Below are 57,671 nucleotides of genomic sequence, written 5' to 3'. Positions count from 1 at the left end.
CAGTGCGCCCAAATTGACGCAAGTCATGTACCTGTCATAGAAAGATTAGAAAATTTCATTGATAAATAGGGCTGTTTGCTATAAAATATAGATTGAATACGTATGTAAAAAGAGAGGTAATTATGGATTATCAGAAATATATCAGGAATTTCAGCATTATAGCGCATATAGATCACGGCAAATCCACATTGGCAGACAGAATTATTGAAAATACCGGGCTGGTTGCCCACCGGGACATGAAAGAGCAGTTTCTGGACAATATGGATCTGGAACGGGAAAGAGGCATTACAATTAAGCTGCAGACCACCAGGCTTGTCTATAAGGCAAAAGATGGCAATGAGTACATCTTCAACCTCATAGACACGCCGGGTCATGTAGACTTTACATATGAGGTTTCGAGAAGTCTGGCTGCCTGTGAGGGAGCCGTTCTTGTCGTTGACTCCACCCAGGGTGTGGAAGCACAGACCATGGCCAACGTGTATCTGGCTTTGGATGAAGATTTGGAAATCCTCCCTTGCCTGAACAAAATCGACCTGGCAAGTTCACGGCCTGATGAGACCAAAGAGGAAATCGAAGAGATGATCGGCATCGATGCCTCGGAGGCTCCGCTGGTTTCGGCAAAAGAGGGTATCGGCATAGGGGACCTTTTGGAAGCTGTGGTAAAGACCATCCCTGCGCCACAAGGGGACGAGCATGGAAAGCTGAAGGCTTTGATTTTCGACTCCGTGTATGACAACTACAAAGGTGTCGTCATCTACGCAAGAATCTTTGATGGACAAGTCAAGGTGGGAGACGTGATCCGTCTGATGAGTACCAACAAGAAATACGAAGTGACAGAAGTCGGCGTCATGGCTCCGGGCCATGTTCCTACCAAATTCCTGCGAGCTGGCGAAGTAGGCTATATCTGTGCGTCCATCAAGCAGGTCAAAGATGCCCGCGTGGGCGATACGGTGACTTTGGACAAGAATCCGACAGAAGAGGCTCTGTCAGGATACAAGAAAGTACAGTCCATGGTTTACTGCGGTATTTACCCGGCAGAAGGAGAAAAGTATGAAGGTGTCAAGGACGCGCTGGAAAAGCTTCAAGTCAATGACGCTGCCTTTCTGTTTGAGCCGGAGACTTCAACTGCTTTGGGGTTTGGATTCAGGTGTGGTTTCCTAGGCCTGCTGCACATGGAAATCATCGTAGAACGTTTGGAAAGAGAGTTCGGCCTGGCGGTTATCACCACTTCGCCCAGTGTCGTATACAAGGTCGTCATGAATGACGGCACGGAAGAAATGATTCAGAATCCGACCAACTTGCCGGATCTGACTTTGATCGACCACATTGAAGAGCCGATTGTAAAGGCAGATATTATGATACCAAAAGAGTATGTAGGCGCTATTATGGAGCTCTGTCAGGACCGACGGGGCAAGATGCTCCACATGGAATATGTGGCGGAAACCAGAGTCCAGCTACACTACGAACTGCCGCTCAACGAAGTCATCTACGATTTCTTCGATGCGCTCAAGTCAAAGACCCGCGGCTACGGTTCCCTGGACTACGAGTTCATCCGCTACGAGAAGTCTCAGCTAGTGAAGCTGGACGTGCTTCTCAATAAGGATCTGGTGGACGCCTTCTCCATGATCGTTCACGAATCAAAGGCTTATGCCCGCGGTAAATTCGTCTGCGATAAGCTGAAGGAAATCATTCCGATGCACCAGTTCGAGGTGCCGATTCAAGCCGCTGTGGGTCAGAAGATCATCGCCCGTTCCACAGTGCGCGCTTATCGCAAGGACGTTATCGCCAAGTGCTACGGCGGCGACATCTCTCGTAAGAAGAAGCTGCTGGAAAAGCAGAAAGAAGGAAAGAAGCGTATGCGCCAGTTCGGTAAGGTGGAAGTGCCACAGGAAGCCTTTACCGCAGTGCTGAAGTATGATGAGAATAAATGACCCTATTTTGCAAGGTTCGCAGACGCAGGAGCAGATATTTTCTGAAAATCGCTCGCAGTATTTTGGGAATCAAACAAAACAGTGTTTGATTCCGGCAAAATACGTTTGCTCATTCATTTCGAAAATATTGCTGCTCCTTGCGTAAAGCTCCCCTTGCAAAACAGATCATTTATTAGTGGGTAAGCTGCCTGGGATTCTGTGGAGGCTTGTTTATGGAAAAGAGAATTCTATTAAGCTAGCAGACAGAAAAATCGGGATTTGTTAAGGGAGCAAAGCGAGATAATGAACGATAAATTAAAGCCCAAAAAGGTAACAAAAATTGTATATAATTGTTTGCTTTTATTTGTTGCTATACTAGTATGCATACGTTGGATGAGCGTCTTTCATAATGACATAGTAGTTATTAATGCAGAAATAAATTCTCATATCTCAAACTTTGCATTAAGTTTGGTGTTCTATTTAGGTGTGGGCTTTACTTGGATTTTACAAAAAAATACATTTAATAAAATAATTTTATTGGGCTTGTTTATTATTATTGCAAATGTTATATGCGAAACAGTAATGGGTTTTATGAACACAACTGATATCCTAGATGCAATATATGGCATAGTTGGAACTTTAATAGGTTTTTGTTACTTCTTAGTGATAAATAAATACGGACTAGAAGTTATTCATGATGAAAGTTAAGTTATATACAACTTCCAGTTAATCGGGACGCTTGAGCTGACATCGTAATGAATGTGGAGATATATGCTGAACGTATCTGATAAGCATAATCAGCAGGGCGACAATTCATGCCGCTTAAACGAAAGAAATTAAGGAGTGCTCTTATGAACAACGAAGAACGTCTCGTACAATTTGAGAAGATGAAAAAGTCCATCGAGGACCAGCATGCCGATATCGTGAACAAAATGGACAGGCTGCGGGCCGAGGGCAGACAGAAATCGGCTACGTACATGCAGCTGATGGCAAACAAGATGACCTTTGAAAATATGCTCAAGCTGTATGAGCTGTACGACATTGATTGAGAGGCAGAGAATGAAACCCTTAGGCATTTACATTCACATTCCGTTCTGCCTGTCAAAGTGCAGCTACTGCGGATTTTATTCCCGCGGCGGCGCGGCGGCAGCGGAACAGGAATCATATATACAATCGTTGATAAACGATATAAAGATGTACAGCAGTTTATATGGCAGCCGTTATCTGGTGGATACCATCTTTATCGGCGGCGGCACGCCATCTATACTCGACCCAGGCTTAATCGGACAGGTGCTGGATGCCCTCCGGGCACACTTTGATATCACAGAAGATGCAGAGATCACCATAGAGTCCAATCCTAAGACTTTGACGGAAGAAAAACTCCGCGCTTACAGGCGGCTCGGAATCAATAGACTTTCCATCGGTTTGCAGTCCTTTGATGAAAACTGCCTGAGGAGGCTTGGCAGGGTTCACACGGCACAGGATTTTGCAGATAATTTTCAGATGGCGAGGACCTGTGGTTTCGACAATATCAATGTAGACCTGATGTTCGCGATTCCCGGTCATACGATGGAAATCTGGGAGGACACTCTGGGACGAGCCATTGATCTTGCGCCGGAACACATTTCTTTTTACAGCCTGCAAATTGAAGAAGGAACGCCTTTTTACGATATGTTCATGGCAGGGGAGTTTGATCAGATTCCCGACGATGTGGACAGAGAAATGTATCATATTGCAATAAGGCGATTTAAAGAAGCTGGCTACGAGCATTACGAGATTTCCAACTGTGCAAAGCCGGGCAGGCAGTGCAGACACAACTTGAAATACTGGTCCATGGAGGACTATCTGGGTATCGGCAGCGGTGCCAGTTCTTATGTAGACGGTATCCGCTTTACACAGCCGCCTTTGTCGTTCTTTCACGAGAATGGGTTGGCCGATGATACGGCAGAATTTGTTTTCACGGGTCTTCGAAAAACCAGCGGAATCAATCTGGATGCGTTTAAAGAACGTTACGGCAGGGCCTTTTGGAACATATTTGCTGATCGGCGCAGTGCGCTCAGCCAATACTTCGAAAGCGGTCAGCTGGTGGAAGAGGATGGAATTTTGAGACTCACTGAAGAGGGTTTTGATATATCTAACGCAATCATGGCAGTTTTCGTATAATGGTTCTCGCCCCAATTTCAGAAAGAAATTGCAGGGGAGACCTGATGCTTTAACACCCCGGTTTCAGCCGGTGAGGTGCTAGTCGTATAGGAGGAAGCATTATGAACAAATATATCTTAGCATTAGACCAGGGCACGACTAGTTCCCGATGCATCATTTACGATAAAAAGGGGAACATGGTCAGTGTAGCACAGAAGGAATTCAGACAATACTACCCGCAGCAGGGCTGGGTGGAACACGATGCCAATGAGATTTGGTCTACCCAGATGACGGTAGCCCACGAAGCCATGCTCAAGGCGGGCGTGACATATAAGCATATTGAAGCCATCGGCATTACCAACCAGCGGGAGACCACGGTAGTCTGGGACAAGCATACGGGAGAACCGGTACACAATGCTATCGTATGGCAGTGCAGGCGTACCGCGGAATACTGCGATCAGCTCATGGAGCAGGGATTAGCAGATTCTTTTAAAGAAAAGACGGGGCTTTTGATCGACGCTTACTTCAGCGCCACAAAGCTGCGCTGGATTTTGGAGAACGTGGAAGGAGCAAGAGAAAAAGCGGAGGCTGGGGACTTGCTCTTTGGCACCATCGAGACCTGGCTGATTTGGAAAATGACAGGAGGCAGGGTGCACGTGACAGACTACTCCAATGCCTCTAGAACCATGATGTTCAATATCAATACGCTGCAGTGGGATGATGAAATACTCTCTATTTTGGATATACCAAAGTCGATGCTGCCGGAGCCGCGTCCTTCCAGTGAAGTGTATGGAGAGACGGAGAGCACTCTCTTTGCCGGTCCTATCAAAATCGCTGGCGCGGCAGGAGATCAGCAGGCGGCCCTGTTTGGGCAGACCTGTTTTCAGGAAGGAGAGGCTAAGAGTACCTATGGGACAGGCTGTTTCCTTCTATTAAATACGGGAGAAAAACCTGTATTTTCTCAGAACGGGCTTCTGACTACCGTAGCCTGGGGGCTGAATGGAAAGGTCAACTATGCTTTGGAAGGATCAGTCTTCGTGTGCGGCGCCGCGATTCAGTGGCTGCGAGATGAACTCTCTCTGATGAAAAATTCTGCTGAGTCTGAAAGAATGGCCCTCTCTGTGAAAGACTCCAACGGAGTCTATGTGGTTCCTGCCTTTGTAGGGCTTGGGGCGCCTTATTGGGATCCTTATGCCCGTGGCTCTATCTTCGGGCTGACGAGAGGGGCGAACAAAAATCATCTCGTGCGCGCGACTTTAGAATCTTTGGCCTATCAAGCCAGCGATTTGCTGTATGCCATGGCTTCCGACTTGGGTAAGGAACTGCTGTCCTTGAAAGTGGACGGCGGAGCTTGTGCGAATAATTTCCTGATGCAGTTCCAAGCTGATATTCTGGGCAAAGACGTCCTGCGGCCGCAGTGTATTGAGACGACGTCTCTCGGCGCGGCTTATCTGGCCGGGCTGGCGACAGGTTATTGGAAGAATCAGAATGATGTATTGGAAAACTGGCAGATCGACAAGACCTTTGTCCCAGCGATGGAGGACTTTCAGAGGCAGGCGCTTTTGTCTGGCTGGAAGAAGGCGGTGGAGCGTGCCATCGGATGGGCAAAATAACAGTAATAAATTGGAGGACTTTTTATGGGTGAAATCAAACAGAGAGATTATGTATTTGATACTTTTCGCGGACTGTGCATGTGGTGCATCCCGATTTCCCATTTTACGAGAATGGCAGGGCATTTCAGCCACGACTCTGTCAGCGGTGTCATATATATCACGATTAATGTCTTTGTCATGCAGGCGTTTATGTTTCTATCCGGATATTTTTCGAAGAAACCAGAAAAGAGCAGGCAGATTGCCTTTAAGACCTTTCTTTGGCCGTATATACTGAGTATCTTTTTCTTCTATGGGGTGAGAACTCTGCTATGGGGTCACGCGAATCTGTACTTTGATCAGCCGCCATTTGCCATGTGGTTTATGTTTGCACTGTTCCTGTACAAGTTGTTCCAGAAGAACTACATAAAGATTCCGCATTTCTTTGCGATGACCTTTGTGCTATATTTAGTTGCCGGATGTATCCCTTTCTTGACGGAATATTTGTCATTGGGCAGACTTGTGTCTTATTTCTCGTTCTTTTTCTTGGGGTACTACTGCAATGCGGAACACATCGCCAAGATCAAATGCCTCAAGAAGTGGCAGAGCCTGATCCTGGGGATTGTGCTGGTGGGTATTTCTATCTATCTGGCCTATGGACTGACTGGAATTCCAGTAGAATGGTACTTGCTCAGACGGCCTGGCGCAGAAATCGGCGTCGTATCGTATGTGGATATTTTGATGCGCTTCGTGCTGTTTGTCCTCGGCTGCGCGTGGCTTGTGCTGATGTTCAATATTTTACCAGGCAAGGACAATTATCTGGCCTATGTGGGCAGAAACACCATGCCAGTCTATATTTTCCACCTGGTGGTGAGACAGTGGATCAAAAAACACGGCATCACCATGGGATTCTTTGCCTTGCCGGAGGCGGGCAGCCCTCTGTATCTGATATTGATTCTCGGCCTGGCATCTCTGTGTGTCGTGGTATTCTCCTCAAAGCCGGTATCAAAACTCTATGATTTTCTGGTGGACGGGCTGTACGATATCCTGATGTGGCTCATCAATCACATTGTGCTGAATGTCTTTGGCACTGTGGAGAAAGTTTTAACCCTGGCTGGTCTTGGTACGGTAGACTGGCTGGGCAGGCAGAAGACAGCTGCCGAAAAAGATCGCAAATAGCGCGGATGATGGAATCTGCCCGAAATGCATTTGAAATAGCATGTTTCGGGCAGATTTTTAAATTTGGATATGGATAGGGTATCAGTCTCTGTAGAGGAAGCTGATATAGTCGTACATCTTCTTGAAATCGATCTGGCACTGGCCGTCCAGAATGGATACGGTTACGTTATCTTCGAAGCCACAGATGAGGGGATAGTCCTCGTGCTCGAAGTCGTAGATGGAGACGGCCTTCTTGTCCGGGTCGATCATCCAGTATTCCCGTACACCGGCATTCATGTACTTGTTCAGTTTGATGATCATGTCCTTCTTTTTGGTGGAAGGAGACAGGACCTCCAGGACGAAATCAGGTGCGCCGTAGACGCAGCGATTGATGACCTTGTCCCGGTCACAGACCACGATGACGTCCGGTTCGACCATGGTCTTGTCGTCGCAGTCAAGCTGCACATCGATGGGAGAAATCATCGGAAGACAGCCGCCTTGCTCCTTGGCGACGTGATTAAATAACTGAGCATAAATATACCCTGCAATCAGCTGATGGGCGGATGCAGGCGAGGTCATGCTGTAGATGACACCATCGATCAGCTCGATGCGATAGTCCTCGGGAAAGGCATAGAAATCCTCCAGGGTGTAGTCGCCTTGCTTTTTGGTCAGGTAGGGGGCGGTGGTTTCGTTGACGAAGCTTTTGCCTGTGGAGGTCGGTTCTCCCAGAACCTGCTCCAAAGCCTGCAGCGTTGCATAGCGGGGATAACTGGTTTCACCACTGAAAATCTTCTGTACAGTGCCGAGGGGGACGCCGGAAAGCTCTGCTACCTTGGCGTTGGAGTAACCCAGCTCTCTTTTGCGGCGTTTCAATTCTTGGATGGTCATGATAATACGCTCCTTTCGGATGAAATACGGTTTTAAATATATCCTGTATTTATTTGATTATAACACAATTGAAACCGAAATGAAACCTTAATGCTGAAAAATATATTTGAATTCGGGTTAGTATAGAATATTTTGATTTGTTTTGACCATAGCGCCTCGCCAGCTGTATATATAGTGAACGCATGAAGGAGTGTGATAGGATGAATACCAGGGAATTTGAAGAGAAGTATGACCAGTACAAGACTCTCATTTACCGCATCGCCTTTACTTATCTGAAAAATAATGAGGAGTGTGAGGATGCGATGCAGGAGGTCTTTCTAAAGTATCTTTTGTCAGCACCGGAATTTGAGAGCGCTGAACATGAAAAGCGATGGCTGATCAGAGTGACCATCAATTACTGCAAGAACAACCTGAAGCTTTTTTGGAATTCTCGCAGAGGCGCCATGGAAGAGATTGAGCAGCTTCCTGCCGATGCTGAAGAAAAAGTGATTTTGGAAGAGATTCTCAATCTACCGGAGAAGTTCAAAATCGTCATCTATCTGTATTATGTGGAAGGGTACAAGTGTGCAGAAATCGCAGAGATTTTAGGCATGAAGGAGTCTGCCGTCAAAATGCGGCTGAAAAAGGGACGGGAATTGCTGAAAATTCAATGGGAGAAAGGGGAGGTGTTTGCATGAATGAGAACAGGATCAGAGATGCGTTCGAAACCATGAATACCACAAAAGAGATGGATAGGCGGATTCTAGAAGCAGTTCATAGCGGCCAGGAAACGCAGAAGGGGCGGCCGCGCAGAAGGAGTCGCAGATTTTATCACCGCCTGGCCTTGGCTGCAGCGATCGTGCTGACATTGTTCACCGTATTTCAGATTCCGCAGGTGGCGACCTATGCGGAGACCATTGTGAAGACCTTTACTAACGTATTCCGTGTGCAGGGCGAGGAAGTAAAGACAGAAGGAAAATTCCTAGAACTGGATGAGGATGCAGGCAATGAGATGGAGAAATTTGACACGTTGCGTCAGGTAGAAAAGAAAATTAATATTAAATTGTTAAAATACGATCAGGGTTATGAAAAGAATCTGGCATGGCAGTATTCTCCCTGGACGGATTACTCTGAAGGAATACCTGATGATGAAATCTTCGGTGTTACGATAACAAATGACTACTATATTCTAGGGGATTTAAAGAATGTAAAGATTAATTCCCATCAAGAAGCTTCTACGGTGAACAGCATTATATATGAGAAAGGAAAAAACTTCGGAACGCCGATCAAATGTCAGATTATCATCTATACTTCTGCGTTTTATGAGGCGCGGGACGGGGATGGAGGTATGGAAAACGGCATTTTAGATTATGACAGCATCATAAATCAGGAGACGGCAACCACGTATCAGTGCAAAAACCTGGATACAGAAGTGATTCTATACGAGATCGTAACGGATGGTCCCGCTGCCTGGGAGCAAGTGGAAGGCTTCCCAGTCACTTTTATGATACTATCCTACGATGGAATCACTTATGAGTTTTGCGGACAGGTCAGTAAAGATACCATGAAGGAAATAGCAGAAAACCTACATTACTAATAATAATTACGAGAAAAGCACCTGTTGATTACGGGTGCTTTTTCGTGGACTTTAATAAAATAGGGAGTGGGGAATTGTATAAGGCGGCATTTATGATATACGTATACCCGGCTGTGTTTACAGGATGTGCTGTGGGATTATCTGGACATCTGAATATTCCTGTCACTGCAAAGGGTATGGTGCCTTCATTCGTCAAAAAATTGAATTTGATGGCACAAAACACTGTCCGAGCCTGCATTCCCGCCTTCATTTTTGGATTTTTTAAATTTACTTGCACCACTCCCTTTGCAAATGCGGATTAGATTTACAAAATATTACATTTAATCTAAAAAATGGGATGATTTTGATCGGCGTCTGTCAATATAGAAGGGCAAATACCTTTGAAATCAATCGAATTTTCCGCCTGCGCGCAAATAGAGAGCTGGAATCCAAAAATGAAGGCGCATTGGTTTACAATAATCAAATAATCCGCCAGTAATAAGCAAAAAAATGAAAATGAAGGCGCATCCCTACATCCATCTGCCGCATTTCGGTCTGATTTCCCCTCTGTCCCTAACCTCAAGATTATGTTACAATGGGTAAAACAATATCGCCGCATGATGAGGAGACAAGACTATGGATACAAAACCGAACTTACAAAAAGATAACATAAAAGAGCAGGATTTTTTTACGCCAGAGGGCTATATCAGGCCGAATGCTTGTGCCGGCCCAGATAGGCAGACCAACCTGGATGCTCACCCCACTGCGGATGCTATCCCTGTTCCAGCCGCTCACACTGGCGCTAGTGCCGCTATGGTGGTAAAATCCGAACAAGGCGGCTCCACCATCGTGGATTTTGACTATGACAAATATGCCGATGTGGAGAGGAAGGCCACCCATACCAACGCGATTGCCGGACTGACTTTAGGGATTTTGTCCCTGGTAGCTGTCTGGTTTAGTGGACTGATTGCGATAGTGCTGAGCATCGCGGGCATCATCTTTTCGCTCATGGGCAGGGCGGAACCTGGTGGAAAGTCCATGGCGACAGGTGGCCTGGTCTGTTCCATCATAGGCCTTTCATTGTCGCTCTTGTCTATCATATGGACACTTTTCTTTATCGGCAGCGTCATAGGAGAAGTGATTTCTATATGACTATGAAAATCATCATCTCACCGGCAAAGAAGATGAACGTTAACACGGACATTTTTCCCTGCAGGAATCTGCCGTTTTTTATGGAGGCTGCGAAAAAGCTGCTGGACTGCCTGCGGGGACTCACTTATGAAGAGGCAAAGGCGGTATGGAACTGCAGCGACAAGCTTGCGGCGCTGAATTATGATCGGCTGCAGACCATGGATCTGGAAGGGAATCTGACGCCGGCAATCCTGTCTTACGAAGGAATCCAGTATCAATACATGGCGCCGGGGGTTTTCACGACGGAGGCTTACGAGTACGTCGAAGAGCACCTGCGCATTTTGTCCGGGTTTTATGGCATGCTGCGGCCGTTTGACGGGGTCACGCCTTACCGACTGGAGATGCAGGCGAGGCTGGGCTGCGCAGAGATCGACTCCCTGTACGATTTCTGGGAAGGGCGCATCGCGTCAAAGCTCTTCGAGGAGGCGGACACGGTTCTGAACCTGGCGTCAAAAGAGTACAGCAAATGTGTCTCTGCTTATCTGCCCGAGGATAAAAGGATGATCACCTGCGTCTTTGGGGAACTGATCGAGGGGAAGGTCAAAGAGAAGGGCACCATGGTCAAAATGGCCCGCGGGGAGATGGTCAGGTATATGGCAGAAAACCATATCGAAGACATAGAAGAAATCAAGGGCTTTGACCGGCTGGGTTATACATATGCAGAGGCGCTTTCGGATCAGCAGACTTATATATTTTTGAAATGAAAAACGTGGAAATGACGGAATCAAGCGGTCAAACCTGCCAAATCGAGATTTGGGGACTTTTCGCATGAGACCTGCCAACGATTTACTTAAAGTAAATCGGGCTAGGGTTTCAAGATTCCTATTTTCGTATGTCGCCCACGAGGGGTATGCCCTGACAGACAACCCCCTCCGCAGCAGTTTTCCTGCTGCGGAGGGGGTTCGACTATCTCAAGGCTGGTTACAGTGCCTTGACCAGACCGCCGTCAACTAAGATGGTCTGGCCGGTGATGTAGGTGTTAGCTGTAGAGGAGAGCAGGAAGGCGGCCAGCTTGCCGTATTCTTCCGGTTTTCCGTAGCGTCCCAGAGGGATGGTCTTCCAGGTGTTGTTCTGCAGCTGCTCCACCGTGATACCCTGTTTTTCTGCCCGCATCTTGTCCAGATGATCGATACGGGCGGTGCCGATGCGGCCTGGACCGATGACGTTGACCAGGATGTTGTACTTGCCCAGTTCCTGAGACACAGTCTTTGACCAGCCGACGACACCGGCTCTCATGGTATTGGATAAGCCCAAGTTGTCCAGTACAGCTTTGACAGAAGAGGAGGTGGAGTTTACGATTCTGCCGCCGCCGTTTTCCATCATGATCGGCGCAACCTCTCTGACTACGCGCTGATAGGAGAGCAGAGTCAAATCGAAAGCCTTGTACCAGGCTTCATCGTCAAAGGAATTGAGCGGGCCTGCCGGAGGGCCGCCGGCGTTGTTGAAGAGGGCGTAGATAGGGCCGAACTTTTCGCAGGTGGCCTTGACTAGGGCTTTGATGTCCTCTGCCTTGGTCATATCGCCGCAGTAATAAGCCACATTTTCGTTGCCGGTTTCGGCGGTGATTTCTTCCTGCGCCTCTTGCAGCTGCTCTTCAAAGGGGCTGAAGAGCATGACTTTGGCGCCTTCCGCAGCCAGTTCTTTTGCCACTGCTTTGCCCAGGCCGGAGCTTGAGGCCAGCACCAGGGCGCATTTATCTTTTAAACCTAAATCCATATTGTACCTCCAATTTATTTTCTTAACTTCAAATCGATGACCGGATTGACCAGAGGCTCCATGGCGAAACCGTCTGGTCCGAAAATCCTGCACTCCAGGGTGTCGCCTTCCTGGATGTGGACGGCTCTCGGCGTTCCCGTGGAGAGAACGTCGCCAGGCAGCCACCCTTGCATGTGGGAAACCAGGGAGACCAGGCGGGACGGGCTGTGGGTCATGTTGGCTACGGTGTTGGCCGCATGAACTTTGCCGTTGTGAACCGTCTGCACTTCCAACTGAGAGACATCTGAGACTTCATCAGGGGTGACCAGCTGGGGGCCGAAGGTCAGGAAGGTATCGAAACCTTTGACCAGGGTCAGATAGCGGGGATTGAGACGGAGGATGGACTCTTCTGTCATATCTAGAATAGTGGTATAACCAACGATGTAGTCCTGCCAGTCCTCTTCCTCGATAAACTTACACTTCTTACCCATGATGATGCCCAGTTCTGCTTCACCGGTGGTCTTCTTTGCTTCTTCCATGGCAGGAATGCAGATTTCATCTCCTGGCCCTGCGATGCAGGATGCCGGTTTATAAAAGCTGCCGGGAAAGCCCACTGGAGCGCCTTCCCCCAGATCGCCTGCGTGATCTTTGTAGTTGAGGCCGATGCCGAAGATGCGGGGCGGGTTTCGATAGAGCGGTCCGTAGTCCACCTGATCATAAGGCACTGTCTCCATTTCAGAAAGCTCCGCCTTACCGCCGTCCTTGTACCAGCGGGTCAGGCCGGGGATTTCCTCTGTGCAGATTAAATCGTACATTTCTGTGTGCCAGGTCGTGCCTTTGCTGCGGTTGACAGCAGCGATGGTAACGATGCCGTTTTCTGTTACGATGCCGGCCTGTTCGCGGCCGGCATATCTGATGGTTGCTAATCGCATGATCTTTTACCTCACTTTACAAATTGATAGCCTCTGTGGATATTGACGATATCACGCAGGATAGATGCCGCCGCAGGAATGACGCCGGAGGCGCCGCCGATGATGACCAGTTCTCCTAAGGTATCGCAGCAGTAGCGGACGGCTTTATTTTTCCCTTCTACACTGTAGAGCAGCTGATCCTGAGAGAGCTTTGCAAGTTTCACCGTCATGGAAAGCTGGCCGTCTTCTTTTCGCACGGTTTTGCCTACCAGCTTATACTTGCAGGATTCACTGGCGGCCTGGGCAACTTCTGCTGCTGTCAGATGAGTGATGCCTTCCACCTGAATGTCGTCAAGGGTCTTTTTTTCCTGCATCAAAACGTTGGTCAGAATCAAAAGCTTGCCGGCGGTATCCCAGCCTTCCACGTCCAGGGTCGGGTTCGTTTCCGCAATGCCCTGATTCTGGGCTTCTTTCAGTGCCTCGGCGTATTCGCAAGCCTGTTCTTCCATAAACTTGAGAATGAAGTTGGTAGTGCCGTTGAGAACCCCTTCGATAGAGGTGATTTCGCCGCCGGCCAGATCCATGAGCCCGCCGTTGACAGAAGGCAGGGCACCTCCTGTGGTGCAGCCGATGCCCAGCTGTACGCCGTGTTCTTGCGCCAGATGATAAAGTTCGTCGTAGTAGAGCATGATGGGGCCTTTGTCTGATATGACTACGTGCTTTCCGGCTTTCAGCAGCTTTCGCACATAGTCTGCGCCGGGCTGACCGGTCTCCTTGTTGGTCGGCGTCATGATGACAGCAAGGTCTATCGTCTCATCACAGACGATGCGATCTACCGTAATGTCAGCACTGCCTCCTTTGAACCTGGTGATGTCTTTTTCCGTTTCTGTAAAGGCGGCAAGGTGCTGGAGGTCGATGCCCTCTTCCTGATAAATGCCGCCGTAGTAATCGACAACGTAGGGAACCTGGATATGCAAATGGTCCTTTGACAGAACCTCTTCCTGCATGTTGAGCAGGCGCACCAGAGCCTTGCCTACGCCGCCGTAACCGATGATTGCGATGTTCATGTATGATTGCCTCCTAAATGACGCCGATGGCCATCAGGTTGTCTCCTTTGCAAGCTGCAAAGGTTGACATGACCCAGAGGATGACACAGTCTTCTTCTGCGTAGAATTCCTTGTAGATCTCCTGGCCGTGGTAGTCGGTGATGGTTGCCAGATGGCGTCCCTTCTCTATGTGGTCTCCCGGTCTGACAAAGCAATGGTAGATGCCGTCAAATTCCGATTTGAGCCGATAGAAACGGGAAAGCTCCTGCTGGCTGCTGTTTTCTATTTTGACGCCCGGCAGCATGCCCAGATGAATCAGCACGTTGCGTGCGCCGTTGTAATGGAGCATCTTGGTCTTACATTCGACGAGGCCGATGCCGCCGATCTCCGGCTGGATGCTGGGGATGCCCAGTTCACTGACAGCCGCATAAAAGTTGCCCTTGTCCGTGGCGCCTGCACCGGCTGTTTCTGTAAAAGAGACATAATCCAGACCGTAGACCTTTGCCATGGCTCTTGCGATTTCTGTGACGCCGTGGTCCTGCTCATTGATGTGATAAAATGCGTATGGGTGGAGCCATTCGATGCTGTCACCGCTGTGCATATCGATGTGGTACTGGGCTTTGGCCGCGAACTCGTGAATCAGAATATGGCAGAGCCGCTCTGTCATGGAGCCGTCCGGGCAGCCCGGGAAGGTATCGTTGAGGTTCTTGCCGTCGATGGGATTGACAAAGGGCTGCTTTGCCTGAAACGATGCGAAGTTGCACTGGGGCACGCCGATGATGGTGCCGGCCAGATCCTTAGGCTGCAGATCTGCATACAGCTTCAGATTGGCAGCGATGCCGGGGTATTCCGTGCCGTGGACGCCGGAAGTGATGCAGAGGACAGGACCGTCCTGCTCTCCTGCGATAACGTAGTAGGGCAGCAGTGTTTCGCCTCCTTGTCCGTCCGTTACCTGGTAATCTGTAATGAATTTATCTCCTCTGTTGATTTCTCTGTCTAAGATTTTTAACATGGGGACCTCCTGATTTATTTTTTTAGCAGTTTTTCCGTGGCCTCTTTAATCTTGCCCATGGCCTTCTCAATGTTCTCATAGGAGTTGGAGAAGGCGATACGCAGGTAGCCGCTGCCATATTCGCCGAAAGCAGAACCTGGAATCATGGCGACGCCAGCTTCGTTCAGATAATAGTCGGACGCTTCTTCGTCAGTGATACCCAGGGCTTTGATGTTCATAAAGCAGTAAAATGCGCCCTTCGGGCAATTGCAGCTGAGACCTTCTATTTCGTTGATAGAGCGGTATACCAGTTTTCTTCTCTCGTCGAATTGTGCTCTCATTTCTTCGATACATTCCTGCGGTCCGTTCAGGGCGGCTTCGGCAGCGTATTGGCTGACAGAAGTGGCACAGGTTACCGTGTATTGCAGGACACGGATCATGGCGCTGATGAAGTCTGCGTTTTTCGAAGCGGCAAAGCCGATTCTCCAGCCAGTCATAGCGTAAGCCTTTGACACGCCGTTGATGATGATCGTGCGGCCTGCCATATCAGGCAGAGAGGCGATGCTGGTGTGTTTGCTATCATCATATAACAACTTTTCGTAAATTTCATCAGAAAGTACGATTAAATCGTTATCCTTGGCAATCTTGGCGATCTTTTCGAGACTCTCTCTGCTGAGAACGGAACCTGTCGGGTTATTAGGCGAGTTGACGATGATCATCTTCGTCTTGGGGCTGATCAGCTTCTCGATATCTTCGATCTGCACGTTAAAATCGTTTTCTTCTAAAAGGGGATAAGAGACGGTCTTCGCTCCTGCCAGATCGGCACAGTAAAAATAATGAAGCCAGGAAGGGTTGGGCACCAGCACTTCGTCACCAGGATCCAGCAGAGCCGTCATGGCGATGGATACCGCCTGGTTGGCGCCAACGGTGGCGATGATGTCTTCCATTTTCATATCCAGGCCGTTATCGCGGTTGAACTTATCTGCGGCAGCCTGGCGCAGTCCTTCGGTGCCGTAGTTGGATGTGTAATAGGTGTAACCGTCGTCGAGGGCTTTCTTGGCGGCGTCCCTGATGAACGCAGGCGTATCGAAGTTGGGCCGTCCGATGCCCAGATTGATGATCTCTTTGCCTTCTTTTTCTAACCTGCCCGCTGCCTCAAAGACCTTTCTGATGCCGGAGAAGGGGATGGTGTCCATCTTCACGCTCTGTTTCATTTTATTTGTCATAATTAAACCTCCTTGGATGTATCGTATATTGGTTCTGGCTCGCAATTGAGGAACAGACCTTATGCAAGTATATAAAGCAAGGATTGTGCCAATTATAATTCGACAAATTTTGACAGATGAATTTACAGGTGTTATGATATCTTTAATCTTTTTTGCGAGGTGTAAAGATGCTGAAGAATAACAATGATTTTTTACAGGAGACTTGTGAAATCGTCTCACAACTGTTTAATGTAGTCATCACGATTATCGATACGGATTTTATCAGAGTGGCGGGAACCGACGAATATGAGAAGGAAGTCGGTAAAAAAGTTGTAAATCCCAATATCTTTGAGAGCGTCATAGAGAAAAATGATACGCTGATCATCAATCATCCCGGGGTGGACCCTGTCTGTGCCGGCTGTGCCAACAAAGCCAACTGCCGGGAAAAGGCTGCTGTCTACGCGCCTCTCCACGTAAAAGAGCAGATCCGCGGCGCCATGGCGCTGATCGCTTTTACGGAGGAGCAGAAAAACAGCGGCCTCTTTGCCAAGGACGTCTTTGTCAATTTTACAAAGAAACTTTCAGAACTGATTTCCGGCAAGATTGAGGCGGCGGAATATGCGGATCAATTGATGGTCAACCTCAACGAGACTCTGGCCATTCTCAATTCTGTCCATGACGGCGTCATCGCCATCGACAATCAGGGGGCTGTCTATAGGATTAATCAGTCTGCAACTAAGAAGTTCGGTATTACGGAGAAACTGATCGGAAAGAACATTGAAGCGGTGCTGCCAAGCCAGGCAATCAGAGAGATTCGCCGGCGGAAGGAGTTCATAGACAACGAAGTCACCATCAGGGGCGAACACGGTGAAACCAACGTATTGCTGACATCCAAGAAGATTGAGCACGAAGGTGAAAATTACGGTACGATTCTAATTATGAAAAGCATCATCGATGCCAGCAACATCGCCTCTAAGCTGCTCCATGAGTCTGATTACAAGGTGGATTTTTCTGATATCATCGGCGAATCAAAGGCTATACAGGACGTGATTTCCTTCTCTTTTAAAATTGCCGACAGCGATTCCACCGTATTGATCAGAGGCGAGAGCGGTACAGGCAAAGAACTCTTTGCTCGAGCAATACACAACCAGAGCAGCCGTCGGAACGGTCCCTTTGTAGCGATCAACTGCGGCGCCATACCGGAGACTTTGCTGGAGAGTGAACTATTCGGCTATGAGGACGGCGCTTTTACCGGTGCTAAAAAGGGCGGAAAAGTTGGCAAATGCCAGCTTGCCAACGGCGGCACCCTGTTTTTGGACGAGGTGGGAGACATTCCGATTTTCCTGCAGGTCAAGTTTCTGCGCATGCTGCAGGAGCGAACCATTGAGCGGGTAGGCGGAAACAAGAATATCCCTATCGATATCAGAGTCATCGCTGCCACCAACCGCAACCTGGAATCCATGATTGAAAACAACGAATTCCGCAGCGACCTCTATTACAGGCTCAACGTCATTCCTATCTTTATACCACCGCTGCGGGAGCGCAGCGAGGATATCCTCATCATCTCCAAGCACTTTATGGAGAAATACTCTGCGCTGCTGCGCAAGAACGTCTACGACATGACGCCGCAAGCGGCAAAGATTCTCACAAGCTACGATTGGCCGGGCAATATCAGAGAACTTGAGAACACCATAGAATGTGCGCTGAACGTGGAGGGACAGGAGATTTTGACCAGCTTCAGCATTCCGGAACGGGTAAAGCGCAAAGGTACCCCGGAACTGGCAGGGGCAGAGGCGGAAGTACAGGTCGCAGAAGACATGACTGTTTGGGATCGGGCTGCCAGCTTGAAAGCGCGCCGGAAAAAAGCAGAAATCGACGAGGTGCTGAAGGCATTGGAAAAATACGGCTGGGATACGAAAGGAAAAAAGAATGCGGCAGATAGTCTTGGTATCGGTATTGCGACGTTATATCGCATCCTTAAATCTTATCAAAAATGATAAAAATTATCTATTGTGATAAAAATTATCACCTTTGATAATTTTTCTGAATGAGAAAAAGTCGTTTAAATTTAAGAAAATTCTTTCTTCTAAATTACGAGCAACGGTGCAGTGGGAAGGACTGACCTGAAGGATGAGGTCCTCCGTGAAATAGATGGCATACTTTTTGCTTTTGATAGGGGCATATGGAATACTCGTAGAAGAAAGGAGAAATACATAATGGACTATGGCATTCTATCATTATTTCCTATCGCTCTTACAATCGTTATCGCAATGTGGCTGAAAAACATCTCTATTGCACTTTTCGTAGGAGCCTTTGCCGGCCTGCTGGTCATGGCAGGAGGCAATCCGTTTAACGCGATGATGTCCTATGTGGTGGACCATCTGGTTCCTAACATGACGGATTCCTATTGCGCAGAAGTGCTGGTATTATTGATTTTTATCGGCGGTTTCGTAAAACTGCTGGAGGTTTCGGGAGGCGCCCACGCCTTTGCCTCATCTGTGACCAAGTTTGTCAACAGCAGGGCGAAAGCGCAGATGGCAGGCTGGGTAGCAGGCATCATGGTGTTCTTTTCTGACATCGGCAGTCCCATCATCGCAGGTCCTATCGTACAACCTTTGACGGACAAGATGAAGGTTTCCCGAGAGAAGCTGGCCTGGATTCTAGACACCACGGCATCCCCGTTATCCATCCTGGTTCCGTTTCTGGGCTGGGGCGCTTATATCATGGGTCTCATGGGCACGGAATTCAAAGCGGCAGGCATCGAGACTGCTGAATGGGATATGCTGCTGCAAGTATGGCCGTTTCAATACTATGCGCTGCTGTCACTTCTGATGGTGCCACTGGTGGCATTTACAAAAAAAGAATTTGGTCCGATGCACAAGGCGGAGATGAGAGCTCTGCGAGGACAGGTAGCGCCTGATGGTCATGTTGCCGAGGCAGTCAAAATCGACACCGACGCAAAGCTGGAAAACAGCAGACCGATGGTTATGATTATTCCTCTATTGGTGATGATTGGAACCCTCTGTCTGATGCTCTGCCCGCAGGGATTTCCATTTAAATCTGTCGATGGCGACCAGCTGAGAGGCGCTCTGATTGCCGGCTTCGTATTCGGAGCGGCAGCCAACATCATCTTAGTGGTGATTTTCAAGATTAAGTCTTTTAAGAAAATCTGTATGGACTATGTGGCAGGCCTCGAAAGCATCGCCAGCGTATTCATCACCCTGCTTCTGGCGTGGGTGCTGAGCAGCGTGACCAAAGCTATGGGCGGACCGGAGTTCGTCGTCAACATGCTGCAGGACAACGTGCCGGCCTGGACGCTGCCAGTGATCATATTTATTGCAAGCGCTGTCATATCCTTCTCCACCGGTTCGTCATGGGGAACATTCTCCATCATGATGACCATTGCCGTGCCGGCAGCTTTGGCACTCAATGCACCGATGCATCTGGCTATCGCCGCAGTGCTGTCTGGAGGACTCTTCGGCGACCACTGTTCGCCGATTTCAGATACGACAATACTTTCTGCCAACGGGGCTCGCTGTGATCTGCTTTCCCACGTGAAGACCCAGCTGCCGTATGCTTTGATGGTAGGTGTCGTCACCATTATCACCTTCGCCATCGCTGGTCTGACAAAGGCGAATGTTGCCGTACTGACTGTCGGGATTGGATTGCTGGTCGTAACAGTCATGGCTCTTTCCAAGATTTGGGGCAAGCATGTGGCTGAAGAAGAAATGACAAATATCGCATAATAGATGAGCAATGTAGTGGAGTCCGATTTGGGCTTCACTACGTTGATGAATAAAAGGAGTGAGAGCAAATGGCATTTCTAGAATTGAACAAAGATAAGAATCTCAGAAGGGACGAGACACCTTTTGAGGAGCAGATACGAGATTACTGGGGAGACTGGGGCATCAGCTCCCAATGTGCACCGCTGAAGAGCGTGCTCCTGCGCAGACCGGGAAAGGAAATCGACGATTTCGGCTGGGAAGAGGCCAGGTTTAGAGAACCGATCGATCCAGGTAAATTCAGAGAGGCTCACCAGCGCCTTGTGGACGTATATGAGGAAAACGGCGTCAAAGTCTATTATCTGGACGAGCAGAGGGAGGATCGCCCCAATGCCGTCTACTGCCGCGACTTGATGTTCATGACACCGGAAGGCGCCATCATCGCAAGACCTGCTCTGCCTGTGCGCAGAGGAGAAGAAGTGGCTATGGCAAAAGCACTGGCGGCTTTGCAGATTCCCATCGTCAAGACCATTACCGGTACAGGAACCTTCGAGGGGGCGGACTGCCTGTGGGTTGACAGAAAGACGGTAATTCTGGCGAGAAGCTCCAGGACCAATGAAGCCGGCTACAATCAGGTCGCCCACGTGCTGAGGGAGCAGGGGGTGGAGACCATTCTGACCGTACCGATTCCTTATACCAATGCTCACCTTGACGGCATCATGAATTTTGTCGATGAGGACAAAGCCATCGTCAATACAAGACAGGTGCCGTATGACGTGGTGGAATATCTGATGAACAGAGGGTACAACATCATCGACGCACCGGATCAGGATGAAGCAAGGTTCTCCCTGGGGCTCAATATCGTGGCCCTGCGTCCGGGTCTGGTCATCCAGGCGCAAGGAAATCCGCAGACAAAAGCGGCTCTTGAAAAGAACGGTGTTCAGGTTATCAGTCTGGACTTTGATGAAATTTTGAAGGGCTGGGGCTCTGTGCACTGCTGCAGCGCCACTTTGGCAAGAGGATAGGAGGATTATGATGGAAAAATTACATACATTCAGAGAAGATTTGGAAAAGGTCTGGGGCAACCAGTGGAGTGTGACCTCAGAAATCGGCAGGCTGCGTTCGGTGCTGATGCACAGGCCGGGCAAGGAAATCGAAGGGATCAAAGATCCGTCAAAGATTTATTTCCGCGATTTTATCGATGTGGAGAAAGCCAGATGGGAGCACGACCAACTGGTTCAGGTGTACAAGGATCACGGCATCGAGGTCAACTATGTTGAGGAGATGGATCCGGGCTGCCCCAACGCTATGTATTGTCACGACTTGATCCTGGGCACCCCGGAGGGGGTCATCGTCACCCGGCCGGGCATTGAAATCAGACATAAAGAAGTGAAGTATGCTGCGCAAAAGGCGGCAGAACTGGGCGTGCCCATCGTCAAAACCATCCACGGCAAAGGCATCTTTGACGGGGCATGCGCCACCTGGGTGGACAAGGAGACGGTCATCGTCGGCACCGGTTCCCGCTGTAACGCGGAAGGGCTGAAACAGGTCAGTGATACGTTCCGGGATATGGGGGTGAAAAACATCATTACCCTCTCCATTGCCAGAAACCAGAACCATCTGGACGGATTTCTCTCTATCGTAGATAGCCATGTGGCTGTAACCTATCCTTATATTACACCGGATATCATCTATGAGGAGCTGGAGAAGAGAGGCTTTGAATTCGTAGAAATTCCAGCCTTTGATGAGAAAATCAACTTTGCTGCCAACTCTGTGGCGCTGGAGCCGGGAAAAATCGTCATGCCCAAGGGTGCGCCGAGGACGGTGGAACTGCTCAATCAAAAGGGCATCGAGGTCATCGAGCTGGATCTTGAAGAAATCAAAAAAGGCGGCGGTTCTGTCCACTGCTTGACCGCTTTTCTCAAGAGAGACGACATCCCTGTCTACGAAGTGAAAGAGGACTGACATGCTGATTGGCGGATTTTACAGCGTGGACGGCGGTTTGCTGTGTGCTGAGCCGTCTGGAGAAGACTTTGATCTGCGGCTTTCTGAGGATGGTTATGATTTAAAAATCTACACCAACAACGGCCGGACAGCGTCGGTCTACGCCATGAAACATTGTGCGGATCGGATGCGGCACAAGAAAGTCCTGCTGCCAGACTACCTTTGTTTGTCGGTGATCAGTGCGATGGAATGGGCGGGGATTGCCTATGATTTCTATCGGGTACGGGCGGATCTGACCGTGGATCTTGCAGATTTGTGCGAAAAACTCACTGATGATGTGGGCATGATCTATTTGATTCACTATTTCTCCGTGCCCCAGCCTTTGGAGGTGGTTCAGGCTGTCAAAGAAATGGCTGCGTCCCGCGATATTCTGATCATGGAGGATATCACCCAGGCGCTGTTTTCTAAAGATGCGGAGCGCATGGGTTTTGGCGACTACATCGTAGCCAGCACCAGGAAGTGGTTTCCGATGACCGACGGCGGTTTGCTGGCCATCAAAGATGGAAACTATGGAAAGCTGCAGGCGTTGGAATCGGCTTACGATGAAAGCGTCTATCGGGAGTTGCTGATTTCTGTAGTGCGCATGCAGTATGAAATGAGTCCAGGAATGGACAAGGAACCTTACCTACTTTTTGAAAAGGCAGCCAATGCCAGCCGATATCAGGATCTGACGCCTCGCTGCATGACGGAAGCGTCGCGGACGATTCTGTTCAACACGGATTTGGACGTTCTAATGAAGAAGAGAATAGAGAATTACAGTTATCTCTATGAGCAGCTTGCAGGACTTGAGCAGATTGAGATGCTCAGCTGCCCACTGGATTCTGACGGAGATTATGTGCCATTTGGTCTGACTTTGCTGGCAGAAGATCGGGACGGACTCTATCGTCATCTGGTGCAGCGGAATATCATTCCTGAAATTCAGTGGATTCTGCCGTTGGAATACTATGAGCCGGGAGAGGATGCGGTCTATCTGTCAGAGCACAACCTGATGCTGCAATGTGACCAGCGTTATGATCTCTCGCAGATGAAATATGTTGCTGAGGTTATCAGAGAATATTATAAATGACAGGAAGAAAGGACGAGGCGTTATGCCACGTCCTTTCGCATAGGGCGGATGAAAAAAATGCGCCTTCATTTTCGTTTTTTTGCTTATTTCTGGCGGATTTTTTAATTATTGTAAACCAATGCGCATTCATTTGCAAATTTTTGTTCATTGCTTGCGCGTTTCAGAAATTCGGTGCAAATAAAATTCCTTTATTTACCATTAGAGGCGTGTACAGCTTCTAAAGTGGCTCTGAAGATCAATGAAAAAGACGAATTTGCTTGTTTCTCGCCGTCTTGCAAAGGGAGTAGCGCAAGTAAATTCAGAAACATCAAAAATGAAGGCGCGAAGGCAGGTTAGGACAGGGCTTTGCGCCATTAATCCCAGTTTTTTTGGAAATGAAGGCGCACAATTTCTTTGATGCCTTTGATGTGGCTCCTGCTCAATTATGTAGTGCCCTATTTAAATTTCCACTGTCTTGCGTCCAGTTCTTTGATGGTCTTGACGACGTATTCTACGATGGCATCGTTCATCAGCTTGCCCTTTTCGGCCGTAGCCTTTGTGGCATCGCCAGTCTGCGCTGTATCTGTCAGTTCGGAGAAGTCCCATTTGATATCCAGATATTCTGGCAGGTCCGGAACGACGGAAGTCGCTAGTTCTGGCTCGCACCAGTCTCCAAAGAGGTGGTAAGCGATTGAGGTTTCACCTTCGCCGGCGTGACCGATGCCGCCCCAGACTTCGAAGGTGTCTTTTGGAAGCAGGTCACCGGCTGCGACCCACCACTGTGTCAGCGCTGCAATCTGTGCCTCAGGGTATACTTCTTTGATTTTTCTAGAAGCAATTTCAATCGGAGCGATATTTCCATCGTGTCCGTTCATTAAAAAGACATGATCGATTCCCTGGCGGATACAGGACTCAACGATATCGTAAATCACCTGTGTCGTGGTGTCATAACTCAAGGTCAGGGTGAAAGGGAAAGAGTCGTAATGACCGCTGTAGCCTACGGTGATTGGCGGCAGCACCAGCATGCCTTCGATCTGGTCTGCAATCTGCTTGGACAGTTTGTAGGAAACCAGAGTGTCGCAGCCCTCTGCGATGTGCTGGCCGTGGGCTTCACAGGAGCCGATTGCCAGAATCGCTTTGTTGAAGTTTCCTTCCTTTACCTGATGAGCCGTCATTTTAAATAATTCGTTCATAGCCATATAATAGTTCCTCCTGCATAAAGATTGATTTCATTTTGATTAAATTATAACTTTAATATGCTTTGATTGCAATAAAGATTGACGGAAAATACGAGAAACGATATAATCGAAGTGAATTTATCGGTATTATCAAAGGCTTAATTGAAAGGAGCGTAAAATGACAGAAGAGAAGAAAAAAGCCAAAGTGGCAGAAGCTCTGACTACTGACGGCGAATTCATGCTGGAACCTGTTCCCCTAGATGCACGACGATCGACCAGAAGCCAGTTCATGGTCTGGATCGGATTCGGTTATGCTGTTACAGGCTTGATCGTGGGAGGTAATTTAGCTGGCTACGGAGGCACTGGCGGCATGGGTCCGATGATGGCTTTCTGGGCCATTGCACTGGGTATGGGAGCGCTGTATGTGATGACGTCTTTCCTGGGCGTTGCAGCGCAGAAGACAGGATATAATCTGGCCTTACTGTCCAAATTTTCTTATGGCAGCAAAGGCGTCGTCATCCCGCTGTTCATCATGTCACTGCTGACTCTGGGCTGGTTTGCCAGCATTGCAGGCATGGTAGGTGAAGTCTGGGGCAAGTGGATTGGGAATCCCTCTGGCATCACTGTAATCAATCCAGAGAACTTTGGCATGGAGGGCATGAATCCGATCAGCTTAGAAGAATTCCTCGCCTGTGCCATCTTTGGAGCGGTCTTTACTTACACTGCCGTGCGGGGGATGTCCGCAATCGAAAAGGTTGCCACGGTATTTTCTCCTTTGATTCTGATTGTAGCAGTCATCGCCGGCATCGTATTTATCTCCCAGGCGGGAGGCGTAGGTCCGTTCTTAGAGGATGCAGATAAGCTAGGCGGTATGGGACTGGGCGACGGTATTACCATCGTAGTCGGAAGCTGGATCGCCGGAGCGATCATGGGCGTAGACATGTTCCGCTTCAACAAATCGGTAAAAGCCGTCTGGCTCTGTGCAGCAGCGTGCTTTGTCATGACCAATCCGATTTTGAACTTTGTCGGCTACATCGGCGTCGTTGTGAATGGAGAGTTCAACTACGTGTTCTGGATGCTGGGGGCAGGCATAATCCTGGCGATTCTCGGCGTCGTCGTATGGACGACAGCTCTGTGGACGACGGATAACTCAGAGTTATACTGTAACTCCATGTATACCGGTCCGGCATTAGACGTGTTTGGCATCAAAGCGCAGCGTAAGACCATCGTTATCGTCATCGGTGTTTTGGGAACGATTCTGGGTGCGGCAGCTTTCTATCAGTTGTTCTTTGCAGACTTCATCAATGCATTGGGCGCCATTGCTCCGCCTCTTGCGGCACCGATTCTGGCAGATTTCTTTGTGGTAGGAAAAGAAAAGAAATATGACCACAAAGCGCTGGAAAAACAGCCGGCTATTCGCTGGGCAGGGGTGATTTCTTTTGCTGTAGGCGCTGTCCTGGGTTTTGTATTCCAGTATGTGACAGCCCTTCCTTACGGACTGCCTTCTGGTTTGTTCGCGCTGCTGGTATCCTTTGTATTGTACATCATCATCTACAAAGTGACACCAGATGCAAAGACAGATGCAAAGGTCGTAGCAGAACTTGGGAAATAAAAGCCTCATATATGAATAGAAGAACCCTCCGGGCAGTGGATGATAAACTGCTGCGGAGGGCTTTTGATGTGTGTTTGCAAATTGCCGATATATTATTATAATGTAACTAGAATACAGTTACAGATGAAGGTGCAAAGATGAGTAAAATAGAAAAACTGATAAAAAGAATAGAATCGTTTCCAAAAAAATTTTACCTATCAAGAACTAAAAAAATTATTGAATCATTTCGGGTATCAAGAATTTCATAAGGCAATACATCTGGATCGCGGGTATGTTTCTATAACAAGGAAAGAGATATCTTGATTCAGCTTCACAAGCCTCATCCAGGTAATGTTCTTTCTGTTGCCGCAGTCAAAAGCATCGTCGAATTACGAAAGATAAAGGGTGATATATGATGAATTATTTAGAATATAAAGGATATATCGGAACTGTGATTCTGAGTCCGCAAGATCGCAGCTTTTTTGGCAGTATTTTCGGTATCAACGACTTAGTAACCTTTGAAGCCGCAGACTTTGACAGTCTTGAAGAAGAATTTCATAAAGCAGTGGATGATTATCTTGAGACTTGCGAGAACCTTGGCCGTCAGCCGGAGAAAGCGTTTAAAGGGCAGTTCAATGTGAGAATTGATCCTGCTCTCCACAAAGAACTGGCATATCGTGCGGTACGGGATAACTGCTCTCTGAATCAATATGTAGAGAACGCTTTGAGAAAGGCTGTCGAAAAGGAAGAAGATAGATAGCAGAGACAGGCGGCGCAAAGTGAGGCTTTTCCTCAAGCGTCACCCTTTGCGGTCGCTGAATTTTAGGTGCTTTTGGGTGTTTTTGATTGAATAGGGGGTAAATGCGTGGATAGAAGAGATAAAAATCCGGCGTAAGACACCTTATATTGGTGGCTTTGCGCCGGATGACAGGTTTTGGTCGCTCTATATAATATCCGCAATCTCCTCAAAGGTCTTTTTCTTCAGTGTCGGCAGTTCATAGTCGGGATCTGGTTTGCCGACGACTAGGACCATGACGGGGGTTTCGCCTTCCGGGCGTCCCAGCAGTTCTCTGAGGAAAGTAGGAGGAGCTGGCGTATAGGTCAGGCTCACCAGGCCGGCGTTGCGAATGGCGTTAATTAAGAATCCGATGGAAATGCCGATGGATTCGTTCACATAGTAGTTCTTATCCTTTGTGCCATCAGGAAGCATGCGGTAGTATTCTTTAAAAATAGCGATCAGACATGGCGCTTCCGTGAGAAATGGTTTTTCCCAGGTGACGGACAGTTTATCCAGGTCTGCCTGCCACTCATCAGTAATCTGCTTCTCATAAAAATTTTTTTCAACTTTTTCTGCCTCTTCTCTGATACGCTGTTTCATGGCAGGGTCGGTGACGATGGTGAAGTGCCACGGCTGTTTATCTGCACCATTGGGAGCAGTTCCAGCGGTCAAAACACAGTTTTTAATCACGTCCATGTCCAGTGGATCGGGTAAAAATTGTCTATAGGTGCGGCGCTTTTTCGATTCTTCTAACAACTCTTGTGACTTTTTCTTCATATATAATGTCCTCCTCTTAGTCTTTCGTTTATCAAAGGGTATCATATTCACAGCTAGAGTGCAATACTGAATTTATGATTTATAACAAAAAATATCGATTATATTTGTATAATTAAATGAAAATGATTTGAGGAATGTGTGCTTAAAATGTGGGTAATTTTCACCAAAATCACAAAAATATTTTCTAAAATGGTGTTGACATTCCGCAGGTTCAGTAGTATCTTATATATAGTGATTAGCACTCAAATTGAGTGAGTGCTAATAAAGGAGAGATGATGTATGGAATTAACAGAAAGAAAATTGAAGATTTTGCAGGCAATCATCAGTGATTATGTCAGATCTGCAGAACCTGTTGGTTCAAGAACTCTTTCCAAGAAGTTTGACCTGGGTATCAGCCCCGCTACAATCAGAAATGAGATGAGCGATCTGGAGGACATGGGATATTTGTCACACCCCCATACTTCAGCGGGCAGAGTGCCTTCGGACAAAGCTTACAGGCTATATGTAAACCATCTGATGGAGAGGCATGAGCTGTCTCCTGTGGAAAAGAATTTGATTGCTGAGAAGCTGAGAGCAGATGTAAATGAATTTGACGAGACAATCAAACACGCAGCCAGAATTCTTTCCGAGATTACGAATTTGACTTCTTTTGCGATGTCGCCTACACAGAATGAGGATACGCTGAGATTTGTCAACCTTTTACCGGTAGATGAGCACACGGTCGTTTTGATGATCGTCTCTGAAAGCGGCAAGGTTTCCAATACGGCGCTCAAGCTGAGGGTGCCGTACACAGAGGAAAGCCTTCAGATCTTAGCGAAGAATATAACATATAATTACAATGGCAAGAAGATTACCGATGTCCTGAAGAGCCGCATCATCTCCAACTTCGAATCTGATATCGAGGCGATGAGCAGGCTGGCGGAGAACATCATGCCAAATTTTATGAAGACCTTGGAAGACATGCTCAATGTCAATCTGTATATGGATGGTCTGACAAATATCTTCGATATTCCTGAATATAATGACCTGGAAAAAGCGAAGAGCTTCCTTTCACTGCTAGACAAGAAAGAAGACTTTACGAAGAAGCTGATCGAAAGAGAAGATGGCATCATTGTTACCATCGGTGATGAAAACGCCGATGATTTGATGAATGATTGCTCGCTGATTACGGCAACATATCATGTAGATGGCAAGTTAGTTGGAAAGATTGGAGTAATTGGACCGACAAGAATGAGATATGATGAGATTACATCCATCATAGAGTACCTGACAGATAATCTGAACAGTACATTTCAGTTAGAAGGCGGTGAAGAGGAAAATGAATAACGAAGAAAAAAAAGTAAACGAAGAACTTGATGAAGAAGTTAAGAATGAAACTCCTGACACGGAAGAAACTAAAGAAGAAGAGGCCGGAGAGGAGCAGACAGAAGATCAGGCGGACACAGAGGAAAAAAGCGAAGAGGACGAAGCTCTGAACTCAAAGTATCTGAGACTGATGGCTGATTTTCAGAACTATAAGAGAAGAGTAGAAAAAGAGAAAAGTGACATTTATGCATATGCGAATGAGAAACTCGTATCGCAGCTGCTTGATGTGATAGATAACTTTGAGAGGGCCCTGCTCCACGAGGCGGCAGACGAGTCCTTTGTCGAAGGAATGAAGATGATTTTCAAACAGCTCACTGGGGTGCTGGAGAAGGCAGGGCTGGAAGAAATAAATGCGCTTGGAGAGGACTTTGATCCGAACTTCCATAACGCGGTCATGACGGAGGACAATGATGATTACGACAGCGGCAAAGTCACAGAAGTCATGCAGAAGGGGTATTTACTCAATAAAAAAGTGATCAGGCCTTCTATGGTAAAGGTCAACAACTAAAGCTTGCTAAATTGTCCCACAGCGTTGTTGCTTTCGAGGCTTCGCTTCTCACGTACTATGAGTACGCTCCGAGGCTCAGACCTCTCAGCGCCTAGCTGTGAAACAATTTCCCAGCGCTTTAACAAGTTAACCGACGGACCGAAGGTCTACAGAAAAATGAATTTTAGAGAATTTTAAGGAGGAAAATAAAATGGCTAAAGTAATAGGTATAGATTTGGGAACAACAAACAGCTGCGTATCCGTATTAGAAGGTGGAGATCCTGTTGTTATTGCAAACGCAGAGGGTAACAGAACAACTCCATCCGTAGTTGGTTTTGCAAAGAACGGAGAGAGACTGGTCGGAGAAACTGCCAAGAGACAGGCGGTTACAAATCCGGAGAGAACCATCGCATCCATAAAGAGACACATGGGCGAAGACTACACTGTAGAAATCGACGGCAAGAAATATACACCTCAGGATATTTCCGCTATGATTCTGACAAAATTGAAGACAGACGCAGAGGCGTACTTGGGAGAAAAAGTAACAGAAGCGGTCATCACAGTACCAGCTTACTTCTCCGACGCACAGAAGCAGGCAACAAAGGACGCTGGCAAAATTGCTGGATTAGAAGTAAAGAGAATCATCAACGAGCCGACTGCAGCATCTCTGGCTTATGGTCTTGATAAAGAAGAAGGATCTCATAAGATTTTGGTATACGACCTGGGCGGCGGTACTTTCGATGTATCCATCCTGGAACTGGGCGACGGCGTATTTGAAGTATTGGCTACCAACGGCGATACACATCTAGGCGGAGACGACTTCGACAATGCAGTGATGAACTTCCTGGCCGACACCTTTGCAAAAGAAAATGGTGTTGACCTGAGAGCGGACAAAATGGCGCTTCAGAGACTGAAAGAAGCTGCTGAGAAGGCAAAGAAAGAGCTGTCCAGCGCACAGACGACAAACATCAACCTGCCGTTCATCACAGTAACGGCTGACGGTCCGCTTCATCTGAACATGGATCTGACAAGAGCAAAATTCGATCAGCTGACTGCTGACCTGGTAAATAAATCAATCGAACCGATGAAGAAGGCGATGGCTGATGCAGGCGTATCAAATAACGACCTGGCAAAGGTAATTCTGGTCGGCGGTTCCACAAGAATTCCGGCAGTACAGGATGCTGTAAAGAAGGTTACAGGCAAAGAGCCGTTCAAAGGCATCAACCCTGACGAATGCGTGTCCATCGGTGCGGCTATTCAGGCCGGCGTATTGACTGGCGAAGTTCACGATGTACTGCTCCTGGACGTTACTCCGCTTTCACTGTCCATCGAGACTCTGGGCGGCGTTGCGACAAAGCTCATCGAAAGAAATACGACAATTCCAACAAAGAAGAGCCAGATTTTCTCAACTGCTGCTGACAACCAGACAGCCGTAGACATCCACGTTATGCAGGGTGAAAGAGAAATGGCAGCAGGCAACATCACATTGGGACGTTTCCAGCTGACTGGTATCGCACCGGCTCCTCGTGGAATTCCACAGATTGAAGTCACCTTCGACATCGACGCCAACGGCATCGTCAACGTCAGTGCAAAAGATATGGGAACTGGCAAAGAGCAGAGAATCACAATCACTTCTTCCACAAACCTGTCTGAAGACGAAATTAACCAGAAGGTAAAAGAGGCAGAACAGTTCGCAGAAGAAGATAAGAAGAGAAAAGAAGAAATCGAAGAGAGAAACAAGGCTGAAAATCTGGTTTACGAGACAGAGAAGGCTCTGAAGGAATTGGAAGGCAAGATTTCTGAAGACGAAAAGAAAACTGTAGAAGATGCAAAAGAAGAATTGAAGAAGGCTCTGGAAGCTAATAACCCAGAGGATATCAAGGCTAAGACAGAAGCTTTGACAGAGAAATTCCACGCAATTTCCACCAAGCTTTATGAGCAGGCACAGGCAGCCGGCGTAGATCCTAATGCCGCAGGTTTTGATCCGAATATGGGCGCTGCAGGCGCTGGTCCTGATGCAGGCGCTGCTAATAACGGTCCTGCAGGGGATAATGTAGTGGACGCGGATTATGAAGTGGTGGACGACGACAAATAAAAATGCTTGTTAAATTCGCTCTCAGCGTTGTTGTGCGCCAGGTTCTGCGGTGCTCATGTACTTCAAGTACATTCCGCTCCTCGACCTGTCGTACGCCTAGCTGAGAACGAATTTTCCGGCGCACGGAAGCTAGTTAAATTCGCGAATATGATATGTAAATTTGCTCATGGCGGCAGGTCCGCCAGGAGCAAATTTTACTGCGTTAAGAAGGAAGGTGAAAATGATGGCAGATAAAAGAGATTATTATGAAGTCCTTGGCCTGAAAAAAGGGGCAAGTGACGATGAGATAAAAAAAGCCTTCCGAAAGATGGCTATGAAGTACCATCCTGACAAAAATCCAGGAGATAAAACTGCCGAAGAGATGTTCAAAGAAGTCAACGAGGCATATAGCGTCTTGTCAGATCCAGACAAGAAGAGCAAATATGACAAATTCGGTCATGCTGGCGTAGATCCTAATGCAGGATTTGGAGGCGGCGGTTTCGGCGGCTTCGGCGGAGGCGGCGGTTTTGACGATATATTTGATATGTTTGGAAGTATGTTCGGAGGTGGTTTTGGCGGCGGTAATGCTAGCAGAAAGAATGGCCCGATGAAGGGCAGAGATTTGCAGAAGGCGATTACCATCGACTTTGAAGAGGCTGCTTTCGGAACGAAAAAAGAAATCAGTATCAACAAATACGTTCAGTGTCCAAAATGCAAAGGGGAAGGAACCGCCCCTGGTACTGAGAAAAAAACCTGCGGAAAATGCGGTGGAACCGGTCAGGTTCACACTGTACAGAGAACGCCTTTTGGACAGTTCCAGAGCACGGGACCGTGTCCTGACTGTGGAGGAAAAGGAACGATTATCGAGACGCCATGTCCTGACTGTGGCGGAACCGGAAAAATTCGCAAGAATATCAAGATCAACGTGGATATTCCGGCAGGTGTAGACAATGACAGCGTCATTCCAATCAGAGGACAGGGAGAGCCGGGTGAAAACGGCGGACCGAGCGGGGATCTGTATGTAGTCATCACAGTGAAACCGCACAAGATGTTTAAGCGCGATCGAGATAACCTGTACTTAGATATTCCAATTTCCTTCAACCAGGCAGCGTTGGGGGATGAAATCACCGTCCCGACTCTCGATGGGAAGGTGTCCTACAAGGTGCCGGCAGGAACCCAGCCTGGCACAGTCTTCAGACTGAAGGGCAAGGGCATGAAGAACGTGAGAAATGGCAAAATGGGCGACCTATATGTAAAAGTCATTCTGGAAGTTCCGACCAAACTCAGCTCCAAACAGAAAAAAGCTGTGGAAGAGATGGGCAAGGCTCTGGACAACAATTGCTACCAGAAGAAGTCCGGATTTGCAGAGAAGATGAAAGAGTTATTCAAATAGAAGCGAAAGAGCTGCTGCCCTTGACCAGATCAAGTGTGACAGCTCTTTTTGCGTGACAAGTATGGAACTCTACACGACGACAAATCCATGAACTGCGTAACCTTGGCTACAGGGCTGTTTATCAGCTTGTAAAGCAGGGTCAGATAATGAGAATAATCGTGATTTCTGTCCGCAATGATGAAGCCGTCTATAAGGCAGCGGAACGATGGATTCGTGATATGGTCAAAAAATAACAGAATAGCAAAGAAGATCATGAGGAGCGCCCCCTGGAGAGATTTCGGGGGGCTTCTTTTGGAGGCAGCAGAATCTCCTGCCCAGGTCTTGAGAACTCTATGAAATTGCTTGACTATACGGTAACCATATACTTTAAAATAGTAAGAGAATGATGGAGGTGGACATTTTGAAGCTACAGTTTCATACAAAATTATCATATGGAATCGGGGGATTGGCCGATAACGCCATGTTTACACTGATCGAGACGTTTCTCTTGTTCTATTTGACCACTGTTGTGGGCATCAAGCCGGCCACGGCGGGAACGATATTAGCTTTAGGCTGCATTTGGGAAGCCTTTTGTGGTCCGATCAGCGGATATCTTTCGGACAATATCGAAACCAGATTTGGCAAGAGAAAACCATTTCTACTGGCGGCGGCAGTACCGGCGGCGATTGTTACCAGTCTGCTCTTTACATCCATAGATATGAGCTATGGCCTCAAAGTTGTCTATTACGGATTGATGACCATCCTCTTTTGGTGGTGCTTCGCTATTTTTTTCGTACCATATATGACGTGGGGTTCTGAACTGACGACTGATTACCACGAGCGGACGGTACTCCGGTCTTATGCTTACGTATTTAACCAGATTGGCAAAGGACTGGGCATGGTCATGCCGTCAGTCTTTGTGGCGTTTCTCATAGGTATGGGCAGGACTCTGGAGCAGTCCTGGTCGGCAGTAGGCATCCTGGTCGGCGTTGCCAGCGGGGCAGCACTTTTGATCTGCGCCTTGACCATCAAAAAGACCGATGTGCCGAATTTTGTGAAAGATCCAAATAAAGAGAAGGTCCTGACTGTGAAAAATGTCAAGAATATGTTCAAGGAGTATTTTCAGATTTTGAAGTTGAAACCGATCAGGTATATCATCGGATCCAGTCTGATTTACCTCATCGCCAACACGATTTTCGCATCGGATATGGTTTATTATTTTACTTATAACTTGGGGCTGCCGGCTGTGCAGATCTCGGCGATTACGCTGCTGATGACGGTAGCAGGAATCGTCCTCACGCCTCTGATCGCGGCTTGCTCTGGCAAAACAGATAAAAAAATCACCTTCATGGCAGGGATGATATTCAGTGGAATCGTTCTCATCGGGGCGAGAGTCATTGGTGTCAATTCTTTTACAGCCTGCTGCCTCATGTGCGGCCTCTTCGCTGTGGGAAACACTTGCTACTGGCAGCTGATGCCGTCGATGATTTATGATGTCTGTGAGGCTGAAGAACTGGCCTCTGGCGAAAAACATTCAGGTGCGGTCATTTCTCTGCAGGCGTTGTCCGAATCCTTGTCCACGGCTGCCGGTGTTCAGATTTTGGGAATCATCTTGGAACAGGCTGGCTTTAACGAGGCGGCGACTGTGCAGGGCGCCGCAGCGCTCACCTGGGTCAGCAACAGTTTTTCTCTTCTTCCGGGAATCGGCATGCTCATCGTGGCCTTTGTCATCAGCCGTTATCCCATCAACAAACATACCTTCCCGAGGATTTTAGAAGGAGTGGAGAAGCGCAGACGAGGGGAGCCGGTAAACATGGATGATTATGACGATATCTTTTGATCATTCGATGATTTTGATTGAGACTTTGACCATGTAGTTATAGTATCCGTTGACCGACAGGTCGTCCAGAATCACATCCTCGTAAAAGTGATCGCCTATGGTGAGGCCGCAGCGGTCTGCATACGCTATGATTGCCAGGCAGAGCTTGCTGACGTTGTCGTAACCGTGATTGTCGTAGATGCCGATATAGCGGGCGCCTTTGTCGAGGAAAGCGTCTTGGAATCCGCTTTCTCTGAGTACGGAAGGATCCACGACGCTATAGAATTTTGAATACCGATAACCCTCTGGGGTCACGCTGTCCTTTGGTATCATACCGCCGATGGCATAGGCGCCTTGGACCCCCAGGCTGTGACAGTAGTTGAAATGTTCCGATACGGCTTCTGCCACGGCTTTTTCGTCTCCCAGTCCTTTGTAACTGGTCTCGACAAGATATTCGTCAGGAACATAGTCGATGATGATCTCACCTACCTTTGCCGCCATGCCTTCTCTGGTAAGGTTGATTTTAGCATCCACGTATTTCTTTGCTGTTGCAAGCCTTTTCATCATCAGGTCCATCTCTGCTTTTTTGTTCTCGAGAAGTTCGATCAAAGCCTCCGGCGAACGGTGGTCCATGTGGGCTTTGATTTCTTTTAAGGGAACCTTCAGATCTTTGAACATGGTCAGCACAGAAAAAGTCTCGAGCTGCGTATAGGAATAGTAGCGATAGCCGTTTTCACCTTTGATTTCGGGCTGGAAAATACCGATTTCGTCGTAGTGGAACAAGGTCTGTTTTTTGACACCAGCCAGCTTTGCAAATTCTCCTGTGGTAAAATAATCTTTCATCTTTTTCATGAGCCGCCTCCCGAGGATTTTCAATTAATAACAGTTTAGCAGAGCGCGACGAGAAGTGCAATGAGGGCGGGGGCGTTTTTCTTGAAGTGGATTAGAAATTATGCTAATATGAATATAAGAAATTCGGAAAGTAAGAGAACTGTCTCGATTAGAATTAATGCATGAACTTCAGAAGGGGCTTCAGGATATAGAATCTGGCAGAGTAGTGCGTGTTGATGAGTGCTTTTCAAGGTTGAAGAGGTAAGGTATGGGAGAATATCAAATTGTAATATCATTAAATGCCAGCGGTGACATAGAAAACATCTATAGACGAAGAAAATAAAAAGATAAATATTTTGCGTGTGATGTACGACAGAATGAACTAGAGAGAGTATTTTGGCCAGTCACACTTTTAAAGGAGGAAAGCAAATTGAAATATATCGAAATCAACATCGAAACGGAGAGCCAGGGCATCGAGGCGGTGGTCAGCGAACTGATGAATCTGGGCATCACGGATACGGTAGTGGAAGACCCCAGGGATATTGAAGATCTGATGGACAAGAAACAGACTTACGACTGGGATTATCTGGACGATGAGATCATCGAGAAGATGAAGGACAAACCCAAGGTGACGGTGTACTTCGAAGATACCGAAGAGAATCGGGGACGCATCCGCGAAATCGAACTGGCCATGGCGGGGCTGAAAGCAAAAGTGCAGGCAGGTGACTACGGACAAGGCATGGATTTTGGAACGCTGCAAGTCATCAGCAAGGTGGATGACGACGCCCAGTGGAAGGACAAGTGGAAGGAATATTTCAAGCCATCGAAGATTTCTGAGCGCATCGTGGTGAAACCTACCTGGGAGCCTTATGAAAATCGGCAGGGCAATCTGGTCATTGAAATCGATCCGGGCATGGCTTTTGGCACGGGAACCCACGAGACGACTTCCCTCTGTGTAAAAATGCTGGAAAGCTATCAGAAGGAAGGCGACAAGGTTCTTGACGTGGGCTGCGGAAGCGGGATTTTGTCCATCGCCGCTGCACTTCTTTCGGCAGAGGACGTGCTGGGCATCGATATCGATCCGGTGGCTGTGGAAGTCGCGGCAGAGAACATCGCATTGAACAAAGTGGGCGCTTGCTGCAAAGCGCAGTACGGAGACCTGACCAAAGGTGTGGATTACCAGGCGGACATCATCGTGGCAAATCTGATGGCTGATTTGGTCATGATGCTGGCAGAAGATGCGGCAAAGCACCTTGTCAAGGGTGGTTATTTTATCTCGTCGGGGATTCTGGTGGAGAAGGAACTGCAGGTGGTGGAGCATCTGCGGAAGAAGGGCTTTGCCATCATGGAGGTCAGAGAAGACGGCGGCTGGTGCTGCATCGTTGCAAAAGCATAACAGCATAACGAATAGTAAGAAAATCCGGGGTATGTGAAACTCCGGATTTTTTCTAGTGCAAGCTGCTTTTATGGAAGCAGAATACCCCTTGCAGAGCACTCTTTTAACCCCTATTGACGTAAAAAAACACAAAAACACCTAAAAATCTGATGACTGCAAAGGGAGTATCTCTGCGGCGATGACTGTAACCGTTGAAACTTCGTCATGGTCTTTGTCCAACCCGCTGCTTTGGCCCTTCAACGCCCAGAATCTTTAGGTGTTTTTGGCCTATTTTGATAAAATGACGGGTAAAACCTGTGCGATGCCGGCACGACAACGGCAAGTGGAATCATGCAGCTTGACAATTCTGCTACCTTGCATTACAATATAGTTGTATCTTGTAATGCAAGGTAGTCTGTTTTGTTCAAAAGGAGTGAGAAAAATGATTCCATCACAGATGCTGAAAGGAGTTCTGGAGGGCTGCATCCTGGCTGTCATTCGGGAGGAAGAGACTTATGGATATGAGATTACGACCAAGCTGGAAGGATATGGGTTTGGCAGCGTGGCAGAGGGGACGATCTATCCGATCCTGCTGCGGCTGGAGAAGAACGGCAGCATCGTCGCCGAAGCGAAACCATCCCCGGCAGGGCCGAAGCGGAAGTATTATCATCTGACAGAGACCGGGCAAAAGAGTTTGGAAGAGTTTTGCCGCAACTGGCAGGCTATCAGTGAAGCGGTCAACAGCGTGTTATACGACTAACGCCAATCCACGCACTTCGTTTGCGGGGCGTTAAAGCATAAGGTCTTCCCATCAATTTTCTTTGAAAATTGGGGCAAGAACCATTATAAGGAGGTAAGGGAAATGAATAAAAAAGCGAGAATGCTGGCAAAGGAAAACGAGAGAGAAGAGGAGAAAATCTGGGATGCCAGCGAGGAGGTCTATACGGATATCATCGTCTACCTGAGGGTTTCGCGGCTCTCCAAATACAGTCAGGAGCTGGTGCGCAGTGACATCATCCAGATGATTTTAGACGGACAGGCACGAGGAGAAGGGATCGGTACAGTAATCGGAGAGGATTACAAAGGATTTTGCGATGAAATCATCGAAACCTTTCCACCTAAGAGACTGAAGGATAAGGTGCTGGAGACCCTTGATACGACTTGTATGTGCCTGTCAATCCTAGGATTGATCAGTCTCATCTTCAACTTCATCGACAACATTCGACTGAAGAATCACCTTTTCACCTATTCCCTATCGGCGGCGGATGTGGTAAACTTTATTGTGATTGTAACCATAGCCAATCTGGTCGTCTATGTGATCTGCAAAGGCGCTTTTGAGCAGCCGAAGAAAGAAAGCAAGGTCAGACTCGTTTTAGAGGGTGCCTTTATCTTTGCTCTGCTTACGGGGATCTTCCTCTGTGCAAAGCTTTTTCTGGACAATTACGCGGTGCAGTTCAACATGGTCATCGCAGCGGTAGTCATCGCAGTGGCGTATGTGATTCACAGAGTCATCGGGACCAGAGATCCGGCTTAAGATTAAAATTGATAACGAGGAGGTTGCCTGATTGAAGAAAAGCAACTCGAAGAAAAAAGATAATATCATATTCATGTTATTCTGTCTGGTCCTGGGCATGCTCATGGGCTGGATTTCGAAGGATCTTGCCGGCAGCGGCGTCATTGGCGCCATCATATCCAATATCGGGATCTGGGTGTTCGTTTCCTCACTGATTGCTGCTTACTCGCCAGAAGCTGTACGGGCGGCGCTGCACGTATTTATCTACTTTGTCGGCGTCATCGGCGCCTATTATGCCCATCTGTTTGCCTTGGGAATGAACATGACCGGAAATGTTTTATATTGGCTCGTCTTCGCCGCCATCGGCGCCCTGATTGGATTTATCGTCTGGCATTCAGGAGACAAGGAGTGGCTGGGTGCAGGCTGTGCAGCAGTACCGATTTCCCTTCTGCTGGCAGAGGGCTATCCTATCTATCACAGTTTGTCCATATCCCTGGGGTTTGATATCGTTTGCGCGGTACTGCTCTACATATTGCTTGCACCGAGCAAAAATCAGAAATTGATGATGCTGCCATACATCATCGTATTTACTTTTGCACTGGTGTATTTTGACGTATTTTCTAAAATCTTTGGAGGGTGGATATGAAGCTATTTGCAGATGCCGGCTGCATCGGAGACAAGTATATCAAAATCACGGACAAGGGTGATATCAGACATTTGTCCAAGGTGCTCAGGCTGAAAGAGGGGGACAAAGTGGATGTTTCCGATTCGGTGGAATGGGAGTATCGGACAGAAATCGTCAGCATCAGCGAAGAGGAAGTTCTGCTGGCCATCATAGATAAACAGAAGTTTGCCAGAGAACCGGAGCTGGAAGTCACTCTTTTCCAAGGTATTCCCAAAGCGGGGAAGATGGAAACGATCATCCAGAAGTGCGTAGAATTGGGCGTTCACGCTATCGTTCCGGTGTTCATGGAGCGTACAGTTGTGGTTGAAAAGGGCAACTTCGGCAAGAAGCTGGATCGCTGGCAGAAGATCAGCGATGAGGCAGTCAAACAATGCAAGCGGGGGATGATCCCTCAGATTGAGGAACAGGTTCGTTTTTCTGAAATGCTTAAAAAGCTGGCGGCTTATGACCTGATCCTCTTTCCTTATGAAAATGAGGCCGACTATTCCATCAAAGACTGTCTGCGGAACCTGAGCGAGAAACCTAAATCGGTGGCTGTCATCATCGGGCCAGAGGGCGGCTTCGCAGATCGTGAAGCTGGAGAGCTGGACGCAGCGGGTGCTGTCCGCGTAACCCTGGGCAAGACCATTCTCAGGACAGAGACAGCTGGCATGGCAGCTCTTGCTATGACCATGTACGAACTGGAGCTGTAGAAATCAGCGGCTTCCGTCAAAATCACTGCAGCAGTTCTGCTATAGAAGCTTTGGGCGTCCGCAGCTTTCTTTTTAACAGATAGAGACCTTCAGTGTCGCCTTTTTTGATGGTGTTGATGCCGCCGTTGCAGCTTAGGGTGGCTTTGAATCCCAGAGTTTTCAGCAGATCACGGCTGTCTTCTGTATAGGCGCCGAAGGGCCAGGTGAAGGTATTGGGAGAAACGCCTGTCGTTTCCTTCAGCTTTTTCTGCAGCTTTGATAAGTCCTCTTTGAGAGTTTTCTCGTAAACCTCTTCCGATTCTCCTCTTTTCTTGCTGGCGCCTTTACGCCCTCCTTTTGCCTCGTGAAAATCCCAGGTGTGATTTTGTATTTCCCAAAGGCCGGAATTAGACATTTCCTGAATTTGATCCCAGGTCACATTGCAGTAATCTTCTGCTCGGTAGTCTGCGACACTGGCCTCCTCACAGGCGTGGCCGATGACGGAAATCACCGCTTTCATGCCATATTTCTCCAGAGCGGGGGCAGCGTAGTTATAGTTGTTGCAGTAGCCGTCGTCAAAGGTGATGATGACCGGTTTTTCTGGCAGAGCTACCTTCCCCGTCTTATCATAGACGTAGTCGATGAGTTCTGTCATGGTGATGGCTGTATAGCCATGCTCTTTGAGGTATTTCATGTCGCTTTCGAAGGTAGAGGCGGGAATAAAGTAGTCGTTGACCTGCGACTGCTTTTTTGTCAGGCCGTGATACATCAAAATCGGAACTTCCGCAGTTGCCGCAGCAGTCTTAGCTGTCTCTTTGACTTCTGGGGATGCCCGGTGTTTTGACAAAAGGCGAATCAACGCATAGGTATCGATCCATATTTCTGAATTGCATTCTTTCTGTGACTCATCAAAGACTAACTGCATGCCGAAATGGAGATGAGGAACATTGATGTTGTTGACATTTTCTTTGACGCTGTATCCGCTCTGGCCGGAATAGCCGATAATCTGGCCGGCTTTGACTGTGTCACCTTCTTTGAGATCTTTTATGTATGGAGAATCTTTGCGAAGGTGGGCATAGTAGTAATAACGAAAACCGTCATGACTTCTGATACCGATTCGCCAGCCGCCGTACTGGTTCCAGCCTAGAGCTTCAACTTTGCCGCCTTCAACTGCTGCAACAGGGGTTCCGACGCTGCAGAACATGTCATGCCCAAGGTGTTTGCGGGCAAAACCGTAGCTGCGGCCATTTCCAAAGTCATCGCTGTCGGTGTACCAATAGCCTTCAGCTACAGGGGAGTAAGCGGTAAGACCATAGTTGCCATCTTTATCCAGACCGAGGAAATTGCCGATTACGGCGCAGTAGGCTTTATAATAATAAGGGTAGGATTTCATATTGGACGTGATATCATCCACAGAGCTGCCTTCATTAAGCTTTTCCACAAACCAGTCGATGTCTTTATGTGAATACATGGAAAAGTCACCGCCGTATTTGCAGGCGAGAAATGCTAAGATGTCAACCCAGCTGACGTGGAGATCCTGTTCGTAAGTTTCTATGTCTACATTCATGGCATCTTCTAGCGCTTCGTAGGTAATATCAAAATCAACCCATTTAATGTAATCTTTACCACCTTTTTCAGAGGCGACCATGAGACCTTCGATGCTGTGTTCACTGACCATGACGCAGACTAACAGACATATTAAAAAAACAGAGAAAAATTTCTTTGCCATAAAATAATCCTTTCACAACAATATAATGCAGGAAGGACGAAGATTATTCTTGAAGTTACGATAAAAAGGTTGTACTATTTAAATAACTAGTTAGATTTACAGATTGGAAAGAGGACATCTATGAAAATTGCGTTTCACACATTAGGATGTAAGGTCAATCAATATGAGACGGAGGCCATGAAGGAGCAGTTTGCTGCGGCGGGCCACCAGATTGTTGGAGAAGAGAACTTTGCAGACGCTTATGTGATTAATACATGTACAGTGACCAATCTGGCGGACCGGAAGTCCCGCCAGTATATCCGCAAGATGAAAAAGGTCAACCCTGACTCCGTCGTGGCCGTGACAGGCTGCTATGCCCAGGTCAGTCCTGACGAGGTCAGCAAAATCGAGGGTGTTAACATCGTCGCCGGTACAGGCGAGAAACAAAATCTGCTGCAATATATCGAAGGCTATCTGCTTGAAGAGGAGACCCAGTGTCACGTCAAAGCCTACGAGGAGCTTGACAAGTACCAGTCATCTGGTATCATCACTTCCATGGAATCCAGGACTCGCGCTTATATCAAAATCCAAGAGGGTTGTAACCGGTTCTGTTCCTATTGCATCATTCCTTATGCCAGAGGCAAGGTGAGAAGCCGTGATCTGGCAGAAATTGCAGAAGAAGCCCGGGGGCTGATCGCCAAAGGCTTTAAAGAACTGATTCTGACAGGGATTAACACGGCACTCTACGGAGAAGATTTAGGCTACGGCGGCATTGAACCGCTGATTGCAGAGCTGAACGCTTTGCCAGGTGATTTTCGGATTCGTCTCAGCTCTCTGGAACCGACTGTCATCAATGCCCAGTATGTGAAGAGCTTGCTGAAATACGAGAAACTCTGTCCCCATCTGCATCTGTCCATCCAGAGCGGCGCAGATCACGTCTTGGGGCTGATGAATCGCCGCTATGACCGGTCTTTCTACCTCGACATCGTCAGGGTGCTCAAGGACTTTGATCCACTGTACGGCATTACCACTGACATCATCGTCGGCTTTCCGGGTGAAACAGAAGAGGATTTTGCTGACAGCTTGCGGGTGATTGATGAGGTGGGATTCTGCAAGGTCCATGTTTTCAAGTATTCGCCACGAAAGGGAACAAAGGCTGCCGCACTTGCCGGACAGATTGCCGGCGAGGTGAAGAACAGCCGCAGTAAAGCGTTAATCGAGAAGGCGGCAGAGGATGCCAGACGTTTTTTTGCCTTATGCAAGGACGCTCAGCGACGAGTTTTGTTCGAAGAGATCAGCGAAGACGGCCTCTTGACGGGATACACGGACAACTATATCAAAGTCTATGTACCTGGAGAATCTGAGATGTTAAATCAGTTTTATAATGTAAGACTTTTAAAAGAATATAAAGATGGCATGAAAGGAGAGATTGTTTATGGCTGATTGTATATTTTGCATGATCGGAAGTCACGATATCCCGTCGACTGTCGCTTATGAAGACGACAAGATCATCGCGTTTCACGACCTGGAGCCGCAGGCTCCCGTTCACGTACTCGTGATTCCCAAGAAACACATCGAGTCGCTGGACGATGTAAAGGAAGAAGATCAAGAACTTCTAGGTTACATCATGTTCAAGATTCACGAGATTGCTGCAGACCTGGGCCTTGCAAACGGTTATAGAGTTGTCAGCAACAACGGAGAGGATGCGTTCCAGACGGTAAAGCATCTGCACTTCCATATTCTCGGCAAGAGAAAAATGACCTGGCCTCCAGGCTGATGAATGTTATGTAGTATGGCGAAAATGAACTAGTCCGAATTCGGACTAGTTCGTTTTTTGTCCTATTACTTAAACCTTGGTGACGCGAATACCATTCTTTTCATCGTATTTTACAGAATACAGATTGTCTTTGTAGACAATATAAAATTGCAGAACGTCTTTTGCCGGATTATAGCGTCCCGCAGAAGTCTTGTAGTTGATTGGATCGAGACCAAAGTAAATGCCTGCACCTATAGAGGACTTGCTGCGGCTGTAGAGGGTATATTTGTAGTCACTGGCGCTGCTTCCCGTCGAGCGGATATTTGGATGGCCGCAGTCGTAGTAATTGACCATTCTCAGCGGATTGAATTTGTAATAGACTGTCTTTGTTGCAGAACCGTTGACTGCATTTTTTTGGACTCTAGCCATGATTTTTTTTGAATAGTAAGGCCGTTTCACTTCTGTCAATATCCTCATCTGTTCGCAATAGGTAGAACAATCGAGGACAAAGCCGATGCTGTAGGGGCTGTTATCTTTTGGATAATCAGGAAGGTCTTTGTCGATTTCCATAGAAAGAACGGGCTTATTATAGGTCATTTTGATGTTTTTAGCAGCGCTGAACAAGCTATATACACGTTTACCATTGACATATTTATAGGTCTTGACTTTATAATAATAAGTTTTGCCAGTTTTTTGCTTCGTATCAGTGTAGCTGGTTTTTACGGTAGAACGAATTCTTGTGTATTTGCCATCCTCTTTGGTGGATCTGTAGAGGGAATATCCGTAGGCACTGGAAACTCTTTCCCAGACTACCTTGATGGATGCAGATGTGGGGGAAAGTCGTTTTACCGTTGTAATCTTTGTCATTCCTGGAGCAGAAGCAGCATAGGTCTTTGAAGTCGGTATGAATGCGCCTAAAAGGGCTGTCATTGTGACGATTGCTATACCACGTAGAAAAGCTTTGTGTTTAATAACCATTGTTAAACCTCCTTCATAAACACTTTTAAAGATGATAAATTCTGATTGTTAAGATCATTATATCATAGAAATACTCTGAATGTGGATATTAACACACATTGGCGAATCAAAATAAAAATAAAAAATTCTGAAAAAGGACTTGATTTTTGAAATAGATATGCTATACTTTAGTTACAAAAAGCGATGAAGTACAATTCAAAAGCTTTTGATATAAATAAACTGAAACATCAGTTTCAGGAGAGAAAGAGGTGAGACCACCAGAAGTGTTTAATGAGGTACAGAGAAAAGTACCGGCTGTTGGACGCATCTAATGATTTCGCAAAGTGAAAACTTAGAAGACTGTGATGGCAGTAGATTGATACTGTGATTGCAGAAGCAGACTAAGACGGAAACTTTGGCAGAAGAAATGATAGATGTGAAAAACAGCCGGTGCTTTATTTTTTGTTGCATAATTCATGGACTTCTGTCGATGAAAACGATATAATGGAAATTGACTATATTATTTGAGGTGCAAACGATGAGCGATTTAATTCTATATTTGATCATGGCCGTCATCGGCTATTTTTTCGGCAGTAAACTCAGACATCAAAAGCAGATTACAAAGCTGACTGGAAGAATTCAAACCATTGCAATTATTGTATTGATATTTACCATGGGCATGCGTATGGGTTCCAATGAAGAGGTGATGAACAACCTGAATTCCATCGGTTTCAGTGCTTTTATCATGACGATCATGATCATATTCTGTTCGGTTACTGCAATTACGATTTCGAGGAAGTTCTTAAAAATAGACAGATTTGGGAACATAGAGGGCAGTCAGGTGGATTTTGACGAAGTAGAAGAGGAAGAAGAGAAAGCGGAAAAAGACAGCTCTATGACGATTATCATCATAGTATGTGTCGTCAGCGGACTGGTCTTTGGTTATTTTGCCGTGGACAAGCTCTTTACGGATATGGAATTCTTCAATACGCTGTCTGGAAATTTCATCACGATCGGCCTCTGCATCCTGCTTTTTTTTGTCGGATTTGACATGGGCTTTGAAGGTACGGTCATCGGACATCTCAAAAGAGTGGGCTTGCGCGTTTTGGCCTTCCCATTTATCATCATGGTGGGCACACTGGCAGGCGCACTGCTCTGCAGCTTTTTTCTGCCGCTTTCTGTCAAGGAGTCTCTTGCCGTCGGAGCGGGCTTCGGTTGGTACACCTTGGCTCCCAGCATCATCATGGACAAAGGGCTGGTGACGGCCAGTGCGGTTTCATTTATGCATAATATCATGCGAGAATATATTTCTGTGCTGATTATCCCCATGACGGCGAAAAAAGCAGGTTATCTGGAGGCTGTGGCAGTATCAGGCTGCTCTTCTATGGACGTCTGCCTGCCTATTGTGGAAAAAGCTACTCGCGGCGACATCGCCATGTATTCTTTCATATCTGGCGTGGTACAGAGCCTGGCCGTACCAATCCTGGTGCCGCTGATATTGGGGTAATTTCTACAGAAAGGGCGAAACAAAATAGATGAAAGATTTAGTTACATATACCATATTGGCCATCGTCGGTTATTTCATCGGCAGTAAAATGAGAGAACATCGCTGGGTTACCAAGTGGACCGGCAGGATTCAGACGACGGCGATTGCCATCTTGCTGTTTACAATGGGGCTCAGGATGGGGTCTAACGAGGAAGTGACAAGCAATCTCAGCTCCATCGGACTGATTTCTCTGGCTATGACTTTGATCATCATGGCGCTGTCGGGTGTTTTTGCTGCATTGACCAGAAGATGCATCGGCATGGATCGCTGGGCTGTCATGAAAGATAAAGCAGTGGACGCACAGGATGGGTCACTGCCTGCGGAGGAAACGTCTGACCGAGGACAGAAAATCATGGCCGCGACCATACTCCTGTCTGTCATTACAGGACTGCTGTGCGGCTATTTTTTTATTGGCGATGTCTTTGCAGACCATATGGAGCGCTTTGACTTCTATGCGGGGCTGGCAGTCAACCTGGGACTGTTTTTATTGCTGCTTCTGATCGGATTTAACATGGGTCTTGATGGAACGGTTCTGAAGAATTTCAAGAAAGTAGGTGCAAAAATCCTCATTTTCCCTTTTGCCATCATGGCAGGCGCTTTTTTAGCGGCAGCCCTGTGCGCGCTGCTGCTGGATATCGATTTGCGCGAATCCTTTGCAGTGACTGCCGGCTTTGGCTGGTACTCTCTTGCGCCTGGCATCATTTTGGAGAGCGGTCTTGCCCACTGTGCGGCGATTTCCTTTATGCACTGCATTATGAGAGAATACTTTTCTCTCCTGTTGGTGCCAATTGTCGCCAAAAAGATCGGCTATATGGAAGCGATAGGCATCTGCGGCGCCACGGCAATGGGAGTCTGCCTGCCCATTGTGGAGAAATCGACGCGGGGAGATGTGGCGATTTATTCGTTTATATCGGGGATGATTCATACCGCATCGGTACCGATTTTTATTCCATTGATCTTAGGCTGAGGAGGCGTTTTTTTGCGTATAGAAGAAATAAAACGATATATAGAAGATAATGAGAAGAACATCATTTCTGATTTGAAAGGTCTGGTAGATATCCCCAGCATCTCATCGGACAAAACGAATGTAAAGAAGGCGCTGGATTATGTGCTGCAGCTGGCACAACGAATGGGTTTTGAAGCGAAAAGCGTCCTCGACGATCAGGTAGGTGTCATTGAGATCGGAGAGGGAGATGAAACCATTGGCATCTTGTCCCACGTAGACGTAGTGCCGCCAGGGAATTTACAGTCCTGGAGCAGCCCGCCTTTTGATATGAAAGTAGAAGACGGCTGCCTTTGGGGGCGGGGCACCTTGGATGATAAAGGTGCAATCATCGTCTGTCTCTATGCCATGAAATGTGTATTAGGCAGCGGACAAGCGCTGCAGAAAAAGATTCAGATGATCCTGGGCACGCAGGAAGAAGTAGAGTGGTCTGATATGGAAGGGTATGTGGCCAACTATCCGCTGCCTGATTACGGATTTACACCTGATGGCGAATTTCCCCTCTGCAACATCGAAAAGGGATGCATGGATGTGGAACTGCGCTTTGCATGCGAATGCGAAGGATATGAGAACGGCTGGTATCTGACCTGCCTTCATGCGGGACAGGCTGCGAATTCTGTGCCGGACAGCTGCACCTGCCAAATGGAAAGATACAGAGACGGCATTGCTGTAGAGCGTAAAACTTTGACGACAGGCGGAAAAGCTGTTCATTCCTGCCAGCCAGAGAAAGGGGAGAATGCAATCTTCCACATGGCAGATCTGATTGCGGAAACGGAGCACTGCGAAAACCAGATCAGTAGGATTCTGGCGATGCTAAAGGCGAAATTTGCCAGTCTCTATGGGGCAGAAATCGGGCTTTACAGTGAAGGCGAGATGTATAACGGAGAATTTGTCCATCGCAATGTCTTTGCGCCGACGTTGGTGAGAATGGAAGACGATCACCTATTGGTCAATGTGAACGTCAGATTTGCATATGGCTCGTCAGAGGCGGAAATCACTGACGCATTCATGCAGCTGGCTCAGTTTTACGGCGGGACGGTCAAATTGCTCAGTTCTTTGCCGGCTGTGTACGTCAGTAAAGAGAGGCCGTTCATGAAAGCTTTTGGAGAGGCTTATGAAGAAGGATCTGGCAGAAAGCACGAGTTCGTATTGGCCTACGGCGGTTCCTATGCCAAAGCGATGCCCAACATCGTATCTTGGGGACCGATTTTTCCGGGTGATGAAGATACCTGCCACGAAGAGAACGAGCATATATCCATCAAAAGTCTGTTGGACAACGGAAAAGTGTTTGCCATTGCCTTAAATAAGGTGGCTTTATCAAAATCAAGTTTTAAATAGCGGAACTACTAACCTGACAGGGTAAATGATTGCAGATGAAAAGGATGCGGAATTGATAGGATTTTTCTTATCAATCAGCATCCTTTTTTGATGTTACAGTAATTCATGATGAGCGTTGCTTGGTGACCAGTGAACATTGGTGATATAGTCATAAAGCGCATTTTTGTCTTTTTCTTTGAAGAGTCTGAGAATCTCCCGGTGCTCGTCGTTGATCAAAGCCAGATACTCTTTGCTTCTACTGGCGTTATCTTTCGAAAACCCTCTCGTGAAGAATTTGCTTTTTAGCCGGGAGATGGTATCCTCTAAAACTTCGTTGTCACATTTTTCTATATAGACTGAATGAAACAGTTCTTGCTGTTCCAAATACATCTCGTAATTGTCTGTCTTGATAGCTAAATCCATACTCTGAATGTAAAAATCCATACGGGAAAGATCTTTTTCTGTTAAGATATCACAGGCCATCTGGGCAGCGGTACCATCCAGGGGGCCTATCACGATATATAATTCAGATGCTTCCTTTTCTGAAACACCTTTCAAGACAAATCCTTTTCTCGGTACATTTTCTAAAATCCCTTCGCAGGAAAGCTGAATCAAAGCTTCTCTAACTGGCGTCCGGCTTACGGATAACTCTTGTGAAATGGCAGTTTCGTTGATTCGCTGTGAGGGGAGCAGATTACCTTCCAACACTTGTTCTGTGATATAGCTGTATACATGATCCTTTAGTGTCTTGTATTTTTTCATACAATTCCTCCAAATTGGTGAGTTTACCTGATTACGTAATCATGATATCACAAAATATGGAAAAAAGAAATCAAAATATATATTTAACAGAATTAACAGAATTCATTGACAAAATATAATATACGGTGTATAATCCACAATATAAACAAACGGTACATAATATACCGTTAAAGAACAAAGTAAACCAAACCACCAAAAGTAAAGGAGAGAATCAAAATGAAAAAGTTTAATCATGTAATCGTAAGAAGACCGTGTAAGGCAATGGTAGAGGGTATTACCTCGGCACCTGAATTAGGAAAACCTGATTATGAACTGGCATTAAAACAGCATGACGCTTATATCGAAGCATTGAAACAGTGCGGCGTAGATGTGACAGTTCTGGAGGCTGACGAGAGATATCCGGACTCCTGCTTTGTAGAAGATCCTGCTCTGATTACAAGAAAGTGTGCGATCATCACGAATCCTGGCGCAGCATCGAGAAACGGTGAGAAGGATGAGATAGTAGGAGCAGTGAAGAAATTCTTCTCTGATGATCAGATTGAATACATTAAAGCACCTGGCACCCTGGAAGGCGGCGACGTCATGATGGTTGGCGACCACTTCTATGTGGGAAGATCTGCAAGAACTAACGAGGAAGGCATCAGACAGCTGACAGAAATCCTCGCCAAATATGATATGACTTGTTCAGAAGTAACCCTGGAGAAAGTATTGCACTTGAAGACCGGTGTCAACTATTTGGAAAACAACAACATGCTGGTATCAGGAGAGTTCATCGAGAAGCCCGACTTTGAAAAATACGACAAAGTTGTCATTCCAGAGGAAGAAGCGTACGCCGCAAATTGCATCTGGGTCAACGATAAAGTCATCGTGCCAGAGGGTTATCCAGCTGTTTTAGAGGCGGTAAAAGGCATGGGCTATGAAACCTTACTGGTAGATACGTCAGAATATAGAAAGCTGGACGGCGGCCTCAGTTGTCTGTCACTGAGATTTTAATTGAGATAAATTAGATGGGAGATGAAGGATTTGAAGAGTCCGTACATAGCAAAGAGACATTGGGATTTTGAAGAAGCTGCCCTAAGTAAAACCAATGAGATGGTAAAACGATATGACGATGTGATTGATCTCAGCATCGGCGACCCGGATTATCCGGCCGATAAGGGATGCATTGACAAGATGCACGAAGAGGCTTTAGCAGGTCATACAAGATATACAGAATTTCTGGGCGATGAGGATTTAAGACGGGAAACTATCAAACAGTATAAAGAAGATTACGGATTTGACTTCGACGAAGATGAAATCATCATCACTGCAGGCGGCACTCACGCCATGTATCTGACCATGGAAGCTATCCTTGACGAAGGTGATGAAGTCATCGCTATTGCGCCGTATTATATCTATTATCAGCCGCAAATCGAACTGCCAAGAGGGAAGCTGGTGGTCTACAACACACGCAGCGAAGACAATTTTGATGTGGATTTGGCAGAATTTGAAAAACATATTACAAGCCGTACGAAGGCTGTAATCATCAATTCGCCTAATAACCCAAGCGGCAAGGTGTATAGCCCGGAAAACGTCAGGGGGATACTGGAAATGGCGGAGAAATACGACTTTCTGGTCATCGCTGATGATATTTATGGGGCATTGAACTATACCGACAATAAAAAGGCGATTTGTTCCTACGAAGAACGGCCAAAACGAGTGATCACGATTTACAGTTATTCAAAAGATTACTCCATGACAGGGCTGAGACTAGGACACGTCATCGCTGATAAGGAATTGATCGCTACCATGAGACGAGTTAATGAAGCCGTCAACTTCACCATCAACTCCATGTCACAAAGACTAGGCATTGCAGCGATTAAGGGCAGAAAAGAAATCCAGAAAGGGCTGTACGAAGAGTATCATAAGAGGGTGATGTATCTCTATGAGCGCATACAAAAAATGAAGAATATCACCTGCACAAAGCCAGAGGGCACTTTCTATGTCTTTGCCAACATTAAAGAGACGGGTATCAACTCTATGGACATCTGGGAAAAAATCCTTGATGAAGCCCATGTGCTGGTATTGCCGGGAAGCGGATTTGGCGAAGCGGGAGAGGGCTTTATCCGTATCGCATGCACAGTAGGCATCGATACATTGAAGGAAGCCTTTGACAGAATGGAGAAAATGGAGATTTTTAAATAAATTATTGCCTGAGATAGAAGAAAGTGAAAGGTGAAATATGAATATTGGTATTATAGACTGGATCATTATAGCAATATATCTTGCAGGCATGCTGGTAATCGGCTTTATTGCAAAAGGCAAAATCGAAACCATGGATGATTTCATCCTGGGAGGACGAAGGTTTAACAGATGGGCCTTGATCGGCACCATTTTGGCTACAATGGTAGGCTCAGGCATGTTGATGGGCGCTGTGGGAAACGTATACACCAGCGGAGCAGAAAGCTCAGCTTTCTGGATTTACATAGGTATGGGCATCGGCCTAGTTACCATGGGAATCTGGAGTAAGGCGATCAGAAATACCAATGCCAGGTCTTTAGCAGAGATTACGTCCGTTTTCGGCGTATCTACCAGACTGGCGGCGGCGGTTGTCGTTTCCATCTATGCCGTTGCATTGGTAGCAATCAACATCGCGGGACTGCGGACAATCATCGTCTATGTGTTCAGTGGAATTAACATTTCCATTCCTGTGGCGACAATTATCGCTGCAGCAATTTCCATCGCTTATACGGCAATGGGCGGATTCTTTGCAGTCGTCTGGACAGACGTAGCGCAGCTGGGCATTATGATTCTCGGCGTATTCATTATCGGCCCGATTATCGGTCTGACCATGGTAGATGGCGGTATGGATACGATTATCACGACCTATGAAGCAGAGGGAATGACCATTACCAATCCGTTAGCAGGAGGGGTGACTGTGGGTATTGTCGGAACGGTACTGACTTACTTCTTGACATCTCCTGGCGATCCAACTATGCCGCAGAGGGCTTTGTCGGCAAAGGATGCAAAGACCGCGAGGTTCTCCTTTACAACGACGGGAATCATCGCACTGCTCTTTGGCGTTTCCATTCTCATCATCGGTGGAGCAATCCATGTTTTAATGCCGGGAATCGAAGCAAAAGATTCTGTGCTGCCATTGTTCATTGCTACGTACTATCCGCCAGTCATCAAGGGAATCTGTTTAGCAGGAACGGTAGCAGCTGTCATGTCGTCCTTTGACTCTTTCTTGATTCTGGCGACGACCCATATCATGTACGATATCGGAAGAACGTTCAAACCGGATATGCCTGAAGAAAAGATTTCAAAAGCGCTGCCGAAGCTGACGATTATTATCGGCATACTGGGCATTATCGTGGCATTGTTCATTACAAGTCTACTTGACTATCTGACCGCAGTATTCAGCATCGTAGGTTCTGCTTTGGTACCAGTGCTGGTAGCTGCCCTGTTCTTTAAATATAAGACGTCAAAAAGAGCTGCTACCTTATCCATTATCCTGGGCGGCGGCATCCCGGCTGTTCTATTCTTTACCGTAGGATACGATGTACCGCTGGGCGACCCGACATTCATCGGTGTGGGAGCATCTATTTTGACTTTGATTATTGGCTCGCTGATTTGGAAGGATAAAGTCAGCGTAGAAGAGAAAGCGGCATAAGCTTAGTAAGGTGGTGTTAATTTGAAATTTTGTCTAATTGATGCAGGTATTTTTATAGATAAACCGGAACTATTGGATCCGTTGAGGGCCATAGGCGAAGTAGAAGTCTTCAATGGCATACCTGCAGGAACGGAAGAAGTTATCGAACGGGCAGGTGATGCCGACGTTATCGCTTTCGGGTTGATGCAGTTTACTGAGGAAATGCTGGACGCTCTCCCAAAATTGAAGATACTTCAATTTATCGGCACAGGCATGTGGAACTTTGTCAATGTCGATTACGCCGAGGGCAAAGGAATCAGAGTGCTCAATATTGACGGCTACGGAAGTAATGCGGTTGCGGAATTCGCAACTGCCATGGCATTAGCGCTGGCAAAAAATATCCCTTCTGCCGACAGGGTATTGAAAGAGGACAGATGGAGCATCGACGGTTTGATGGGTAAGGAAATGAAAGGATCTACAGTCGGTGTTGTCGGCACCGGGAGCATCGGGCGCTTATCCGCAGAAAAGTTTGCAGCACTGGGAGCTGAAGTCATAGCCTGTGATATCTATGAAAGCGATTATTTAAAAGAAAATTACAATATTCAATATAAATCCATGAAAGAAGTTTTTATGGAGGCAGATATTGTAACCTTACATATGAAAGTAACGGAAGAAAATGAAAGGATTATCGATCAAAAATTATTATCGCTGATGAAAAAAGACGCACTTTTAATCAATGTAGCCAGAGCGGAATTGGTCAACACAGAAGATTTATATAAAGCGTTGATTTCGGGGAATCTGGCTGGCGCCGCCATCGATGTATATGACAGCGAGCCGCCAACGGCGAGGGATTATCAGCTTGCTCAGCTGAAAAATGTTATCGCCACACCGCACATCGGCTATTATACTCAGGAAGCTAATGACAACTCGATCAAAATGACGGTCTCCTCTATCTTAGCCGCTCTATAGGCTTTAGGTGGAGTCTGGAAAAGGAATGTTTGGCATCATTCCTTTTCTTTTTTACAACATTTAAAATGGCTGCAAAATAAGCTCAATATGCATAACACCATTGAGGAGATGGGTTATGCAAATCGAGGCTGACGAAGGCAAAAACTTAGAAGTATTAGTGAAACAAACATTTTGCATAACCCTAGAAAGCGTAAATTCCGCCAAATCGGCAATCGGCTTTAGATTCAGTCGTTTCAGGGCAAAGGGGGCAGACTCGCCGCTATTTGCTGAAAAGTTAAAGTAACGAATTTCAAAAATTGACTTGCCTATCTCGCTCAAAAATAGTATAATAATCCCGTTATAGGCACAAGACTGTTCACAGCTTAATATTTCAAGTTGGTCAGGAGGTGAATTGGAATATGGCACAAGTTATCGTAAGAGAAAACGAAAGTTTGGAAAGCGCTCTGAAGAGATTTAAGAGATCATGCGCTAGAGACGGCGTTATGAGCGAACTTAGAAAAAGAGAGCACTACGAAAAGCCGAGCGTAAAAAGAAAGAAAAAGTCTGAAGCCGCTAGAAAAAAGGCTAAGAAATACTAGTCATTTAGGATCGAGGTGATATAAATGGCTTTGAAAGAACAACTTATGGCCGATTTTAAAGACGCGATGAAAGCCCGCGACGAAATCGCCAAGAATACAATCAGTCTCACCCGTGCGGCCATCAAGCAGTACGAGGTGGACAACAGAGAAGAACTAGACGATGCAGGCATTATTGCAATTTTATCTAAGCAAGTTAAAATGCGTAAAGATGCCCTCGCTGATTTTGAAAAAGCTGGAAGAACAGATCTAGTCGACGCATATAATCAAGAAATTGAAATTCTTAACCGCTATCTGCCTGAACAATTATCGAGAGAAAAAGTTCTTGAGATTGTAAAAGAGACTGCAGCCTCACTTGGAATCGAAGGAGGCAAGCAGAACATGGGTAAGCTGATGGGATCCGTCATGGGTAAGGTCAAAGGCCTTGCTGATGGGAACCTGGTCAAAGATGTCGTGATGGAATTTCTTTCATAATATCTGACTTACGGACAACCTGGTAGAAATACCAGGTTGTTTTTTTATTCATAGGAAATATCAAAGAACGCATCTTGCAGAGCGTCGCTCCTTGTGGGCGACATTTGGAAATAGGAATCTTTGATACCGCCATTTCCACTTTTTTTATCCATTTAATTCCGGTTTAGGGCGGTAAAGCCCGGCTTGTGCAAACTGTATTGAAAAAATTATCTGAAAAGGATATTCTGTCTGTAGATATATAAAGCAGAATGGAAATCTGCTGTGGCGGAAAGAACTAGTACGCTTTGATATCTGATGTCAGATGCAGAAGTAATCTGCACAAAATATGAAAAAGGAGGAATCTTGCCAAAGCCGGCGAAAGCCGGTGACGGAAAACTAAAGGGCCTTACCATCCCCATGGTTGGCAGCCAGTTGTCCGGGCACGGACATATGCCCGGTAAAAGCGGAAACTCCCGCAAGATGGGGAAGTTATGAAAAAATTAAGGAAGACAGCCAGTATTTTTCTCAGTTTCATGATTGTTCTGGGAATGATGCCAGCAATGGTCTTTGCAGGTGGAGGAGAGGTTCAGATCAGTAAAGACAGCAGTTCTCAGATCGGTCCATACTACGAGATCGTTGATACTGACGGTACATGGGCAGGTGAACCAACGCTAGAAGGCGCTACCCAGCAAAGCTATGCCGATGGCCAAGTAAAGGTAAACAAGACGATCAAAGGTACTGACCAGGAGAATGTCTTTGACATTGACTTAGAAGTTATCACTAAAGACGAAATCAAAACTACTGAGTTATCTGAAGATGCTGCAACTGTGTTAGTCATTGATACCTCTGGCAGCATGGACGACAGAAGCCGCCTTCCGGAGGCACAAAAAGCAGCGCAGGCATTCATCGATGAATTTGCCAAAAGCAATGCTCAGCGGAAAATTGCCATCGTTTCTTTCAGCGGCTGGGAAGATAAACACATCAGCGGAGCATCGACGAAACAGATGTGGACTGATGCCAGCAATCTTAAACAGCAGGGCAGCGGACAGTGCGGTGCAATCAGCGGACTTTCTGCAAATGGCGGTACAAACATTGAAGCAGGCCTGCAGTTGGCAAAAAATCTTTTGGCGCAGGATGCAGTAAAAGATATCCGCAATAAGAACATCGTTCTTTTGACAGATGGTGTACCGACCTACGGTATCAGCAGTAAAGCAGACAGAACGTCTACTGAGGTCATTTGTCCAGACGGAAAGCACATGATCGGTAACGGACAGAAACTCAGTCACGACATTCATGGGCAGATTGAAAGCATGGATTTTGCAGGTATCAATCGTTATGCTGTCTATGTTGGCGATGAGGGACTGTATTGCTCTGAGAAAGGATGTCCTCTGCACAAAACCCAAGGCGGCTGGTGGGAGACTAATGTAAAAACTCCAGTGGGCACTTGGCTTAACCAATGCGGATTTACAACCTATACGACACAGGATGCAGGGCAGCTTACGAGTATTTTTGAACAGATCTCTGAGATGATTTTGCTGCAAGCGCAGGCATGGGTTCTTACTGATCCGATGGGAGAACATATCGACTTTGTAGAATTCAGCAGAGAAGCTAATCCGATTGGAGAATTTTCTTATAGTTCAAATTCGAAGACGATTACCTGGGATTTGAAGAAAGCGCTGCCAAAGGTACAGGAAGATAAGCAGTACACCTATCAGCTCAGTTATCGCATCAGATTAGATAATCTGGAAGCCGGATTTGAGTCGGAAAAATGGTACCCAACCAATGGAATCACTTCTATGACTTATCTGATCAAGGAAGCTGGCGATGACAGTCCGATTGAACAGAGTGATTTGAAAACAGCGTATTTTAATATCCCGTCGGTTAAGGGAATGACAGCAAGCACCAAGTTTCAGAAAGTTGACGAAAACAATCAACCGATGGAGGGTGTAGAGTTTGCGCTAAAGACCGCGGACGATGAAAACTTTGTTCAAAATGCTGTCAGTAATGAGGATGGAACACTGAACTTCACTAACATTCCATCAGGTCACACGTACATATTGTCAGAGACAAAGGCACCAGAAGGATATGTCAAGGCGCAGAATCAGGAATTCAGTGTAGCTTATGGCCTTGTCAGTGACATAGCGGGCGATGGAACCATTCAGAATCTGCCTGGTGTAACAAACTTTACTGTTAGTAAGATTTGGGAAGATAATGATGATCAAGAGAAAAAACGCCCTGAGTCCATCACAGTAAACTTGCTTGCAAATGGAAAAGTAATCCGCACTGCAACACTTGAAGCACCACCGTCTGAACAAGATGAAGGCGAGGATGAATCTTCAAAAGATAGTGATATAAATGGAGATGATGCAGTTCAAAAACCGGCAGAAGAGAATAGCGATGATGCGGTTCAGAAACCAACAGAAGAGAATAGCGATGATGCGGTTCAGAAACCGACAGAAGAGAATAGCGATGATGTGATCCAGAAGCCGACAGACGTAGGTCCCGCAGAAGGAAATGATGATCAGCTTCAAGAAAATGATGAAAATAATTCAGACCTTGAAAAGGACAATGGCACCAATGCAGAACCAATTGCAAAGATGAATTTGGACGAGGAATCAGAAGGTGACACGAATGGGGATCACACAGGCAATCAACAGCCAACCGTAGTCAACGAATGGACCTATACCTTTGATAACCTGCCTACAGCCAAAGATGGCCAGCCAATTGTTTACACTATTGAAGAAGTGCAGGTCAAAGATTATCTTACAGAGGTGCGATATACCGAAACCGGGGCGGTTATCACTAATACCTATGCGCCTTGGGGTGCTATGGTTCAAATACCGTTTACCAAGATTGTAGAAAAAAGAGGAGAGGCAGATCCAGATTTGCAAACCTTTACGTTTGAGGTGGACGGAGGCTCAGGTTATACTGTCCAAGGAAATTCTATTACTGCTAATGCAGCAGGAAGATTTGACGGTATGTTAACAATCGCATTAGAGGATATAAGAGATTTTGCCGGTATGACGCTTACCATCAAAGAGGTAAACAGCAAGGCAGAACACTGGATCTATGATCAGACACCATGGACTATTCACCTGTCTTTAGCAGGAGAAAAGGAAATCGGGTATACCATAGAAGGACCAGCGGAAGCTTTGACGTTTACTAACGCCTATGATTATACTCCGCCGGTAGATCCACCGGATCCACCGTCACCACCGGATCCACCGTCACCACCGGATCCGCCAGTACCACCAGATCCTCCAATTGATCCAGACCCAGATCAGCCGCTGCCACCGGATGAAAATCTGGAGGACCCGGATCAGCCAGCTAAACCAGCTAAACCAGGTCAGGATTTACCTGACGATGAACATCTGCAGGCTGATAATACGGCTAAGGAAGTGAAATCTGAGGATCCAGATCAGCCTA

The 57,671-nt window shown here is 46.9% G+C and carries 52 protein-coding genes and 1 riboswitch (1 of these 53 only partly in view); of the genes, 40 read left to right on the top strand and 12 right to left on the bottom strand.

Annotation, left to right across the window (positions count from 1 at the left end):
- The first annotated feature begins 122 nt into the window (after positions 1–122).
- The 6 genes from lepA to ACMQ5W_RS08965 all read left to right on the top strand — a co-directional run bounded on the left by lepA (position 123) and on the right by ACMQ5W_RS08965 (position 6,820).
- Positions 123–1,931: a translation elongation factor 4 gene (gene lepA, locus ACMQ5W_RS08990; protein WP_419024884.1), complete on the top strand. Its 1,809-nt coding sequence runs from the start codon at positions 123–125 to the stop codon at positions 1,929–1,931.
- Positions 1,932–2,213: 282 nt separating this feature from the next.
- The gene (locus ACMQ5W_RS08985; protein WP_419024883.1) at positions 2,214–2,618 is read left to right on the top strand and encodes a hypothetical protein; all 405 of its coding nucleotides are present in this window, start codon (positions 2,214–2,216) and stop codon (positions 2,616–2,618) included.
- A 143-nt stretch (positions 2,619–2,761) separates the two neighbouring features.
- Positions 2,762–2,959: a hypothetical protein gene (locus ACMQ5W_RS08980; RefSeq protein WP_419024882.1), complete on the top strand. Its 198-nt coding sequence runs from the start codon at positions 2,762–2,764 to the stop codon at positions 2,957–2,959.
- A 10-nt stretch (positions 2,960–2,969) separates the two neighbouring features.
- Entirely contained in the window at positions 2,970–4,073 is a 1,104-nt protein-coding gene (hemW, locus tag ACMQ5W_RS08975; RefSeq protein ID WP_419024881.1) for a radical SAM family heme chaperone HemW, read from the top strand.
- A gap of 101 nt (positions 4,074–4,174) precedes the next feature.
- Entirely contained in the window at positions 4,175–5,665 is a 1,491-nt protein-coding gene (glpK, locus tag ACMQ5W_RS08970) for a glycerol kinase GlpK (protein ID WP_419024880.1), read from the top strand.
- A 24-nt stretch (positions 5,666–5,689) separates the two neighbouring features.
- A complete protein-coding gene (locus ACMQ5W_RS08965) occupies positions 5,690–6,820 on the top strand; it encodes an acyltransferase family protein (protein ID WP_419024879.1) in 1,131 nt (376 codons plus the stop codon).
- Positions 6,821–6,901: 81 nt separating this feature from the next.
- Here ACMQ5W_RS08965 and ACMQ5W_RS08960 read toward each other — a convergent pair whose 3' ends face one another.
- On the bottom strand, positions 6,902–7,687 hold the full coding sequence (locus tag ACMQ5W_RS08960; protein ID WP_419024878.1) for a Uma2 family endonuclease: 786 nt from the start codon (positions 7,685–7,687) through the stop codon (positions 6,902–6,904).
- A 200-nt stretch (positions 7,688–7,887) separates the two neighbouring features.
- On the opposite strand from ACMQ5W_RS08960, the gene ACMQ5W_RS08955 reads away from it, so the two are divergent.
- The 4 genes from ACMQ5W_RS08955 (at position 7,888) to yaaA (ending at position 11,137) form a co-directional block, all read left to right on the top strand.
- Positions 7,888–8,364 (top strand): RNA polymerase sigma factor, encoded by a 477-nt coding sequence (locus tag ACMQ5W_RS08955; protein ID WP_419024877.1) that lies wholly within the window; start codon positions 7,888–7,890, stop codon positions 8,362–8,364.
- Positions 8,361–9,263, top strand: coding sequence for a hypothetical protein (locus tag ACMQ5W_RS08950; RefSeq protein WP_419024876.1), 903 nt, complete (start codon positions 8,361–8,363; stop codon positions 9,261–9,263). Before ACMQ5W_RS08955 ends, ACMQ5W_RS08950 begins: the two co-directional genes overlap by 4 nt.
- 615 nt (positions 9,264–9,878) lie before the next feature.
- Complete coding sequence (locus tag ACMQ5W_RS08945; RefSeq protein ID WP_419024875.1) at positions 9,879–10,394, top strand: DUF4190 domain-containing protein; 516 nt, start codon at positions 9,879–9,881, stop codon at positions 10,392–10,394.
- Positions 10,391–11,137: a peroxide stress protein YaaA gene (yaaA, locus tag ACMQ5W_RS08940; RefSeq protein ID WP_419024874.1), complete on the top strand. Its 747-nt coding sequence runs from the start codon at positions 10,391–10,393 to the stop codon at positions 11,135–11,137. The genes ACMQ5W_RS08945 and yaaA overlap by 4 nt, the downstream gene beginning before the upstream one ends.
- Positions 11,138–11,354: 217 nt before the next feature.
- On the opposite strand, the gene ACMQ5W_RS08935 is transcribed toward yaaA, so the two are convergent.
- From ACMQ5W_RS08935 to ACMQ5W_RS08915, 5 genes are read right to left on the bottom strand one after another with little or no spacing between them, the layout of a single operon-like run.
- Entirely contained in the window at positions 11,355–12,149 is a 795-nt protein-coding gene (locus ACMQ5W_RS08935) for an SDR family oxidoreductase (RefSeq protein ID WP_419024873.1), read from the bottom strand.
- Between the two features lie 14 nt (positions 12,150–12,163).
- Positions 12,164–13,060 carry a fumarylacetoacetate hydrolase family protein gene (locus tag ACMQ5W_RS08930; protein ID WP_419024872.1) on the bottom strand — a complete coding sequence of 299 codons (897 nt, stop codon included), beginning with the start codon at positions 13,058–13,060 and terminating at the stop codon, positions 12,164–12,166.
- A gap of 11 nt (positions 13,061–13,071) precedes the next feature.
- Complete coding sequence (locus tag ACMQ5W_RS08925; protein ID WP_419024871.1) at positions 13,072–14,106, bottom strand: Gfo/Idh/MocA family oxidoreductase; 1,035 nt, start codon at positions 14,104–14,106, stop codon at positions 13,072–13,074.
- A 13-nt stretch (positions 14,107–14,119) separates the two neighbouring features.
- The gene (locus tag ACMQ5W_RS08920) at positions 14,120–15,097 is read right to left on the bottom strand and encodes a succinylglutamate desuccinylase/aspartoacylase family protein (protein ID WP_419024870.1); all 978 of its coding nucleotides are present in this window, start codon (positions 15,095–15,097) and stop codon (positions 14,120–14,122) included.
- A 14-nt stretch (positions 15,098–15,111) separates the two neighbouring features.
- Entirely contained in the window at positions 15,112–16,302 is a 1,191-nt protein-coding gene (locus ACMQ5W_RS08915; protein ID WP_419024869.1) for a pyridoxal phosphate-dependent aminotransferase, read from the bottom strand.
- A gap of 167 nt (positions 16,303–16,469) precedes the next feature.
- Between ACMQ5W_RS08915 and ACMQ5W_RS08910 the strand changes: the two genes are divergently transcribed.
- The 5 genes from ACMQ5W_RS08910 to ACMQ5W_RS08890 all read left to right on the top strand — a co-directional run bounded on the left by ACMQ5W_RS08910 (position 16,470) and on the right by ACMQ5W_RS08890 (position 23,073).
- Positions 16,470–18,278, top strand: coding sequence for a sigma 54-interacting transcriptional regulator (locus ACMQ5W_RS08910; RefSeq protein ID WP_419024868.1), 1,809 nt, complete (start codon positions 16,470–16,472; stop codon positions 18,276–18,278).
- A gap of 219 nt (positions 18,279–18,497) precedes the next feature.
- A complete protein-coding gene (locus ACMQ5W_RS08905) occupies positions 18,498–20,027 on the top strand; it encodes a Na+/H+ antiporter NhaC family protein (RefSeq protein ID WP_419024867.1) in 1,530 nt (509 codons plus the stop codon).
- A gap of 68 nt (positions 20,028–20,095) precedes the next feature.
- A complete protein-coding gene (locus tag ACMQ5W_RS08900) occupies positions 20,096–21,028 on the top strand; it encodes a dimethylarginine dimethylaminohydrolase family protein (protein WP_419024866.1) in 933 nt (310 codons plus the stop codon).
- A 10-nt stretch (positions 21,029–21,038) separates the two neighbouring features.
- Entirely contained in the window at positions 21,039–21,968 is a 930-nt protein-coding gene (locus tag ACMQ5W_RS08895; RefSeq protein ID WP_419024865.1) for a dimethylarginine dimethylaminohydrolase family protein, read from the top strand.
- Position 21,969: 1 nt separating this feature from the next.
- On the top strand, positions 21,970–23,073 hold the full coding sequence (locus ACMQ5W_RS08890) for a DegT/DnrJ/EryC1/StrS family aminotransferase (protein WP_419024864.1): 1,104 nt from the start codon (positions 21,970–21,972) through the stop codon (positions 23,071–23,073).
- A gap of 434 nt (positions 23,074–23,507) precedes the next feature.
- Here ACMQ5W_RS08890 and ACMQ5W_RS08885 read toward each other — a convergent pair whose 3' ends face one another.
- Positions 23,508–24,251, bottom strand: coding sequence for a creatininase family protein (locus ACMQ5W_RS08885; RefSeq protein ID WP_419024863.1), 744 nt, complete (start codon positions 24,249–24,251; stop codon positions 23,508–23,510).
- A gap of 157 nt (positions 24,252–24,408) precedes the next feature.
- Between ACMQ5W_RS08885 and ACMQ5W_RS08880 the strand changes: the two genes are divergently transcribed.
- Together ACMQ5W_RS08880 and ACMQ5W_RS08875 are read left to right on the top strand one after the other, a co-directional pair.
- A complete protein-coding gene (locus ACMQ5W_RS08880) occupies positions 24,409–25,842 on the top strand; it encodes a purine-cytosine permease family protein (RefSeq protein ID WP_419024862.1) in 1,434 nt (477 codons plus the stop codon).
- 391 nt (positions 25,843–26,233) lie between these two features.
- Positions 26,234–26,581 (top strand): type II toxin-antitoxin system HicB family antitoxin, encoded by a 348-nt coding sequence (locus ACMQ5W_RS08875; protein WP_419024861.1) that lies wholly within the window; start codon positions 26,234–26,236, stop codon positions 26,579–26,581.
- Positions 26,582–26,764: 183 nt separating this feature from the next.
- Here ACMQ5W_RS08875 and ACMQ5W_RS08870 read toward each other — a convergent pair whose 3' ends face one another.
- Positions 26,765–27,376, bottom strand: a complete 612-nt coding sequence (locus ACMQ5W_RS08870; RefSeq protein ID WP_419024860.1) for a nitroreductase family protein — start codon at positions 27,374–27,376, stop codon at positions 26,765–26,767.
- A gap of 279 nt (positions 27,377–27,655) precedes the next feature.
- On the opposite strand from ACMQ5W_RS08870, the gene hrcA reads away from it, so the two are divergent.
- From hrcA to ACMQ5W_RS08845, 5 genes are all read left to right on the top strand, one after another.
- Complete coding sequence (hrcA, locus tag ACMQ5W_RS08865; protein WP_148492612.1) at positions 27,656–28,702, top strand: heat-inducible transcriptional repressor HrcA; 1,047 nt, start codon at positions 27,656–27,658, stop codon at positions 28,700–28,702.
- Positions 28,695–29,249 carry a nucleotide exchange factor GrpE gene (grpE, locus tag ACMQ5W_RS08860; RefSeq protein WP_148492613.1) on the top strand — a complete coding sequence of 185 codons (555 nt, stop codon included), beginning with the start codon at positions 28,695–28,697 and terminating at the stop codon, positions 29,247–29,249. The genes hrcA and grpE overlap by 8 nt, the downstream gene beginning before the upstream one ends.
- A gap of 190 nt (positions 29,250–29,439) precedes the next feature.
- A complete protein-coding gene (gene dnaK, locus ACMQ5W_RS08855) occupies positions 29,440–31,323 on the top strand; it encodes a molecular chaperone DnaK (protein ID WP_148492614.1) in 1,884 nt (627 codons plus the stop codon).
- Between the two features lie 223 nt (positions 31,324–31,546).
- On the top strand, positions 31,547–32,695 hold the full coding sequence (dnaJ, locus tag ACMQ5W_RS08850) for a molecular chaperone DnaJ (RefSeq protein WP_148492808.1): 1,149 nt from the start codon (positions 31,547–31,549) through the stop codon (positions 32,693–32,695).
- A 400-nt stretch (positions 32,696–33,095) separates the two neighbouring features.
- The gene (locus tag ACMQ5W_RS08845) at positions 33,096–34,514 is read left to right on the top strand and encodes an MFS transporter (RefSeq protein WP_419024859.1); all 1,419 of its coding nucleotides are present in this window, start codon (positions 33,096–33,098) and stop codon (positions 34,512–34,514) included.
- Here ACMQ5W_RS08845 and ACMQ5W_RS08840 read toward each other — a convergent pair whose 3' ends face one another.
- Positions 34,515–35,345, bottom strand: a complete 831-nt coding sequence (locus tag ACMQ5W_RS08840) for a MerR family transcriptional regulator (RefSeq protein WP_419024858.1) — start codon at positions 35,343–35,345, stop codon at positions 34,515–34,517.
- A 409-nt stretch (positions 35,346–35,754) separates the two neighbouring features.
- On the opposite strand from ACMQ5W_RS08840, the gene prmA reads away from it, so the two are divergent.
- The 5 genes from prmA to ACMQ5W_RS08815 all read left to right on the top strand — a co-directional run bounded on the left by prmA (position 35,755) and on the right by ACMQ5W_RS08815 (position 39,589).
- On the top strand, positions 35,755–36,720 hold the full coding sequence (gene prmA / locus ACMQ5W_RS08835) for a 50S ribosomal protein L11 methyltransferase (protein ID WP_419024857.1): 966 nt from the start codon (positions 35,755–35,757) through the stop codon (positions 36,718–36,720).
- Positions 36,721–37,141: 421 nt separating this feature from the next.
- The gene (locus tag ACMQ5W_RS08830; RefSeq protein ID WP_148492619.1) at positions 37,142–37,459 is read left to right on the top strand and encodes a PadR family transcriptional regulator; all 318 of its coding nucleotides are present in this window, start codon (positions 37,142–37,144) and stop codon (positions 37,457–37,459) included.
- A gap of 102 nt (positions 37,460–37,561) precedes the next feature.
- Positions 37,562–38,233, top strand: coding sequence for a hypothetical protein (locus ACMQ5W_RS08825; protein ID WP_419024856.1), 672 nt, complete (start codon positions 37,562–37,564; stop codon positions 38,231–38,233).
- 31 nt (positions 38,234–38,264) lie between these two features.
- Positions 38,265–38,858 carry a hypothetical protein gene (locus ACMQ5W_RS08820; protein ID WP_419024855.1) on the top strand — a complete coding sequence of 198 codons (594 nt, stop codon included), beginning with the start codon at positions 38,265–38,267 and terminating at the stop codon, positions 38,856–38,858.
- The gene (locus tag ACMQ5W_RS08815; protein ID WP_419024854.1) at positions 38,855–39,589 is read left to right on the top strand and encodes an RsmE family RNA methyltransferase; all 735 of its coding nucleotides are present in this window, start codon (positions 38,855–38,857) and stop codon (positions 39,587–39,589) included. The genes ACMQ5W_RS08820 and ACMQ5W_RS08815 overlap by 4 nt, the downstream gene beginning before the upstream one ends.
- A 22-nt stretch (positions 39,590–39,611) precedes the next feature.
- Here the strand turns inward: ACMQ5W_RS08815 and ACMQ5W_RS08810 are convergent, their stop codons facing one another.
- Positions 39,612–41,297: a polysaccharide deacetylase family protein gene (locus ACMQ5W_RS08810; RefSeq protein WP_419024853.1), complete on the bottom strand. Its 1,686-nt coding sequence runs from the start codon at positions 41,295–41,297 to the stop codon at positions 39,612–39,614.
- Positions 41,298–41,417: 120 nt separating this feature from the next.
- On the opposite strand from ACMQ5W_RS08810, the gene mtaB reads away from it, so the two are divergent.
- Both mtaB and ACMQ5W_RS08800 read left to right on the top strand, forming a co-directional pair.
- Positions 41,418–42,719, top strand: coding sequence for a tRNA (N(6)-L-threonylcarbamoyladenosine(37)-C(2))-methylthiotransferase MtaB (gene mtaB / locus ACMQ5W_RS08805; RefSeq protein WP_419024852.1), 1,302 nt, complete (start codon positions 41,418–41,420; stop codon positions 42,717–42,719).
- On the top strand, positions 42,712–43,053 hold the full coding sequence (locus ACMQ5W_RS08800) for a histidine triad nucleotide-binding protein (protein ID WP_148492625.1): 342 nt from the start codon (positions 42,712–42,714) through the stop codon (positions 43,051–43,053). The genes mtaB and ACMQ5W_RS08800 overlap by 8 nt, the downstream gene beginning before the upstream one ends.
- Positions 43,054–43,122: 69 nt before the next feature.
- Here ACMQ5W_RS08800 and ACMQ5W_RS08795 read toward each other — a convergent pair whose 3' ends face one another.
- The gene (locus ACMQ5W_RS08795) at positions 43,123–44,010 is read right to left on the bottom strand and encodes a hypothetical protein (protein ID WP_419024851.1); all 888 of its coding nucleotides are present in this window, start codon (positions 44,008–44,010) and stop codon (positions 43,123–43,125) included.
- Positions 44,011–44,527: 517 nt separating this feature from the next.
- Between ACMQ5W_RS08795 and ACMQ5W_RS08790 the strand changes: the two genes are divergently transcribed.
- Genes ACMQ5W_RS08790 through ACMQ5W_RS08780 form a run of 3 tightly spaced genes read left to right on the top strand, consistent with a single transcriptional unit; the run spans position 44,528 to position 47,876 of the window.
- On the top strand, positions 44,528–45,496 hold the full coding sequence (locus ACMQ5W_RS08790) for a lysine exporter LysO family protein (RefSeq protein WP_419024850.1): 969 nt from the start codon (positions 44,528–44,530) through the stop codon (positions 45,494–45,496).
- A gap of 28 nt (positions 45,497–45,524) precedes the next feature.
- Positions 45,525–46,502, top strand: coding sequence for a lysine exporter LysO family protein (locus ACMQ5W_RS08785; RefSeq protein WP_419024849.1), 978 nt, complete (start codon positions 45,525–45,527; stop codon positions 46,500–46,502).
- Between the two features lie 12 nt (positions 46,503–46,514).
- On the top strand, positions 46,515–47,876 hold the full coding sequence (locus ACMQ5W_RS08780) for a Sapep family Mn(2+)-dependent dipeptidase (RefSeq protein ID WP_419024848.1): 1,362 nt from the start codon (positions 46,515–46,517) through the stop codon (positions 47,874–47,876).
- Positions 47,877–47,969: 93 nt separating this feature from the next.
- On the opposite strand, the gene ACMQ5W_RS08775 is transcribed toward ACMQ5W_RS08780, so the two are convergent.
- A complete protein-coding gene (locus ACMQ5W_RS08775; protein ID WP_419024847.1) occupies positions 47,970–48,617 on the bottom strand; it encodes a GntR family transcriptional regulator in 648 nt (215 codons plus the stop codon).
- Positions 48,618–48,833: 216 nt separating this feature from the next.
- Between ACMQ5W_RS08775 and ACMQ5W_RS08770 the strand changes: the two genes are divergently transcribed.
- From ACMQ5W_RS08770 to ACMQ5W_RS08735, 8 genes are all read left to right on the top strand, one after another.
- On the top strand, positions 48,834–49,610 hold the full coding sequence (locus ACMQ5W_RS08770; RefSeq protein WP_419024846.1) for a dimethylarginine dimethylaminohydrolase family protein: 777 nt from the start codon (positions 48,834–48,836) through the stop codon (positions 49,608–49,610).
- Between the two features lie 30 nt (positions 49,611–49,640).
- A complete protein-coding gene (locus ACMQ5W_RS08765; RefSeq protein ID WP_419024845.1) occupies positions 49,641–50,801 on the top strand; it encodes an aminotransferase class I/II-fold pyridoxal phosphate-dependent enzyme in 1,161 nt (386 codons plus the stop codon).
- Between the two features lie 37 nt (positions 50,802–50,838).
- Entirely contained in the window at positions 50,839–52,269 is a 1,431-nt protein-coding gene (locus ACMQ5W_RS08760) for a sodium:solute symporter family protein (RefSeq protein WP_419024844.1), read from the top strand.
- A gap of 21 nt (positions 52,270–52,290) precedes the next feature.
- Entirely contained in the window at positions 52,291–53,217 is a 927-nt protein-coding gene (locus ACMQ5W_RS08755; RefSeq protein WP_419024843.1) for an NAD(P)-dependent oxidoreductase, read from the top strand.
- A 115-nt stretch (positions 53,218–53,332) separates the two neighbouring features.
- Positions 53,333–53,500 (top strand): hypothetical protein, encoded by a 168-nt coding sequence (locus ACMQ5W_RS08750; RefSeq protein ID WP_419024842.1) that lies wholly within the window; start codon positions 53,333–53,335, stop codon positions 53,498–53,500.
- 115 nt (positions 53,501–53,615) lie between these two features.
- The gene (rpsU, locus tag ACMQ5W_RS08745) at positions 53,616–53,795 is read left to right on the top strand and encodes a 30S ribosomal protein S21 (RefSeq protein WP_022146591.1); all 180 of its coding nucleotides are present in this window, start codon (positions 53,616–53,618) and stop codon (positions 53,793–53,795) included.
- A 24-nt stretch (positions 53,796–53,819) separates the two neighbouring features.
- Positions 53,820–54,266, top strand: coding sequence for a GatB/YqeY domain-containing protein (locus ACMQ5W_RS08740; protein ID WP_419024841.1), 447 nt, complete (start codon positions 53,820–53,822; stop codon positions 54,264–54,266).
- A 334-nt stretch (positions 54,267–54,600) separates the two neighbouring features.
- Positions 54,601–54,685: riboswitch (cyclic di-GMP riboswitch) on the top strand.
- Between the two features lie 51 nt (positions 54,686–54,736).
- On the top strand, positions 54,737–57,671 hold the 5' portion of the coding sequence (locus ACMQ5W_RS08735; RefSeq protein ID WP_419024840.1) for a Cna B-type domain-containing protein. Its footprint extends 101 nt past the window's final position; 2,935 of the gene's 3,036 nt are visible here — the first part of the coding sequence; the start codon lies at positions 54,737–54,739; its stop codon lies beyond the right edge, outside the window.

The sequence above is a fragment of the Emergencia sp. genome, from assembly GCF_048465375.1.
Taxonomy (GTDB): Bacteria; Bacillota; Clostridia; order Peptostreptococcales; family Anaerovoracaceae; genus Senimuribacter.
The sequence above is the reverse complement of the archived record's forward strand: the minus strand, read 5'-3'. Positions and strand labels throughout refer to the sequence as shown.

Excerpts from the sequence above, each read along its gene's own strand:
- dnaK (WP_148492614.1), top strand. The coding sequence starts at position 29,440 with ATGGCTAAAGTAATAGGTATAGATTTGGGAACAACAAACAGCTGCGTA.
- ACMQ5W_RS08825 (WP_419024856.1), top strand. The coding sequence starts at position 37,562 with ATGAATAAAAAAGCGAGAATGCTGGCAAAGGAAAACGAGAGAGAAGAG.
- ACMQ5W_RS08925 (WP_419024871.1), bottom strand. The coding sequence starts at position 14,106 with ATGAACATCGCAATCATCGGTTACGGCGGCGTAGGCAAGGCTCTGGTG.
- lepA (WP_419024884.1), top strand. The coding sequence starts at position 123 with ATGGATTATCAGAAATATATCAGGAATTTCAGCATTATAGCGCATATA.
- ACMQ5W_RS08790 (WP_419024850.1), top strand. The coding sequence starts at position 44,528 with ATGAGCGATTTAATTCTATATTTGATCATGGCCGTCATCGGCTATTTT.
- ACMQ5W_RS08965 (WP_419024879.1), top strand. The coding sequence starts at position 5,690 with ATGGGTGAAATCAAACAGAGAGATTATGTATTTGATACTTTTCGCGGA.
- ACMQ5W_RS08890 (WP_419024864.1), top strand. The coding sequence starts at position 21,970 with ATGCTGATTGGCGGATTTTACAGCGTGGACGGCGGTTTGCTGTGTGCT.
- hemW (WP_419024881.1), top strand. The coding sequence starts at position 2,970 with ATGAAACCCTTAGGCATTTACATTCACATTCCGTTCTGCCTGTCAAAG.
- ACMQ5W_RS08895 (WP_419024865.1), top strand. The coding sequence starts at position 21,039 with ATGGAAAAATTACATACATTCAGAGAAGATTTGGAAAAGGTCTGGGGC.
- hrcA (WP_148492612.1), top strand. The coding sequence starts at position 27,656 with ATGGAATTAACAGAAAGAAAATTGAAGATTTTGCAGGCAATCATCAGT.
- ACMQ5W_RS08785 (WP_419024849.1), top strand. The coding sequence starts at position 45,525 with ATGAAAGATTTAGTTACATATACCATATTGGCCATCGTCGGTTATTTC.
- grpE (WP_148492613.1), top strand. The coding sequence starts at position 28,695 with ATGAATAACGAAGAAAAAAAAGTAAACGAAGAACTTGATGAAGAAGTT.
- ACMQ5W_RS08910 (WP_419024868.1), top strand. The coding sequence starts at position 16,470 with ATGCTGAAGAATAACAATGATTTTTTACAGGAGACTTGTGAAATCGTC.
- ACMQ5W_RS08740 (WP_419024841.1), top strand. The coding sequence starts at position 53,820 with ATGGCTTTGAAAGAACAACTTATGGCCGATTTTAAAGACGCGATGAAA.
- ACMQ5W_RS08830 (WP_148492619.1), top strand. The coding sequence starts at position 37,142 with ATGATTCCATCACAGATGCTGAAAGGAGTTCTGGAGGGCTGCATCCTG.
- ACMQ5W_RS08800 (WP_148492625.1), top strand. The coding sequence starts at position 42,712 with ATGGCTGATTGTATATTTTGCATGATCGGAAGTCACGATATCCCGTCG.
- ACMQ5W_RS08935 (WP_419024873.1), bottom strand. The coding sequence starts at position 12,149 with ATGGATTTAGGTTTAAAAGATAAATGCGCCCTGGTGCTGGCCTCAAGC.
- ACMQ5W_RS08775 (WP_419024847.1), bottom strand. The coding sequence starts at position 48,617 with ATGAAAAAATACAAGACACTAAAGGATCATGTATACAGCTATATCACA.
- ACMQ5W_RS08795 (WP_419024851.1), bottom strand. The coding sequence starts at position 44,010 with ATGGTTATTAAACACAAAGCTTTTCTACGTGGTATAGCAATCGTCACA.
- ACMQ5W_RS08980 (WP_419024882.1), top strand. The coding sequence starts at position 2,762 with ATGAACAACGAAGAACGTCTCGTACAATTTGAGAAGATGAAAAAGTCC.
- ACMQ5W_RS08930 (WP_419024872.1), bottom strand. The coding sequence starts at position 13,060 with ATGCGATTAGCAACCATCAGATATGCCGGCCGCGAACAGGCCGGCATC.
- ACMQ5W_RS08880 (WP_419024862.1), top strand. The coding sequence starts at position 24,409 with ATGACAGAAGAGAAGAAAAAAGCCAAAGTGGCAGAAGCTCTGACTACT.
- ACMQ5W_RS08870 (WP_419024860.1), bottom strand. The coding sequence starts at position 27,376 with ATGAAGAAAAAGTCACAAGAGTTGTTAGAAGAATCGAAAAAGCGCCGC.
- ACMQ5W_RS08840 (WP_419024858.1), bottom strand. The coding sequence starts at position 35,345 with ATGAAAAAGATGAAAGATTATTTTACCACAGGAGAATTTGCAAAGCTG.
- mtaB (WP_419024852.1), top strand. The coding sequence starts at position 41,418 with ATGAAAATTGCGTTTCACACATTAGGATGTAAGGTCAATCAATATGAG.
- rpsU (WP_022146591.1), top strand. The coding sequence starts at position 53,616 with ATGGCACAAGTTATCGTAAGAGAAAACGAAAGTTTGGAAAGCGCTCTG.
- ACMQ5W_RS08955 (WP_419024877.1), top strand. The coding sequence starts at position 7,888 with ATGAATACCAGGGAATTTGAAGAGAAGTATGACCAGTACAAGACTCTC.
- glpK (WP_419024880.1), top strand. The coding sequence starts at position 4,175 with ATGAACAAATATATCTTAGCATTAGACCAGGGCACGACTAGTTCCCGA.
- ACMQ5W_RS08770 (WP_419024846.1), top strand. The coding sequence starts at position 48,834 with ATGAAAAAGTTTAATCATGTAATCGTAAGAAGACCGTGTAAGGCAATG.
- ACMQ5W_RS08920 (WP_419024870.1), bottom strand. The coding sequence starts at position 15,097 with ATGTTAAAAATCTTAGACAGAGAAATCAACAGAGGAGATAAATTCATT.
- ACMQ5W_RS08875 (WP_419024861.1), top strand. The coding sequence starts at position 26,234 with ATGATGAATTATTTAGAATATAAAGGATATATCGGAACTGTGATTCTG.
- dnaJ (WP_148492808.1), top strand. The coding sequence starts at position 31,547 with ATGGCAGATAAAAGAGATTATTATGAAGTCCTTGGCCTGAAAAAAGGG.
- ACMQ5W_RS08950 (WP_419024876.1), top strand. The coding sequence starts at position 8,361 with ATGAATGAGAACAGGATCAGAGATGCGTTCGAAACCATGAATACCACA.
- ACMQ5W_RS08760 (WP_419024844.1), top strand. The coding sequence starts at position 50,839 with ATGAATATTGGTATTATAGACTGGATCATTATAGCAATATATCTTGCA.
- ACMQ5W_RS08810 (WP_419024853.1), bottom strand. The coding sequence starts at position 41,297 with ATGGCAAAGAAATTTTTCTCTGTTTTTTTAATATGTCTGTTAGTCTGC.
- ACMQ5W_RS08815 (WP_419024854.1), top strand. The coding sequence starts at position 38,855 with ATGAAGCTATTTGCAGATGCCGGCTGCATCGGAGACAAGTATATCAAA.
- ACMQ5W_RS08885 (WP_419024863.1), bottom strand. The coding sequence starts at position 24,251 with ATGGCTATGAACGAATTATTTAAAATGACGGCTCATCAGGTAAAGGAA.
- ACMQ5W_RS08750 (WP_419024842.1), top strand. The coding sequence starts at position 53,333 with ATGCAAATCGAGGCTGACGAAGGCAAAAACTTAGAAGTATTAGTGAAA.
- ACMQ5W_RS08985 (WP_419024883.1), top strand. The coding sequence starts at position 2,214 with ATGAACGATAAATTAAAGCCCAAAAAGGTAACAAAAATTGTATATAAT.
- yaaA (WP_419024874.1), top strand. The coding sequence starts at position 10,391 with ATGACTATGAAAATCATCATCTCACCGGCAAAGAAGATGAACGTTAAC.
- ACMQ5W_RS08945 (WP_419024875.1), top strand. The coding sequence starts at position 9,879 with ATGGATACAAAACCGAACTTACAAAAAGATAACATAAAAGAGCAGGAT.
- ACMQ5W_RS08960 (WP_419024878.1), bottom strand. The coding sequence starts at position 7,687 with ATGACCATCCAAGAATTGAAACGCCGCAAAAGAGAGCTGGGTTACTCC.
- ACMQ5W_RS08900 (WP_419024866.1), top strand. The coding sequence starts at position 20,096 with ATGGCATTTCTAGAATTGAACAAAGATAAGAATCTCAGAAGGGACGAG.
- ACMQ5W_RS08915 (WP_419024869.1), bottom strand. The coding sequence starts at position 16,302 with ATGACAAATAAAATGAAACAGAGCGTGAAGATGGACACCATCCCCTTC.
- ACMQ5W_RS08905 (WP_419024867.1), top strand. The coding sequence starts at position 18,498 with ATGGACTATGGCATTCTATCATTATTTCCTATCGCTCTTACAATCGTT.